Below are 57021 nucleotides of genomic sequence, written 5' to 3' on the forward strand. Positions count from 1 at the left end.
CCTCTGGATCTCGCACTACGTCCTCGGCTACCACTCCGCGCTCGCGGACAACATCTCGTCGAACGTGATCGGCCTCGTGCTCGGTACGGCCTTCCGGTTCTGGCTGTACAAGGTGTGGGTGTACCACCCGGACCGCACCCTGGACACGCAGGACCGCAGCGTCCCCGCGGTCGCAGCCGACACAACGCCCTGACCGCGAGCCGTCGTCGGCGCGTTCCACGACCCTCCCGGCCGTTGCCGGGTCGGGTGGGGCCCGCCTGCCAGGATCGGGCCATGCCAGGTTCTCGCCGTCGGGGCGGTCTCGCCCCGCTGCCCGTCGTCGTGTCACTCGGGGTCGGCGTGGCCCTCGCCCTCACGGGGTGCAGCGGCGGCGGCGACCCGACACCGACACGGACCGCGCACGGCGCGAGCGCGACGCCCCACCCGACCGGCGACGCCACCACCGCGACGGGTGCGACGGCGGGTGCTGCCCCGATCAGCAGCGGCGCGCCATCGGGACCGGCGTCAGCCGACCCGGGAGCGACCGCGGGTGCCGGCGGGTCCGGCTCCGGCGGGTCGTCGTCCTCGGGCGGGGCCGGCACCGGGACGACAGCGCCGGTCGACGTCGCCGGGATCGCCGCGCAGGGCGTCACGGCCGCCGGTGGTGGCACCGTCATCGCGTTCTCGAAGTCCGGTGCCGACGGGTGGACCGTGCTCGTCGTGGGGACCGGCGGGGCCGAGACGCAGTCGGTCGTCTCGGGGACGACGGAACGGGTGATCAGCGGCCCCTTCCCGAAGCAGGTGGACGCCGCGACGCAGGCCGCGGACGCCGCCGCGGCGACGGCGGCACGCGTCGACGTCGCCCACGCCGCCACGACGGCGACCGCCGCGGTCGACGGCGGCAGGGTGACGTCCCTCCGCCTCGGCGCCGCCGGATCGTCGCACCGGTGGACCGTGCTCGTCAGTGCCGGCGGCACCACCCACACGGTCGTCGTCGACGCGACGACCGGCAGCGTCGTCTCGACGGCCTGACGGACGGGCGGGCGCGGACCGGGCGGCCGGTGGAGCGTCGGACTCCGGTCAGCGCCCCATGCCGCGGTACGTGAACCCCGCCTGCCGCCAGGCCTGCGGATCGAGGCAGTTGCGGCCGTCGACGATCGCCTTGGCCGCCACGAGGGCACCGACCGCGGCCGGCTCGAGGTCCCGGAACTCCTGCCACTCGGTCAGCACGAGGACGACGTCGGCACCGCCGAGGGCCTCGGCGGCGCTCTCGGCGTAGGTGAGTTCGGGATGGACGCGCTGCGAGGTGTGGACGGCCTCGGGGTCGTAGGCCACGACCACGGCCCCCGCCGCCCGCAGTCGTGCCGCGATGTCGAGCGCCGGGGAGTCGCGCACGTCGTCCGAGTCGGGCTTGAACGCCAGACCGAGCACCGCGACGCGGCGGCCCTGGACGTCACCGCCGAGGAGCTCCGTCGCGACGTCCACGAGGCGGTCGCGACGCCGCAGGTTGACGGCGTCGACGTCCTCGAGGAAGTCGAGCGTGTGCGGCAGGCCGAGTTCGATCGACCGGGCACGGAAGGCACGGATGTCCTTCGGCAGGCACCCGCCCCCGAACCCGAGGCCCGCGTTGAGGAACCGCCGGCCGATGCGGGCGTCGAGCCCGATGGCGTCGGCGAGGGCGGTGACGTCGGCGCCGGTGACCTCGGCGATCTCGGCCATCGCGTTGATGAACGAGATCTTCGTCGCGAGGAACGCGTTCGCGCTCACCTTCACGAGTTCGGCCGTCGCGCGATCGACCACGAGTCGGGGCGTCCCCGCGGCGAGGGCCGCGGCGTAGACGTCGTCGAGCACCTCGACCGCGCGCTCACCCTCGACCCCGTCCGGCACGCCGTACACGATCCGGTCCGGGCTGATCGTGTCCTGCACGGCGAAGCCCTCGCGCAGGAACTCGGGGTTCCAGACGAGCGTCGCGTCGGGTTCGGCCGCGGCGAGGTCGTCCGCCAGGCGCGCCGCCGTGCCGACCGGCACGGTCGACTTGCCGACGACGAGCTGTCCGGCACCGACGTGCGGCAGCAGTGCGGCCACCGCCGCGTCGACGTACCGGAGGTCGGCCGCGCCGTCGGCACCCTGTGGGGTCCCCACGGCGAGGAAGTGCACCTCGGACCCCGCGACGTCCGCGATCTCCGTCGTGAACCGGATGCGGCCGGTCGCGAGGGCCTCGCTGAGGATCTCGGGGAGTCCCGGCTCGAAGAACGGTGCCTCACCGCGGGACAGCGCCGCGATCTTGACGGGATCGACGTCGACGCCGACGACCTCGTGTCCGAGCTTGGCCATGGAGACGGCGTGGACGGCACCGAGGTACCCACAGCCGATCACTGAGATGCGCACCCGACGAACTTACCGGAGCGCGCCGACCCGAGCGGCCGGACGCACCGGGGCCTCACCCGGCGCCCCACCCCCGGTGTCCCCGTGGGCCCGGACCCCGGATCACCGGTGCGTCACGGCCGAGCGCCTCCGGGTCCGACGTCGTCGGACCCGGGGCCGCGGAGGATCTCCTCCCACGTCGGACCGGTGGCGTGCGCGGCGGGCGGCGGTGCGGCACGGCCGGCGAGCTCCTGCACGGCGGCCGCCACGAGCGCGACACCCGGCACGTCCCAGAACAGCACCGGACGGTCCGACGCCCCCTGCACGACCACGTCCCCGGATCCGCAGAGCCGCTGGCCGATCGAGCGGTGCACGGACACGACGAGCGATGGCGTCAGCACCACCTCGGTGCGGTGCCGCATGAGGACCCCCTCGTGCGCGACGAGTCGGTGCGTGGTGACGACGAACCGCGTCGACAACCAGCGGAGGAACGGCACGAGCGCCCCGAGCACGAGCACCACGAGCGCCGCCACCGACACGACGAGGTCGACCCACGCCCACTGCGCGTGGAACACGCCGTGACCGGAGCCGTAGCCCGCGGCCGCGACGAGGAGCGCGACGACGGGCCGGACCAACTGGCGCCCGGAGGGCCGGATCCGGGCGACGACGCGCTCGCTGGGTCCGTCCTCGTCGGGCATGGCGTCATGCATACCGCAGGTGCGTCACATCGCCCACGGCGATCGCCGTGACGGCACCGGATGCACGGCCTGCTCCCGGCGTGGACGCAGTGCCGGGCCCCTCGACGACCAGACGCCCCTCGTCGTCGAGGTCCGTCGCGGTCCCCTCGAGCACGGATCCGTCCGGGAGCTCGACGCGCACCTCGCGTCCGATGGTTCCGCACGCCGCACGGACCCGGGCGCGCACGGCGGGCAGGTCCGCGGACAGACCGGACACGGCCTCCCGGAACCGCGTCCAGAAGCCGGCCAGCACGACGTCGGCGAGGTCGTCGGCGCCCCCACGCGCACCGGCGAGCGCGAGCGACGTCGCGACGGGTGTGGGCAGGTCGTCCTCGGTCAGGGTGAGGTTCACGCCCGCGCCCACGACGACGGACCCGTCCGCGGCGACCTGGGCGAGGATCCCGCACAGCTTCCGGTCGTCGACGAGCACGTCGTTCGGCCACTTCACGGCGACCGCGGTCGCCGTGACGAGCGGCGCGACCGCGTCCCGCATCGCCACGCCGGCCACGAGCGGCAGCCAGCCCCGCGCCACCGGGTCGAGGTCCGCACGGACGAGCACGCTGACCGCGAGCGTGCGACCGGGCGGCGCCGTCCACACGCGGTCGAGCCGCCCGCGCCCGGCCGTCTGGTCGAGTGTGGCCAGCGCGGCGAGGTGATCGGTCGCCGGGGCGGTGGCGAGGAGATCTGCGTTCGTCGACCCCGTCGACGCGACGACCGTGAGCGGCACCCCGGCGGCACGGGATCGTTCGAACGACATGCGAGCCAATGTACGGGTCGCGCCCCCGCCGGGAGCACGTCCACCGGTTGCATGACACCGTGCACTCCGACCCCCAGGAACCGTGGGGACCCTCCAACGGACGGCGCTCGACCGGCCGGTAGGGTGATCGGGTGAGCACCCCCGAGTCCCCCAACGGCGTGGACGCGCCGGACCTGTCGACCACCGCCGGGCGCCTCGCCGACCTCCGGGTGCGGTACCACGAGGCCGTGACCGCCGCAGGCGAGGCCGCGATCGCGAAGCAGCACGCCAAGGGCAAGATGACCGCCCGCGAGCGCATCGCGGCGCTCCTCGACGAGGGCTCGTTCGTCGAGCTCGACGAGTTCGTGCGGCACCGCACCTCCGCCTTCGGCATGGACGCCAAGCGCCCCTACGGCGACGCGGTCGTCACGGGTACGGGCACGATCCACGGCCGGCAGGTCGCCGTGTACGCGCAGGACTTCACGGTCTTCGGCGGATCACTCGGCGAGGTCGCGGGCGAGAAGATCGTCAAGGTCATGGACCTGGCGCTCAAGACGGGTGTCCCGATCATCGGGATCCTCGACTCCGGTGGCGCGCGCATCCAAGAGGGCGTCGTCGCACTCGGCAAGTACGGCGAGATCTTCCGCCGGAACACCGCCGCGTCCGGCGTCATCCCCCAGATCTCCATCGTCATGGGTCCGGCCGCGGGGGGCGCGGTGTACTCCCCCGCCCTCACGGACTTCGTGATCATGGTCGACAAGACGAGCCACATGTTCGTCACCGGACCGGACGTCATCAAGACCGTCACCGGCGAGGACGTCGGGTTCGAGGAACTCGGCGGCGCGCAGACCCACAACGCGGTGTCCGGGGTGTCGCACTACCTCGCCGAGGACGAACAGGACGCACTCGACTACGCCCGCTCGCTGGTCGGGTTCCTGCCGGACAACAACCTGTCCGACGCCCCGGCCTACGACACCGCGGTCGAGCTCGAGACCACCGACGCGGACCGGGAGCTCGACGTCGTGATCCCGGACTCGACGAACCAGCCGTACGACGTCATGACGATCATCGACCACGTCGTCGACGACGGCGACTTCCTCGAGGTCCAGCCGCTCTTCGCACCGAACATCGTCATCGGGTTCGGTCGCGTCGAGGGACGCACGGTCGGCGTGATCGCGAACCAGCCGCAGGCGATGGCGGGGACCCTGAACATCGACGCCGGCGAGAAGGCGGCCCGCTTCGTCCGGTTCTGCGACGCGTTCTCCATCCCGATCCTCACGCTCGTGGACGTCCCGGGGTACCTGCCGGGCACCGACCAGGAGTGGACGGGCGTGATCCGGCGCGGCGCGAAGCTCCTGTACGCCTACGCCGAGGCCACGGTGCCGCTCGTCACGGTCATCACGCGCAAGGCGTACGGCGGGGCCTACATCGTCATGGGCTCCAAGCAGCTCGGCGCCGACATCAACCTGGCGTGGCCGACGGCCGAGATCGCCGTGATGGGCGGCCAGGGCGCCGTCAACATCCTCTACCGGAGCGACATCAAGCGCGCCGAGGAGGCCGGCGAGGACGTCGCCGCGGTCCGGGCGCAGCTCGCCAACGAGTACACGTACAACGTGGCGAGCCCCTACCTGGCCGCCGAGCGCGGCGAGCTCGACGGGATCATCCAGCCGCACGCGACGCGGGTCGCCGTGGTCAAGGCCCTGCGCGCCCTCCGCGGCAAGCGTGCGGCCCTCCCGCCCAAGAAGCACGGGAACATCCCGCTGTGAGCGCCGACGCGAACGCGTCGGACCGGCCGGGAGGCCCGGGGAGCGCCGACGGGATCGACCTCTCGGTGGTCGCGGGGTCGCCGACACCCGAGGACATCGCGGCCGTCACGGCCGTGCTCCGCGCTGCCGCCGACGCCGCAGCGGCGCGCGGCCGCACCGTGGTGTCGGTCGACCCCCGCGCCGGGTGGGAGGCCGCCAGCCGCTCTCCGCGGACGATGCCGTCGGGTGCCGCCAGCACCTGGTCCCGCTCGCTCCGCTGATCCCGGGCACCGCCGCGGCCGCGTCCCGACATTCCGGGGTACGACATCCAGGAATGTCCCCCGAAATGACGACTGTCCCGGGACCGCGGCCGTGTCATCATCGAAGTGTTCGATGTGCCTCTTCGAGGAACATCGCCGAGCGACGACCGATTCGGGTTCGGCGTCGCTCCCGTCGAGTCAGAGCGACATTCGGGTTGTCGCTCTGACTCGTTCCCTTCGACGAGCGGGCTGGTGGACCACCGGCCCGCTTCGTCGTTCCACGAGGCGCGTGAGCGTCGCGGGACGCCGTCCCTCAGCCGGCCGGGCGCGGGTCGAGGTGCCGTGGGATCTCGAGCCACAGCACGACGGAGTCGTCCTCGTCGCCGTCCTCGTCGTCGAGACCGGCTCCGAGCGCCGCGGACTCGCTCGCGTCGCCGTCCAGGCGGAGTCCGACGACCGTGACGGCGGTGTCCGATCCCCCGGGAACGGTGCGGATCACCACGGTGTCGGCACCCGCGGCAGCCCGGAGGCCCCGCGCCAGCTCCGCGTGGACGCGCGCGCGGTCCTCGTCCTCGAGTTCGTCGAGACCACCCTCGTCGAGGAGCTGGACGGTGGCACCGGCGCGCCGGAGCGCCATGACCTCGTGCCGGACCTCGTCCGAGAGCAGGCTCCGCCCCCGGATCTCGTCGCGGATGGCACCCTCGAGGTTGACGGACTCGAGTCGCTCCTCGGCGGACAGGTCCCCGCAGGTGGCGATGATCCGCTGGAGCATCGGCAGCGCCATGCGGGTCGTCTGCTCGAGCCGGAACTGCCGCTCGTGCACGTGGGCGTCCTGTGCCGCCTGCCAGTCGACGGTCTCCTGCTCGGCCCGGACGAAGTCGCGGAGCACGCGGGTCGCACCGTTCATCGCCGCGACGAACGCCGACGCGATGGCCACCCACGACAGGCTCCCGATCACCCCGAGCGACGCCAGCCCGCCCGGTCCCGCCCACAGCACCGAGTGGAGCGCGAGGAACCCGACGCCGATCCACGCGAACGCCGTGCGCTGGCGGACGACGAGGATGACCATGAGCGTCCCGACGGCCGCGACGTACCAGGTCGCGTACCCGGTGCCGACCGAGGCCGGGGGGACCTCCGGCGCGATGACGAGCGGCATCACGACCGACGTGGCGAGCGCGAAGCAGGCCGACCACACCGGGAGCGTGCCGTCCGTCGTGACGAGGGCGGCAGCGGTGGCGGCGACGTAGAGGACCATGCACGCGATGACCGGCTGGACGTCCCGGACCTCGGACAAGGACGTCACGGCGAGCACCAGGTGGTACAGCGAGAAGATCGCGGCGAGCGCGGTGGCGACGCCGGCGGGGAGGGAGGCCCTCATCGTCCACCCCGCGACGGAGCCGCCTCGACCGGGACGGACGCGGGCGCGGCCGCGGGCGCCCAGGTGAGCACGACGCGGGTGCCACGGCCGGGCGCGCTGACGAGCCGCGCCTCCCCGCCGGCGACCCCGACGCGCTCGATGATGGACCGACGCACGCCGAGCCGCTCGGCCGGCACGGCCCCCGGATCGAACCCGGCGCCGTCGTCGCCGATCTCGATGCGCACGCCGGCGGCGCCGATCCCGATGAGCGTGACCCACCGACGGACGGCGTCGTCGCCCGCGTGTTGCACGCTGTTCACCGCGGCCTGCAGGGTCGCGGCGGCGAGGGCCTCGGCGACCGACGCCGGCAGGTCGCGGTCGTCGACGTCCTGGGAGCGGACGTCCACGGGGGCGGCGAGCGCCCCGACGGTCTCCACCACGCGGGACCGGACCGCGGAGAACGGCACCGGCGGCACCACGGCGGGGCCGCCCCGCGCGGCCGCCGCGTCGAGGTGGGCGATCGCGTTCCGCGCCATCGTCGCCGCGAGGGTCTTCGCCTCGGGGGTGTCGGCGCGCGCCGCCGAGAGCAGGGTGGTGAGCACGCTGTCGTGCACGATGGCGTCGACCTGCACCCGCTCGAGCTCGATGGCGTGTTCGCGCATGGCACGGGCGTAGCGCTGCACCGCGGTCGCCTGCGCGGCGTCGACGGCGGCGGCGGCACGGCGGATCACGACGATGAGCACGAGGGCCGCGCCCCCGAGGATCATGACGTACACGCCGTCGAGCACGGCGCGGGGCAGCGAGACGGCGCCACCCGATGGGGTCATCCGGACGACGACGTAGGCGACGGGCACGAGGACGTTGTAGACGGCTGCGATCTGCCACGTGCGGAACGCGATGGCGGCTGCGATCGTCGCGACGTTGCACAACCACCAGAGCCAGGGCACCTGCGCCTGCGGGAGGCTCCCCGGCACCGTCAACGGCCAGGTGACGAGCGCGACGAGGAACACGACCGCGACGACGATCTGCGCGGTCCGCGCGAGCCGGCGGACGACGGCCGTCGCCCCGACGAACACGATCGAGGCGCAGACGACGAGCGCCACGACGAGTCCCCACACGGGGTCGAGCGACGGGAGCTGCTGGAGCACCGGCGGGACGGTGACCGCGCCGAACCCGAGGGCCGCCGCGGCGAGCATGACCGCGATGGCCCGCTCGAGGGTGGTCGCGGTGATGGCCGGCCGGATGCTCCGGCTCGGGTCCGCCGCGACCGGCGGTGCGGCGTCAGCGACCATCGCCGTCCGCGTCGAGTCCCGGCAGGATGCCGTCCTCGACCGCACGGCGCAGCAGATCGACCTTGGTGGGGGCCGGGCGTCCGACCTCGACGTACTTCACGCGGATGCGGTCCAGGTACTCGCGCGCGGTGGAGTAGCCGATGCCGAGCTGCTGGGCGGCGAGCTTGAGCGGCAGCCCGGACGCGTACAGGTGCAGGATCTCGCGTTCGCGACGCCCGAGCTGGGCCTTGGCGAAGTCGCGGTCGGCGTCGATGGCGCTCGCCCACTCGAGGTTGTTGAGGACGTCCCCGCGCGCGACGGTCGCGACCGCGGCCATGACGGTTTTCGTCGCGGAGGACTTCGGGATGACCCCGGCGGCACCGGCGGCGAGGGCCTCTCGGACGCTCGCGACGCGGTCGGCGATGCTGTGCACGAGGACGGCGGCCCCCGTGCCCTGGACGTGCTTGACGTTCTCGGTCACGGTCGAGCCGTCGCCGAGGGACAGGTCGAGCACGACGACGTCGACCTCGCGCCCGGCGAGGGCCTCGACGTACTCCGGGACGCTCGCGGCGGTGAGCACGACCTCGTAGCCCTCGGCCTGGCACGCAGCCTGGATGCCGAGCCGGACGGACTCGTGGTCGTCGACGATCGCGACCCGGACCGGCCTGGTCGTCGTGCTCGTGTGGTCCACGCTGGTGGACGTCGTTCCTGATGCCACGGTCGCCTCGCTTCCGGCGTGCGGCCCCTGTTCCGCTCGCCGTCACCATCGTACTCAGGCCGCCACCAGCATCGGGCTCGGTTCCGGTCCGCGGTTCGGGGGACGGCGAGGACGGGGTCAGACCTCGGGGACGAGCCGCGCCACGGCCTCGACGTGGTGCGTGTGCGGGAACAGGTCGTGCCCGCGGACGTCGTCCAGCCGGTACCCGAGCTCGGCGAACGTGCCGACGTCGCGCGCCAGCGCGACGGGGTCGCACGCGACGTACACGACCTGGGCGGGCGCGAGCGCGGCGACGGACTCGACCACGTCCCTCCCGGCCCCGGCCCGCGGCGGGTCGAGCACGACGGTGCCGGCGGCGAACCGGTCCCGCTCGGTCCGCCCGACGGTGTCCAGCGTGCGCCGCAGCCACCGGTCGACGCGCCCCGTCTCGGCACGCGCTCCGACCCATTCGGCGAGGTTCTCCTGGGCGTGCTCGGTCGCGGCCGCGGCGCTCTCGACGCTCGTGACGCGGTATCCACCTCCGACGAGGTCACCGAGCGCCGCCGCGAGCAGCCCGACGCCGCCGTACAGGTCGAGGTGGTGGCCCTGGGGGTCGAGCCGGTCCGGATCCACGGCGCGCCGGACGGCGTCGGTCAGGACCCGGGGTGCGGCACGGTGCACCTGCCAGAACCCCGTGTCGTCGACGGCGAACACCCGCTCGCCGACCCGTTCGTGCACGACGGTGGGTGCCTGCGCGTCGATGACGAGCCGACCCTCGCCCGACCCCTCCGACGGGGCCAGGACGTCGACCACGGCCGCGCCCGGCATGGTCCTCGCGCCGAGCGGTGCGGCCGCCGCGACGGCGGCCGCCGCGAGCGGCAGGTCGTGCACCGCGACGACGTGGTGCGAGCGCGCGGCGAAGGGGCCGGGCGTGCCGTCCTCGTCGACGTGCAGCCGGACGCGGGTCCGCCAGCCGAGACCGTCCGCGGCGTCGTCCCCGGGCGCGGCGACGACCTCGACGTCGGGCAGGTCGAGGTGCGCGAACCGCGCGAACGCCTCGACGAGGACCTGCTGCTTCAGTGCCCGCTGGTGCTCGAGTGCGATGTGTCCGAACTCGGCACCACCGGCCCGCTCGGCGGGATCGCGCTCGATCGCGGCGGCCTCCCAGACGTGCGGACGACGGTGCGGTGACGGCGCGAGCACCTCGACGGTGTCCGCGCGCCAGAACGACTTCTTCCGGTCCTCACCCACCCGGGCGACGACCCGCTCGCCCGGGATCGCGTCGGTCACGAACACGACGCGTCCCTCGTGCCGCGCCACCGTGATCCCGCCGTGCGCGATCCCGGTGACGTCGAGTTCGAGCAGCGTTCCGACCTGGTCACCCATGGAACGATGGTCGCATGCGCACCCGCCTGTACCTCGCGAGCACCTCCCCGGCACGGCGGGCCCTCCTGGCCCAGTCGGGGATCGAGCCCGTCCTCGTGGCGCCCGGCGTCGACGAGGAGTCCACCGCCGCCGCCGAGGCACAGCGCCTCGGTTGGGCGCTCACGGGCCCCGAGCTCGTGTCGCTGCTCGCCGTCGCGAAGGCCCGCGCCGTCGCGGACCGGTCGATCGCCGGCTCCCCCGTGGACGGTGTCGTCCTCGGAGGCGACTCCGCGTTCGAGGTCGACGGCCACCTGTACGGCAAACCCCACGACCCGGTCGTCGCGCGCGAGCGGTGGCGCGGGATGCTCGCGGCCGGCGGCGGCACCCTGTGGTCCGGCCACTGCGTCGTCGACCGCCGACGGGACCGGCCGGGAGGCTCCGGTACGGCCGCGTCGACGACCGCCGACGACCACGCGACCGGTGCGCATGCGGGACCGGCGGGCCGGGCCGGTGCCGTTCCTCCCGGCATGCGGATCGAGGGTGACACCGTCGTGGCGGTGGACGGTGCGCGGCTCACCTTCGCCGACGACGTCGACCCCGACGAGGTGGCGGCGTACGTGGCGACCGGCGAGCCGCTCGAGGTCGCGGGCGCGTTTACGATCGACGGCGCCGCCGCCGCGTACATCACCCGGATCGACGGTGCCCCGAGCGCGGTCGTCGGACTGTCGCTGCCCATGCTGCGGTCGATGCTCCGCCACGGCTTCGGCATCGCCTGGCACGATCTGTGGGCCACCGCCTGACCCGGAGGGCGTTGTAGCAACCGCACGGCCGGACCACGCCTTCTTTGTGCATGCCGGTCAATGGGGGCACCCGGGGCGCGAATACGCTGAGTTCTCATGCCCCGTATCAGCAAGGTCCTCATCGCGAACCGTGGCGAGATCGCGGTCCGGATCATCCGAGCGGCACGTGACGCGGGCAAGGCCTCGGTCGCCGTCTACGCCGACCAGGACCGTGACGCCCTGCACGCCCGCCTCGCCGACGAGGCCTACGCGCTGAACGGGACGACGAGCGCCGACACCTACCTCGTCATCGACAAGATCGTCTCCGTCGCCCGACGCTCCGGTGCCGACGCCGTGCACCCCGGGTACGGGTTCCTCGCCGAGAACGCGGACTTCGCCCGCGCGGTGATCGACGCCGGACTCGTGTGGATCGGCCCGTCGCCCGAGGCCATCGAGCGGCTCGGCGACAAGGTGTCCGCCCGGCACGTGGCGGAGGCGGTCGGCGCGCCGCTCGCACCCGGCACCATCGAGCCGGTCCAGGACGTCTCCGAGGTCGTGGCCTTCGCGGACGAGGTCGGCCTGCCCGTCGCCATCAAGGCGGCGTTCGGCGGCGGCGGTCGTGGCCTCAAGGTCGCCCGGACCCGCGAGGAGATCCCCGAGCTGTTCGACTCCGCCACCCGCGAGGCCGTGGCGGCGTTCGGACGCGGCGAGTGCTTCGTCGAGAAGTACCTCGACGAACCGCGCCACGTCGAGACCCAGTGCCTGGCCGACGCCGAGGGCAACGTCGTCGTCGTGTCGACGCGTGACTGCTCGCTGCAGCGCCGCCACCAGAAGCTCGTCGAGGAGGCCCCGGCACCGTACCTGACGCCGGAGCAGACCGAGCAGCTGTACACCTCTTCGAAGGCCATCCTGCGCGAGGTCGGCTACCTCGGCGCGGGCACCTGCGAGTTCCTGGTCGGTCGGGACGGCACCGTCTCGTTCCTCGAGGTGAACACGCGCCTGCAGGTCGAGCACACGGTGTCCGAGGAGGTCACCGGCATCGACCTGGTCCGCGAGCAGTTCCGCATCGCCGAGGGCGGCACGCTCGACTACCCGGACCCGGAGGCCCGTGGGCACTCGTTCGAGTTCCGCATCAACGGCGAGGACCCCGGCCGCAACTTCTTCCCCGCGCCCGGCCCGGTCCACGTGTTCCACTCCCCGTCCGGTCCCGGCGTCCGCGTCGACTCCGGCGTCGTCTCCGGCGACGTCGTCACCGGTGCCTTCGACTCGCTGCTCGCCAAGCTCGTCGTCACCGGAGCGTCGCGCGCCGAGGCGTTGGAGCGTTCGCGTCGTGCGCTGGCCGAGTTCGAGGTCACGGGCCTCCCGACCGTCCTGCCGTTCCACCGCGCCGTCGTGGAGGACCCGGCGTTCGCCACCGCCGACGACGCACCGTTCAGCGTGTACACCCGCTGGATCGAGACCGACTTCGTCAACGAGATCCCCGCGTGGTCGGGCGAGCCCGAGGCGCTCCCCGAGCCGCCGGCGCGCGAACGGGTCGTCGTCGAGGTCGCGGGCAAGCGGATCGAGGTCACGATGCCGAGCGTCGTCGGCGTCGCGGCGTCCCCCCGGCACCGGACCGCTCCCCCGAAGCGCCGCACCTCCACGGTCCGGGGCGGCGGCGCCGGTGGTCCGTCCGGCGCGAGCGTCACCTCGCCGATGCAGGCGACCGTCGTCAAGCTCGCCGTCGAGGAGGGCCAGGAGGTCGTCAAGGGCGATCTGCTCGTCGTGCTCGAGGCCATGAAGATGGAGCAGCCCGTGCAGGCGCACCGCGACGGCGTCGTGCGCGCCGTGAACGCGCCCGTCGGGCAGACCGTGTCCTCGGGACACGTGCTGCTCGAGCTCGCGTAGCGCGGCCCTGGTCCTCCACACGCCGGGAGGCGCGGCGCGGCTCCACACGCAGGGGCCGTCGACGAGCGCGCGGGCGAGGCGCATCTAGAGTTGTCGGCATGGCCACCACGACCAGCGAGAACCCCCTGAACGACCCCGCGGTCGACCCGTTCGAGGTCGCCCGTGACGCCGCCGCCGTGATCGCGGACCGCTCGGGCATCGAGCACCACGACATCGCCCTGACCCTCGGGAGCGGTTGGGCGAAGGCCGCGGACCTCCTCGGCGAGACCGTGTCCGAGGTCCCCGCCACCGAGGTCCCCGGGTTCAGCGCCTCCGCGGTCGTCGGACACACCGGAACGCTGCGATCCGTGCGGATGCCTGACGGGCGGCACGCGCTCGTCATCGGCGCTCGGACGCACTACTACGAAGGCCACGGCGTCCGCCGGGTCGTGCACAGCGTCCGCACCGCTGCCGCGACCGGCGCGTCGATCATGGTGCTCACGAACGGCGCGGGCGGCATCAAGGAGCACTGGACGCCCGGCACGCCCGTCCTCATCAGTGACCACATCAACCTCACCGCGGACAGCCCGCTCGAGGGCGCGACCTTCGTCGACCTGACCGACCTGTACTCCGCACGGCTCCGCGCCGTGGCGAAGGAGATCGACCCGACGCTCGACGAGGGCGTGTACACGCAGTTCCGCGGGCCGCAGTACGAGACCTGGGCCGAGGTGCGGATGGCCCGGACGATCGGCGGTGACATCGTCGGCATGTCCACCGCGCTCGAGGCCATCGCCGCGCGGCAGGCCGGCATGGAGGTCCTCGGCTTCTCGCTCATCACGAACCTGGCTGCCGGGATCCAGAAGGAACCCCTCTCGCACGCCGAGGTCCTGCAAGCCGGCAAGGACGCCGAGCCCGTGATCGCCGACCTGCTCGCCCGGGTCGTGGCGGCACTGTGAGCGGCACGGTGTCCGGCGCGCACGACCCGGACGACGAGTCGACACGCGCAGCCCTGCTCGATGCCGCGACGCGCTGGCTCGACCAGGACCCCGACGACGAGACCCGCGCCGAACTCGACGCGCTGCTCCGTGCTGCGCGCGACGACGACGACTGGGCGCCGCTCGCGGACCGTTTCGGGTCACGCCTCGCGTTCGGCACGGCCGGCCTCCGGGGCGAGCTCGGCGCCGGACCGACCCGGATGAACCGCGTGCTCGTCACCCAGGCCGCGGCGGGACTCGGACGCTTCCTCATCGACTCCGGGCGCGTCCGCAGTGTCGTCATCGGCTACGACGGCCGCGTCAACTCGGACGTGTTCGCCCGCGACTCCGCCGAGGTCCTGGCGGGGCTCGGCATCGAGGTCACGCTGCTGTCCGAGGCCCTGCCGACGCCCGTGCTCGCGTTCGCCGTGCGGCACCTCGACGTCGGCGCCGGGGTGATGGTGACCGCGAGCCACAACCCGCCGCGGGACAACGGCTACAAGGTGTACCTCGGCCAGGGCGACCACGGCTCCCAGATCGTCCCCCCCGTCGACGCCGAGATCGCCCAGGCCATCGACGCCGTCGCCGCGGGCGACATCCGTGACCTCGCCCGCAGCGATGCCTACGCGATCCAGGGCACCGAGGTCGTCGACGCGTACGTCGCCGCCACCGCCGGTCTCGTCGACGCACCCGCCCTGCCGCCGCAGGAGCAGCCGCGCGTCGTCTACACGGCCATGCACGGCGTCGGCTGGGCCACCGCCCGCCAGGTGTTCGCGGCTGCCGGGTTCGCCGAGCCCGACGTCGTCCCCGAGCAGATCGAGCCCGACGGGGCGTTCCCCACCGTGGCCTTCCCGAACCCGGAGGAGCCGGGGGCCATGGACCTGGCGCTCGCGCGCGGTGTCGAGCTCGACGCCGATCTCGTCGTCGCCAACGACCCGGACGCCGACCGCCTGGCGCTCGCGATCCCCGTTCCCGCCGACGACGGCTCCCGGTCCTTCCGGCGGCTCTCGGGCAACGAGGTCGGATGGCTGCTCGGCTGGCGTGCGGCGGAGCAGGCTGCTCAGGGTCGAGCTGGGCGGGCGACGGGTGACGCCGCGGACGAGGGCACCAGGCCGGCCCTCGCCGCCAGCATCGTGAGTTCCCCCGCACTCCGGCACGTGGCGGAGCGGTACGGCCTGGACTACCGCGACACCCTGACCGGCTTCAAGTGGGTCTCCAGGGTCCCGGGCCTCGTCTTCGGGTACGAGGAAGCCCTCGGGTACCTCGTCGACCCGCAGGTCATCCGCGACAAGGACGGCATCTCGGCGGCGGTCGTGCTCCTGGGTCTGGCCACCGAACTCGCCGCTCGTGGCCGCACCATCGCCGACCGGTTGCAGGAGTTCGCCGACACGTTCGGTGCCGCTGGCTCCGGGCAGGTCTCCGTCCGTGTCGACGACCTCGACCGCATCGGACAGGTGATGTCCGCGCTCCGGGAGACGCCGCCGGCCGATCTCGACGGCATACGTGTCCTCGAGGTCACGGACTTCCGCGACGGCGTGGACGGTTTCCCGCCGTCCGACATCCTGCGCTGGGACCTCGACGGCGGCGCACGGGTGATCGTGCGGCCGAGCGGTACGGAGCCGAAGGTGAAGGTCTACATCGACACGGTGTCCTCCGAGGGCCCGGACGCCGCGGCGGTCCTCGTGCAGCGGATCGCGGACGCGGTGCGCCCCCTCGTCTGCTAGTCCCCCGGATTCTCCACAACCGACGGTCCGAGGGACGGTGCTGCACCGTGCTTCCTGCACCATGGCCGCATGCACGAGCTGTCCGTCATCGCGACCCCGTCCGACCCCGAGCTCGGCCGACAACTGCGACGAGCGACGGAGCGAGGTGCGCTGACACGCCTCGCTCCCGGTCGCTTCGTCCGGACCGACCACTGGGATGCCGCGAGCGCCGACGTGCGACACCGTGCTCGGATCCGCGCCGTCTTGCCGACCACGGCGCCGGGGACGGTGGTGTCTCACTCGTCAGCGGTCGCCGTGCACGGTCTCCCCTGGCTCGGTGCGTTCCCGTCGATCGTCACGGTCACCGATCCGAAGCGCGTCAACGGTCAACGGCGGAGCACGATCCGGAAGCTCGGCGGAGCGACGCGGTTCATCACGGTGACCCGCTGGCGTCGGTCCCTCGTCACGACCCCGGCTGCCACGGGCGTCGACATCGCACTCGCCGAGGATCGACGGCACGCCATCGTCGTCCTCGATGCGCTGCTGCGGTCGGGAGTCCGGCGGCCAGAACTCACGCGAGAACTCCGCATGCGTCCGGCGTCACGCGCCCGTCGCCGTGCTGCAGACCTGATCGCCCTCGCGAGCGGGGACAGCGGGTCCCCGGGCGAGAGCGTCACGCGCCTGCTCATGCACGATCTCGGTGCGCCGATGCCGGTCCTGCAAGCACCCTTCCACGACGCCGACGGTCTCATCGGACGTGTCGACTTCTGGTTCCCGACCAGTGGCGTCATCGTCGAGTTCGACGGCGCGGTGAAGTACCGGTCGCGAGCGATGCGGCACGGTCGCTCCATCGAGCGTGTCGTGATGGACGAGAAGCGGCGCGAGGACCGGCTCCGGAGCGTTCCGGGCGTCCGGACGGTGCTCCGTCTCGTGTGGGCCGACATCCAACCCGGCGGCACAGCACCGGAGCAACTCGCTCGGGTCGGTCTCCTCGCGCACGTGGCATGAGCTGGCTGAAGTCGAACCGGGCCGCAGCGGGTTGAGCCGCGCGATGGCCCGGCTCGTTGTCCACTCGGCGGTTCACAGTGGCGCAACGAGCGGGAGCGACCCGGCCGCGGTCAGCCGAGCGCTCGCTCGACCGCGGTCGAGATCTCCTGCTGGTCGAAGTGGTTCCGGATGACGATGACCTCGGCGTAGGTCCGTCCGATGGCCTCCACGAACTCCTCGCTCGTCAGGATGACCTGGGCGTCAGCCGCGACGTCCCGCACCGAGGCGACGTCGGCCGCGACGACGTCGGCGTCGAGCCCGAGGTCGGCGAGCGCCCGCTCCGCGTTGACCTTGAGGATCCCACTCGAACCGATACCCGCACCGCAGATCGTCACGATCTTCATGCCGTCACCCCCATGATCTGCCGGACCTCGTCCGGGCTCTGCGCCGCCGCCAACCGATCGGTCACGGAGGCGTCGTTGAACAGGTTGGCCAGGGCGCCGATGGAGTCGAGATGCCCTCCGACGGACGCCACGGCGAGCCCGAGCACGACCCGAACGGGGTCGTTGTGCGGATGCCCGAAGACCACCGGTGCGGCCAGGGTCACCACGGCGAGACCGTCGCGGTGCACCTCGGGACCCGGTCGGGCGTGCGCCAACGCCAGCCCGGGCGAGATCACGATGTACGGGCCGTGCTCCTCGACCATGGCGACCATCGACCGGCCGTAGGAGGGGTCCGTCGCTCCCGATGCCGCGAGCGCTCCGCCCGCGAGACCGATGGCCGCGCGCCAGTCCGCCGCCGTCTCGTGGATCACGACGGCGCTGTCAGGGAGCGGCGGGAGCGTGGCGGTCATGCCTCGGCGTGACCCGTGGTGATCGTCGCGATGATCTCCTCGCGGTCCTCGAGGGGCAGGAACGCTCCGAGCGCGGCGTTGATCTGGAACGCCGCGAGGTCGTCGAGGTCGTACCCGAACGTCGCGGCGAGGAGCGCGAGCTCCTTCGACAACGACGTGTCGCTCATGAGCCGGTTGTCGGTGTTGACCGTGACCCGAAACCCGAGCTGGTAGAGCGTGTCGAACGGGTGGTCCGCCAGGTCGTCGCCCCAGGCCGCGATCGCCCCGGTCTGCAGGTTCGACGACGGCGACACCTCGAGCGGGATCTCACGGTCCCGCACCCACGACGCGATCTCGCCCAGGGCCGCGAGGGCCGAGCCGTCGGTGTCGGCGTCGGTGATCTCGACGTCCTCGAACACGCGGACGCCGTGCCCGAGCCGCAGCGCACGACCGTCGAGCAGCGCCGATCGGATGGAGTCGAGCCCCGCCGCCTCGCCGGCGTGCACGGTGACGGGCATGAACTGCGCCGCCAGGTAGTCGAACGCCGCACGGTGCCGCGATGCGGGGAAGCCGTCCTCGGCGCCCGCGATGTCGAAGCCGACGACCCCGTGGTCACGGTGCCGCACAGCGAGTTCCGCGATCTCGAGCCCGCGGTCGGCGTGGCGCATCGCGGTCACGAGCTGGCCGACGCGGATCCGCCCGCCAGCGGCGTCCACGGCTTCCTCGATGCCCTGCTGCACCGCCTCGACGGTCTGGTCGAGCGTCAGACCGCCCTGGAGGTGCTGCTCGGGCGCCCAGCGCACCTCGCCGTACACGACACCGTCGGCCACGAGGTCCTCGACGAAGTCCCGCGCGACACGCGTCAGTCCCTCGCGGCTCTGCATGACGGCGGTCGTGACGTCGAACGTCTTGAGGTACTCGACGAGCGACCCGGAGTTCGACTGGTCCGCGAACCAGCGCCCGAGGTCGTCCGGGTCGGTCGTCGGCAGGGACACCCCGGCCGCGTCGGCGAGCTCGACGATGGTCGTCGGGCGGAGGCCGCCGTCGAGGTGATCGTGCAGGGACACCTTGGGCAGGTCGTTGATCACCGCCCCGCCGTCCGGGAGCCGGTAGTTCTGGTCGGGGGCGCTCATGCCCCCAAGGCTACCGGCCGATGCGCTCCCGCACGATCGAACCGCGCTCCGGCGCGGTGTCCCCGATCCCCCAGGCGCCCTCGAGCGCATCGAGGGCCCGGTCGAAGCGCGCGGGCTCGTCGGTGTGCAGCGTGAACAGGGGCTGCCCTGTGGTCACGGCGTCGCCCGGCTTTGCGTGCAGCTCGATCCCGGCGCCCGCCTGCACCGGGTCCTGCGCGCGCGCACGACCGGCACCGAGCCTCCAGGCCGCGATGCCGAACGGCAGCGCTCGCTGCTCGGTGAGCACGCCCGAGCGCGGCGCGGTGACGACGTGGGTCTCGCGAGCCGTCGGGAGTGGCGCGGACGGTTCGCCGCCCTGCGCGGCGATCATCCGACGCCAGGTGTCCATCGCTCGTCCGTCCGCGAGCGCGGCGGCCGGGTCGGCGTCGGGCAGGCCGGCGAGCTGCAGCATCTCGGTCGCGAGCGCGAGCGTCAGCTCGACGAGATCGGCCGGACCGCCGCCGGCGAGGACCTCGACGGACTCACGGACCTCGAGCGCGTTGCCGATGGTCCGGCCGAGGGGGACGTCCATGTCCGTGAGCAGTGCCGTGGTGGCGACGCCGGCGTCCTGCCCGAGTTCGACCATCGTGCGGGCGAGGGCCCGGGACTGCTCGATGTCCTGCAGGAACGCGCCGGACCCGAACTTGACGTCGAGGACGAGCGCGCCCGTCCCCTCGGCGATCTTCTTGCTCATGATGCTCGACGCGATGAGCGGGATGCACTCGACCGTGCCGGTGACGTCGCGGAGCGCGTACAGCTTCTTGTCCGCCGGCGCGAGACCGGACCCGGCCGCGCACACGACCGCGCCGACGTCGGCGAGCACCTCACGCATCCGGGCGTTCGACAGCGAGGCCTGCCAGCCGGGGATCGACTCGAGCTTGTCGAGGGTGCCACCGGTGTGCCCGAGTCCACGGCCGGACAGCTGCGGCACGGCGACGCCGAACGACGCGACGAGCGGGGCGAGCGGCAGAGTGGTCTTGTCGCCGACGCCACCGGTCGAGTGCTTGTCCACCGTGACCTTGCCGAGTCCGTCGAACGACATGCGTTCGCCGGACGCGATCATCGCCAGGGTGAGGTCGCGCACCTCGCGCCGGTCCATGCCGTTGAGGAAGATCGCCATCGCGAGCGCCGCCATCTGCTCGTCGGCGACGTACCCGCGGGTGTAGGCGTCGACGAGCCAGTCGATCTCGGCGGTCGACAGCGTGCCGCGGCCCCGCTTCGTGCGGATGAGGTCGACGGTGTCGAACGGCTCCACGGCGGTCACTGGTGCTCCGCCCGGTAGGTCGCGAGGGTCCGCGGCCCGAACGCGTCCGGCAGGACCTCGTCCATCGTGCGGACGCCCGACACGGTCTCGAGCAGCATGCCGTCCGCGGAGTGCTCGAAGAGCAGCTGCCGGCAGCGCCCGCAGGGCATGAGCACGGAGCCGCTGCCGTCGACGCAGGTGAACGCGACGAGCCGGCCACCGCCCGTCATGTGGAGCTGGGACACGAGCGAGCACTCGGCGCAGAGCGTCACACCGTACGAGGCGTTCTCGACGTTGCAGCCGGCGACGACGCGGCCGTCCTCGGTGATCGCGGCGGCCCCGACGGGGAACGACGAGTAGGGCACGTACGCGTGGCCCATCGCCTCGGTCGCGGCCGCCCGCAGGGCGTCCCAGTCCACGTCGGCCGGGAGGGACGGGGCCGCCTCCGCCGCGTGAGCGGACTGGGTGGCGGGGTCGGTTGCGGACATGGGGTGTGCCTCCCGGTGGAGCAGGTCGCGGCCGATCGCTCCCCCTGGGGGGCGGCCGCGGTGGATCAGGACTTGATGTACGGCTTGCCGGACGCGGCTGGACCGCGGGACTGCCCGACGAGTCCGGCGACGGCGAAGATCGTCACGACGTACGGCAGCATGAGCAGGAACTGCGTCGGCACCGGCGAGTGGATCGCCGCGAGCAGGTTCTGCAGATTCGATGCGAACCCGAAGAGCAGCGCGGCGAGCGTCGCCTTGATCGGGTCCCATCGACCGAAGATGACGGCAGCGAGGGCGATGTACCCGGCACCGGCCGTCATGTCCTTCGCGAACGGGCCCGCGTTCCCGAGGGTGAAGTACGCACCGCCGAGACCGGCGATCGCGCCCGCGAGCGAGATGTTCCAGAACCGGGTGCTGGTGACGTTGATGCCCACGGTGTCGGCCGCCTGCGGGTGCTCGCCGACGGCCCGGAGCCGGAGGCCCCAGCGGGTGGTGAACAGGCCGATCGTGACCGCGGCGACCGCGATGTACATGAGGTACACGATCACCGACTGGTGGAAGAACACCGGGCCGATGATCGGGATCGCGGAGAGTCCGGGGATCTCGATCGCCGGGAACCGCACGCCGACGTTGAGCGCCGTGTCGGTCGCGAGGACCTTGGAGTAGAGGAACCCGGTGAGGCCCGAGACGAACGCGTTGATGACGACGCCGACGATCACCTGGTCGACGAGGTACTTGATGCTGAACGCCGCGAGGATGAACGACACGAGCACCCCGGCGATCACCGCGGCGACGAGTCCGACCCACGCCGAACCGGTGATGCTCGCGACGACGGCGGACGCGAACGCACCGGCGAGGAACTGCCCCTCGATCGCGATGTTCACGACACCGACGCGCTCGGAGATGACACCGCCGAGCGAGCCGAAGATGAGCGGGGCGGACAGGCCGAGCGCGCCGACGAGCAGACCCGGGACGGGGATCGTCGAACCGGGCGAGGCCCACGTGAGGAACGCGATGACGAAGGCGATCGCGAACAGCACGGTCACCCAGGTCTGCACCTTCCGCGACCGTGCGGCCCGCCACGTGGCGTAGGCGGTCCCGATGGCGAGGAGGACGATGACGACGATGCCGGTCCCGGTCGCGGGGAGCGGCACGGCGGGCAGCTGCACGAGGTCGTGCGCCGACGCGAGCTCGAACGTGGACGTGCCGGGCTTGTGGAACACGCCGAACAGCACGAGTGCGAACAGCGTGAACACGCCGTACCCGATCGGTGCCTTCCAGCTCCGGACGGCCGTCACCGGACGGTCCGCGGCGGACGCGGCCGGCGCGGTGGCGTTGGGGGCGAGGACGCTCACGCGGCGACCGCCTTCCGCTTGGTGCGGCGAGCACCCGGCTGCGGGAGACGGAAGATCGCGCGGACGAGCGGCGGGGCCGCGATGAACAGGACGATGAGCGCCTGGATGACGCTGACGATGTCGATGGGGATGTTCTGGCTGGCCTGCACGTAGCTGCCGCCGGCCTTGAGCGCACCGAACAGCAGACCGGCCCAGAAGACGCCCCACGGCTTCGACCGACCGAGCAGCGCGACCGTGATGGCGTCGAACCCGATGCCCGCGTCGATGCCCTGGTCGTACCCGCTGGTGACCGCGGCCTGCACCTGGTAGGCCCCGGCGATGCCGACGAGGGCCCCGGAGATCACCATGGCCCAGATCGTGATGCTGCCGACGTCCATGCCGGCGACGCGCGCCGCACGGGGGTTCTCGCCCACGGTGCGGAAGCGGAACCCCAGCGTCGACCGGCTCATGAGCCACCACGTGAACACGACGGCCGCGATGGCGATGAGGATCCCGATGTCGACACCGGTCCCCTGGCCACCGATGAGCGTCGGGAGGACCGCGGACGGCAGCGTCGGCGACGACTGCGGGTTCGCGCTCCCGGGCGCCTGGAGCAGCCCCTTCGTGCCGAGGCCGTACTCGAGCAGGTACAGCGCCACGTAGTTGAGCATGATCGTGACGATCACTTCGTGCGCGCCCGTGCGGGACTTCAGCACGCCCACGATCCCGCCCCAGATCGCACCGCCGACCATGCCCGCGACGACCGTCAGCGGGATGTGCACGATCGCCGGCATGTGGAACGAGTACCCGAACCAGGCGGCGGAGGCGGCGCCGACGAGGATCTGCCCCTGGCCGCCGATGTTGAACAGTCCGGAGCGGAACGACACCGCGACCCCGAGGCCCGCGACGATGAGCGGCGTGGCGAAGTCGATCGTCGTCCAGAGCGACGCGATGCCCGACGAGAAGGTCGACTGGCCCGGGTCGTACACCGCGCCGTCGAACATGCTGAGGAACGCGCCGCCCACGCTGTGCCCGATCGCCACGAAGGTGTCGGAGGGACGGGCGAAGAAGTAGCCCATCGCCGTCGTGACCGTCTTGTCCGTGATCGCGATGAGGATGCCGCTGGCGACGAGCGCCAGGACCACGGCCAACACCGTGACGAGGACCGAGCCGCCCAGGATCCCGCGCAGCGCCGCCGACCAGCGGTCCACGCCGCCGCCGTCGTCGGCGGTCTCGGTGGTCAGCGACGTGCCCGCCTCGAGGTCCTGCAGTCGGTCGTCGGTCTGGAGGTCCGGTTCGGCCGCCGTCGTCGGCGTCCGGGTGTCGTCGGTCATGCGGCGAGTTCCGTCCCGGCGGGGAGTTCCCCCGCCATCATGAGGCCGAGCACGTCACGCGGGGTGTCCGCCGGGACGATGCCGATGATGGTGCCGCGGTACATCACGGCGATGCGGTCGGCGAGCGCGACGACCTCGTCGAGCTCGGTCGAGACGACGATGACGGGGACGCCCTGGTCGCGCGCGGCGACGATGCGCTTGTGCACGAACTCGATCGACCCGACGTCGATGCCGCGGGTGGGCTGCGCGGCGACGAACAACCGGAGGTCGCGGCTCAGCTCGCGTGCGATGACGACCTTCTGCTGGTTCCCGCCCGACAGGCGTCCGACGGCGGTGGTCCGGCTCGGCGTCCGGACGTCGAACTCGGCGATCTTGTCGTCGGCGAAACGGTCGCGCTCGGCGGACCGGATCGTGCCCGCGCTGGCGAACTGGGACGAGGACGTGCGGTCGAGGATGAGGTTGTCGGCGATCGAGAACTCGGCGACGAGGCCGTCCTCTTGTCGGTCCTCGGGGACGAAGCCCACCCCGGCGTCGAGCACCTTCTTGACGCTCGCGTCGGTGATGTCCCGGCCGTCCAGGGTGATGGTGCCCGCGTGCACGGTCTCGAGCCCGAGGATGGCCTCGGTCAGCTCGGTCTGGCCGTTGCCCTGGACGCCCGCGATCGCCAGGATCTCGCCACGTCGGACCGAGAACGACAGGTCGTCGACGAGGACGTGGCCCGCTGCGTCGGTCACCGTGAGGTCGCGGACCACGAGGGCGTCCGCCCCGGGTGTGGCCGGGGCCTTGTCGACGACGAGCTCGACGCTGCGGCCCACCATGAGCGCGGCGAGCTCGGCGTTCGACGCGGTGGGCGAGGCCTCGCCGACGACGCGTCCGAGCCGCACGACCGTGATGCGGTCGGCGACCTCGCGGACCTCGCGGAGCTTGTGGGTGATGAACACGATCGCCGTGCCGGCCTCGCGCAGCTGCCGCATGATCGACATGAGCTCGTCGGTCTCCTGCGGGGTGAGGACCGCGGTCGGCTCGTCGAACACGAGCACCGAGGCGTCCCGCGACAGGGCCTTGATGATCTCGACCCGCTGCTGGACGCCGACCGGCAGGTCCTCGACCTTGGCGTCGGGGTCGACGTCGAACCCGAAGCGCTCGGAGATCTCGCGGACGCGCTTGCGGGCGCCCGCGAGGTCGAGACGGCCACCGAAGGTCGTGGGCTCGTGTCCGAGCATGACGTTCTCGGCGACGGTGAACACCGGCACGAGCATGAAGTGCTGGTGGACCATCCCGATGCCGGCGCGCATCGCGTCGCCCGGGCCGTCGAAGTGCTGCACCGTGTCGTCGAGGAGGATCTCGCCCTCGTCCGCCTGGTACAGGCCGTAGAGGACGTTCATGAGCGTGGACTTGCCCGCGCCGTTCTCACCGAGCAAGCAGTGGATCTCGCCCGGCTCGACGGTGAGCGAGATGTGGTCGTTCGCGACGAGGGCGCCGAAGCGCTTGGTGATGCCGCGGAGCTCGAGCTTCATGGGCCGGATTCTATTTCTCTCGGGAGTCGCGCTGGGGTGGGCGCGGGTCCGCTGGTGGAGGGCGGCGCCGCCGCGGTGGTCCGATGGCGGGCGCACGAACGCGGGCGGACGGCCGGAGCCGCCCGCCCGCGACGGGGTGTTACTTGACGTTCGACTGGGTCGCGACCTTGATCTTGCCGCTGATGATCCCGGCCTTGATCGTCTTCAGCTCGCCGGCGAGCGAGGAGTCGACCTTGGACGAGTAGTCGTGGAACGGGGCGAGCCCGACGCCGTCGTTCTTCAGCGTGCCGACGTACGGGGCGTTCGAGTACTTGCCCTTGCCCGCGGTCTCGACGACCGAGGTCGTGGCCTGTCGGATGCCCTTGAGGACGCTCGTCAGGGCGATGCTCTTGTAGCGCGGGTCCGCGGTGTAGAGGTCGCTGTCGGCGCCGATGAGGACGCTGCCGTTCTTGGCGTCGTTGATCGCCTCGGCCGCGGACTGGTAGATCGGGCCACCGACGGGGAAGATCACGTCGGCGTTCTGGTCGAGGAGCGACTGCGCCACCGACTTGGCCTGCGTGCCGGCCGAGAAGCCACCCGTGAACGAACCCTGCTGCGTCTTCTCGTTCCAGCCGACGACCTTGACGTCCTTGCCGTGCTGCTGGTTGTAGTACTGGACGCCGTCGTAGAAGCCGTCCATGTAGATGGTCACGGTCGGGAGCTTCTGGCCGCCGAAGGTGCCGACCACGCCGGTCTTCGAGTAGCTGGCCGCCGCGTACCCGCCGAGGAACGCCGCCTGCGAGGTGTCGAACGTGATCGGCTTGATGTTCTTCGACTGCAGGGTGTCGTCGATGATCGCGAAGTTCGTCTTGGCGTTCGACGCGGCGTTCGACTTCGTCGCGGCCTCGAGGTTGAAGCCGACCGTCACGATCAGGCTGCACTTCTGGCTGAGGAGGGTGCGGATGTTCGGGTTGTAGTCGTTCGAGTCGGTCGACTGCACCGTCTTCGGGGTGACGCCGAGCGACTTTGCCGCGTCCTGCAGGCCGTCGTAGCCGAGCTGGTTGAACGAGTGGTCGTCGAAGCCGCCGTTGTCCGAGACCATGCACGGCAGGAAGTCCGACTTCGAGCCCGACGCACTGGACGACGACGGGGCGGCCGAACAGCCGGCGAGCATCGTCACGGTGCCCAGCAGGGCCAGGCCGCCGAGCGCGAGCTTACGGGTGCTGAATGTCACGGGGTGTCCTCCACAGGGGTGCAGCCCGGCTCTGCGCACCGGGCGATCGGAAGGACAGTACACGACGGTCCGGCCGGTGCAGGACCGCTCCGGCCGGGGGCTGGGCACCGTTGCCCGATCGCGACGAACCTGTAACGCGCTCGTAACGCTGGTACCCCGGACGCGGGCACCGGGGTACCAGCGCGGACTCCGACGCGGCGTGGCTACAGCACGTCGTCGCGGCCGCTGATCTTGAGCGCGTCGACGACGCCCTTGACCCGCTGCGCGTTGGCGCTCGTCGTGACGAGCAGCGCGTCCGGGGTGTCCACGACCACGATGTCGTCGACGCCGATGAGCGAGATGAGCCGGTCGCTGTGGCTGACCACGATGCCGCTCGACGAGTCCGCGAGGATGCGGGCGTTGTCCCCGAGGACGGCGAGGTTGTGCGGTCGGCCGCCGGACTGCAGCTTGGCGAGCGAGGCGAAGTCGCCGACGTCGTCCCAGTCGAAGTCCCCGGGCACGACCGCCATGCGCCCGGCCGCCGCGGCGGGCTCGGCGACGGTGTAGTCGATCGCGATCTTCTTGAGTCGCGGCCACACCTGGTCGACGACGGCCCCGCGCGAGGACGTGTCCCACGCGGCGGCGAGCTCCTCGATCCCGGCGAGGAGTTCCGGTTCGCTCCGCCCGATCTCCTCGAGCAGTCGGTCCGCCCGGGCGATGAACATCCCCGCGTTCCACATGTAGGAGCCGTCTGCGACGTACGCGGTCGCCGTCTCGAGGTCGGGCTTCTCGACGAACGACTGGACGGCGTGGACGTCCTTCGCCGAGTCGACGTGGATCCGCTCCCCCGCGTGGATGTAGCCGAAGCCGATCGCCGGCTCGGTCGGGGTGATGCCGATCGTCGTGATGTACCCGGCCTCGGCCGCGACCACGGCCTCCCGCACGGACCGGCGGAACCCGCGGACGTCACCGATCACGTGGTCGGCCGCGAACGAGCCGATGACGACGTCGGGCTCGCGGCGGCGCAGGATCGCGGCGGCGAGGCCGATCGCGGCGGTCGAGTCCTTCGGTTCGCTCTCGAGCACGACGTTGTGGTCGGCGAGACCGGGGAGCTGGCGTTCGACGGCAGCGCGGTGCGCCCGGCCGGTGACGACCATGATGCGTTGGTCGCCGCTCAGCGGGGCGAGGCGGTCCCAGGTCGACCGGAGCAGGGACGCGCCCGTGCCGGTCAGGTCGTGGAGGAACTTCGGCGCGTCCGCCCGGGACAACGGCCAGAGTCGGGAGCCGATGCCACCGGCGGGGATGATGGCGTAGAAGCGCTCGAGGTCGTCGGTCATCCGGTCACCATATCGGCGGGGGCGGCACGAGCGGCAGGGGCACCGGCCGCCGGTCCGGGAGGCGCGGCTCCCGTCCCCGGATCGCCACGGCCCGTTCACGTGGTCACCCCCGGACGGCATGGCACGAGGAGGTCGGTGCCCGGCCGTAGGATGGTCCGTGTTCCACACGAACACGAACGGCAACGGCCGCCGATCGGCGGCCGAGCATCCCACGGGAGGGCGCGCTCATGGCCGAGCAGACCGCTGTGCACGACGAACCCGGTGGCGCGACGGCAGTCGCGGCGCCGGTCGGTCCCACGTCGGCACCGACACCGCGACCACCGCGGGCCCCGTCGGGCACGCTCTACCGCGGCGGCGCCGGCATGTGGTCGTGGGTGCTGCACCGCATCACGGGCGTCGCGATCTACTTCTTCCTGCTCGTGCACATCCTGGACACGGCCCTCGTCCGACTCTCGCCCGCCGCGTACGACGCCGTCATCGGCACGTACAAGACGCCGATCATGAACCTCGGCGAGACCGGCCTCGTGATGGCGATCGTCTTCCACGCGATCAACGGCCTGCGCATCGTCGCGGTCGACTTCTGGAGCAAGGGACCGCAGTACCAGCGGCTCATGTTCTGGATCGTGGTCGGGATCTGGGTGGTGCTGATCGCGGGCTTCCTGCCGACCCAGATCATGAACCTCGTGGCCGACCTGCACTGAGCGGAGGAGATCCGATGACCACCGAGACCGTCGAGGCCCCGCGTTCCGCCACGGCCGCCCGCCGCACCACCAACTGGGAGAAGTGGGGCTGGATCTACATGCGCGCGTCGGGGATCGTCCTCGTCGTGCTCATCTTCGGGCACCTGTTCATCAACATGGTCGCCGGGGGTGGCGTCAAGCAGATCGACTTCGCCTTCGTCGCCGGCAAGTGGGCGAGTCCGCTCTGGCAGGTGTGGGACACGCTCATGCTGTGGCTCGCGCTCATCCACGGCTCGAACGGCATGCGCACGATCATCAACGACTACGTCGGCCGACCGGCCGTGCGGCGCACGCTGCTCGGCGCCGTGCTCGTCGCGTGCGTCGTGCTGATCGCGCTCGGCACGCTCGTCTGCTGGACGTTCGACCCGTGCCCCGCGGGTGCCGCGGCCGCCGACCTGCCGTCGTTCTGCCCCGCGCACTGAGCTCCGCCCTCCTGACCACATTCGAGAGAAGTCCGTGACCGACACCACCGCTGCACCCACGAGCTCCGTCGTCGACGGGGTCCACCACCACCAGTTCGACATCGTCATCATCGGCGCGGGAGGCGCCGGCATGCGAGCGGCGATCGAGGCCGGCCCGCAGGCGAACACGGCCGTGATCTCGAAGCTGTACCCGACGCGATCCCACACGGGCGCGGCGCAGGGCGGCATGGCGGCGGCGCTCGCCAACGTGGAAGAGGACTCCTGGGAGTGGCACACGTTCGACACGATCAAGGGCGGTGACTACCTGGTCGACCAGGACGCCGCCGAGATCCTGGCGAAGGAGGCCATCGACGCGGTCATCGACCTCGAGAACATGGGGCTGCCCTTCAACCGGACGCCCGAGGGCAAGATCGACCAGCGTCGGTTCGGCGGCCACACGCGCGACCACGGCAAGGCGCCGGTGCGCCGCGCCTGCTACGCGGCGGACCGCACGGGCCACATGATCCTGCAGACGCTGTTCCAGAACTGCGTCAAGCTGGGCGTCAACTTCTTCAACGAGTTCTACGCCCTCGACCTCGTCATGGCCGAGGTCACGGGCGACGACGGCGTCACCCGCGAGCAGCCCGTCGGCGTCGTCGCGTTCGAGCTCGCGACGGGCGAGCTCCACGTGTTCCACGCCAAGGCGTTGATCTTCGCGACCGGCGGGTTCGGCAAGATCTACAAGACGACCTCGAACGCCCACACCCTCACCGGCGACGGTGTCGGCATCGTGTGGCGTTCCGGCCTGCCGCTCGAGGACATGGAGTTCTTCCAGTTCCACCCGACGGGCCTGGCGGGCCTCGGCATCCTGCTCACGGAGGGCGCCCGCGGTGAGGGCGCGATCCTCCGCAACGCCTCCGGCGAGCGCTTCATGGAGCGCTACGCACCGACCATCAAGGACCTCGCGCCCCGCGACATCGTCGCCCGGTGCATGGTGCAAGAGGTCGCGGAGGGCCGCGGGGCCGGCCCGAACAAGGACTACGTCCTGCTCGACTGCACGCACCTGGGGGCCGAGGTCCTCGAGACCAAGCTCCCGGACATCACCGAGTTCGCGCGCACGTACCTCGGTGTCGACCCGGTGACGGAGCCCGTGCCGGTGATGCCGACCGCGCACTACGCCATGGGGGGCATCCCGACGAACACGAACGCCGAGGTCCTGCGGGACAACGACACCGTGGTGCCGGGCCTCTACGCCGCCGGCGAGTGTGCCTGCGTGTCCGTGCACGGGTCGAACCGGCTCGGCACGAACTCGTTGCTCGACATCAACGTGTTCGGCAAGCGGAGCGGCAACAACGCGGCGGCCTACGTGCAGACCGCGGAGTTCGTCCCGCTCCCCGAGGACCCGGCGGGCAACGTGCGCCGCATGCTCGAGCAGCTGCGGGCCTCCACGGGCACGGAGCGCGTGGCGAGCCTCCGCAAGGAGCTGCAGGACGAGATGGACAAGAACGCCCAGGTGTTCCGCACGGACGAGTCGCTCGCCAAGGTGACGGCGACCATCCACGAGCTCCGTGAGCGGTACCTCCAGGTCTCCGTCCAGGACAAGGGCAAGCGGTTCAACACCGACCTGCTCGAGGCCGTCGAGCTCGGGTTCCTGCTCGACCTCGCCGAGGTCGTCGTGTTCTCCGCGCGGAACCGCAAGGAGTCCCGTGGCGGCCACATGCGCGACGACTACCCGAAGCGCGACGACGAGAACTACATGCAGCACACCATGGCGTACCTGACGGGCGATCCGCACTCCTCGCTCGCCGACGACCACATCACACTCGACTGGAAGCCCGTGGTCATCACGCGGTACCAGCCGATGGAGAGGAAGTACTGAGATGACCGACACGCTGGTCAGCGACGCCCCCGCGAGCCGCGCCGAGGACCGCACCGCGCCTCCCGGCTCGTTCCCGGTGACCCTCATGGTCCGCCGGTTCGACCCGGACGTCGACGCCGAGCCGCACTGGCAGGAGTTCGGCGTGATGATGCTGCCGACGGACCGGATCCTCGACGCCCTGCATCAGGTGAAGTGGGAGCAGGACGGTTCGCTGACCTTCCGCCGGTCGTGTGCACACGGCGTCTGCGGCTCGGACGCCATGCGCATCAACGGTCGGAACCGGCTCGCCTGCAAGACGCTGATCAAGGACCTCGACGTGTCGAAGCCGATCTACGTCGAGGCGATCAAGGGCCTGCCGCTCGAGAAGGACCTCGTCGTCGACATGGAGCCGTTCTTCGCCTCCTACCGCGAGGTCCAGCCGTTCCTGCAGTCGAAGTCCGCCCCGCAGAAGGGCAAGGAGCGCGTGCAGTCCGTCGCCGAGCGTGAGCGCTTCGACGACACGACGAAGTGCATCCTGTGCGCGGCGTGCACGTCCTCGTGCCCGGTGTTCTGGACCGACGGGCAGTACTTCGGTCCGGCCGCGATCGTCAACGCGCACCGGTTCATCTTCGACTCCCGGGACGACGAGGCGAAGGTCCGTCTCGACATCCTCAACGACAAGGAGGGCGTGTGGCGCTGCCGCACGACCTTCAACTGCACCGACGCCTGCCCGCGCGGCATCCAGGTCACCAAGGCGATCGCAGAGGTCAAGCAGGCACTCGTCCGAGGCCGCGCCTAGGACCGCTCGGTAGGCTCCGACCATGACCTTCGCGGACGTCCGCCCCACGCTCGATCAGCTCGGCTACACCGACCGGTACGTGGTGCTCCCCGGGGAGCACCCGCTCGACGAGCCGGTCGAGGGAGCCCTGCGGATCGTGCCGGTCGATGCCGCGTCGGCGCACGGGCAGGACTGGGCCCTCGAGGTCGTCGACTACGGCAACCCCCGCCGATTGGCCGTGGCCCGCAGTGAGGACGACGCGGTCGAGATGCTCCGGCGGTTCCTCAACCGTCCGTTCCCGCCGGCCCGCGACGTCCGGCAGTCCGACCTCGACGCCCTCCGCGATCGTGCGGGCGCCACGTACCCGCAGCTCGCGGCGCAGGCGCACGGCGCGGGCAACGCGGGCCTGACGATCCAGATCCCAGCCGGGATCCCCGTCGACCGCGTCGGCGGTCCGGACGGTTACCTGCTGCACCCCCTGGACACCCCGCTCCCCGCTCGGTCACTGCCGCCGCACGCGATGCAGCGCCCGGACGTGCACCGCTACGTGACGGACCGGCCGTTCCTCGTGAACGTCCGGCTCGTGCAGCCCTGGTTCGACCAGCCCGGCGGTGCGTTGCGGTTCGCGATCGCCGATCCCGGGGTGACGGTGCGCGACCTCGTGGTCGACGGTTCGCTCGTCCGACTCCGGGTCGTCTGACCGCGACCGCTCCGCCGACCGCACCGAGGCGCCCTGCTCAGGGGACGAGTGCGAGCTTGCCGCCCGGGTGCCCCTCCTGCAGGAACCGCAGCGCCTCGACGGCGTCGGCGAGCGGCCATGTCCGGGCGACCGGCACGACGAGCTCCCCCGACGCCGCCATGTCCACGAGCTGCTGCCGCACCGAGTCGCGGAACGCGGCACTCTCGGGCTGCGCACCGCCCACGGCCCGGAAGCCGTCCCGCTGGGCACGACCGTGCGCGGCGATGGTCACGATGCGGTCGCGGTCGACCACGAGCTCGAGCGACACGTCGACCGCCTCGTCGGTGCCGACACAGTCGATCGCCGCCGCGACACCCTCCGGTGCGAGCGCGCGCACCCGGTCGGCCAGGCCCTCGCCGTACGCCACGGGCTCGCCGCCGAACCGCCGTACCGTCTCGGCGTTCGCCTCCGACGCGGTGCCGATCAGGCGGATGCCCCGCTGTCGCGCCTGCTGGAGCACGCTGACCCCGACCGATCCGGATGCACCGTGCACGAGCACCGTGTCGCCCTCGCCCGGGTGGACGACCCGCAGCACGTCGGCCGCCGTCGTCCCGGCGAGGAACAGGTTCGCCGCCGCGGCATCGTCGAGGGTGTCCGGCGCCGCGAACACGTCGTGCGCCGGGACGGTGATGTCCGTCGCGTAGCCGCCGTCGACCCGGAACGCGATGACGCGGTCGCCGGTGCTCCCACCGCCGGACGCGATCGTCGTCCCCGGTCCGATGGCGCTGATGACGCCCGCGACCTCGTACCCGATCCCCATCGGCAACTGGGAGCGGTCGGCGTTCGGACCGCCCTGGGTGTGCTTGTAGTCGGCGGGGTTGACGCCGGCCGCCCGGACGCTGATCGTCACCTCACCCGCGCGGGGCTCCGGCACGGTCGTCTCCACGAACTCGAACACCTCGACGCCGCCGAACTCCGGCGCGATCCACCGCTTGGCCATCCCGGTCCACTCCCGTCCGGTGTCGTCCTTCGGCACCGTCCGCGCCATCCAACGCCCGACGGCTGCACGGCGCCCCGGAGCCGGCCGGAAAGCGGGGCGGTCGGCGACCGCCACGGCGCGCTGAGCGCAGACGACACGACGGCCGCCGGCCCGGGAGGGACGGCGGCCGTCGAGCTGGCCCGGTGCGGGCCTGCCTCGGTGCGGGATGCGGCTCCGCGTCAGGCGCGGACCGCGGCCACGCGGTCGGTGAACGGTGCGAGGAACGGGTGTCCGGCCTCCAGACCGGTGATCTGCTGCGCGACGTCCGTGTCCGAGGCATCCGATCGGAGCAGGGCCTGGAGTTCGACGCTCTGTTCGTCGTCCGCGACGTCGAAGCGGAGCGCGGCGCCCATGGCGTCGAGCAGCGCGGTCGGCTCGACGCCCTCCCCGGCGAGGGCAGCCCCGGGCGACACGAAGCGCTCGTCGCGCGAGAGCTTGCGGAGCGGCTGCCGCCCCACCCGCGTCACCGTGTCGGGCAGGTGCGGGTTCTCGAAGCGAGCGATGATGGCCGTCACGTAGGCGCGGTGCACCTCGGGGTCGAGCTCGTGCCGACGGACGAGCAGGTCGCTCGTCTCGCCGAGCACGGACTCGAGGGCCGACCGGACCGCGGGGATCGCGATCGCGTCCGAGATCTTGTCCGCACCGGCGAGGTACCCGTGGTAGGCCACGGTCGCGTGCCCGGTGTTGACGGTGAAGAGCTTCCGCTCGATCGACGCGGCGAGCCCGTCGACGTAGTGCGCTCCGGGGATCGTGGGCTCCGTGCCGGCGAACGGCGTGCGGTCGATCGCCCACTCGAAGTAGGTCTCGACGGTGACGTCGAGGCCCGCGTCGGCCGGCTGTGCCGGGACGATGCGGTCGACGGCGGTGTTCGCGAACACCGCCTTGGCGAGCGCCGCGTCCCGCTCGCCCTCGGGCAGCGCGTCGACGATGAACTCGCGGAGGCGGTCGGTCGCGTTGATCGCGTTCTCGCACGCCATGACGGCGAGCGGCGCTGCCTCCGGGTCGCGCTCGACGAGGCCGCGCGCGATGACCGGGGCGATGAACCGGAGCACGGTGGGCCCGACGGCGCAGGTGACGACGTCGGCCGCGGCCACCTCGGCGACCACGCCGGCCTCGTCCTGAGCGCTGTTCACCGCGCGGAAACCGGTCACGACGTGGTCCTGCGCACCGGTGCCGACCTCGTGCACCGTGTACGAGTCGGCGGCCGCGAGCGCTTCGATGAGCGGCGCGGCGACGTCGGCGAAGACGACCTCGTACCCAGCCTCGTGGAGGAGGAGCCCGACGAAGCCGCGCCCGATGTTGCCGGCACCGAAGTGGACGGCGACGCTCACTCGTTCACCTCGCCGAGGATCGCCATGATCGCCGCGGCGTCGGGCGCCTCGGTGAGCGCCTGCACCTGGTCCTCGTCGGAGAACACGATCGCGATCTTCGACAGGATGTCGAGGTGCTCGTTGTTGACGCCGGCGATGCCGACGACGAATCGCACCTCGTTGCCGTCCCAGTCGATGGGCGACGCGTAGCGGATGAACGACAGCGCGGACGTCTTGATGGCGTCCTTCGCCTCGTTCGTGCCGTGCGGGATCGCGAGGAAGTTGCCCATGTAGGTGGACACGCTCTTCTCGCGCTCGAGCATGGCGGGGTAGTAGTCCCCCGTGACCGCACCGGCGGCCTCGAGGATGTCGGCCGCCTCCTTCATCGCCTCCGTCTTGGTCGGAGCGGTGTCCTCGGTGTGGATCCGGATCTGGCTCTCCTGCAGGACGGGCATCGGTGGTTCTCCTTGTTCGTGGCTGTGGGGCGGGGGAACGCGTCATCCGCGTTCCCCCGCCCCGTGGGTGTGGTGCCGTGTGGTGCGGTTACTGCTGCTTCAGCTGGTCGACGACCTGGTCGTACTGGGGCGCGTTCATGAAGTTACCGACCGACACGTGCTGCGCGTTCGGGTTCTTCTGCTTCGCCCGGTCGGTGAGCTCCTCCTGGGTGATGATGAGGTCCTCGTCACCCGAGAGGTTCGCGATCGCCTTGTTGACGACCGTGACGCCCTCGATACCGGCCTTCTTGATCTTGTTCCGCAGGACGCTCGCGCCCATGGCACTCGAGCCCATGCCGGCGTCGCAGGCGAACACGACGTTCTGGACGCGCGTGGCGGTGGTGGTGCCCGTCGCGGAACCGACGCCGCCGAAGGACGACTCGGTCTCCTCCTCGTTCGCCGGGGCGTTCGAGCCGAAGATGCCCGCGGTCGCGGCGTTGACGTCGCGGCCCTTGTTCGCCTGCATGCGGGCGAGGGCGTCGCTCATGTCGCCACCACCGGCGGCCAGGTCCCGCTTGCGGGTCGAGATGAGGAAGAAGGACGCGACGGCGCCGGACACGAGCGCCGACAGGACGACGGAGAGGATGACGCCGACGTAGCTGTCCCGCGAGGTGTTGAAGAGCACCGCGAGGATCGAGCCGGGCGAGGCCGGGGCGACGAGACCGGACCCGAACGTGACGTTCGTGGCGACACCGGTCGCACCACCGAGGATGACGGCGATGAACAGGATCGGCTTCTGCAGCACGTACGGGAAGTAGATCTCGTGGATGCCACCGAAGAACTGGATGAGGATCGCGCCGGGAGCCGTCGACCGCGCCACGCCGACACCGAAGAAGGTGAAGGCGAGGAGGATGCCGAGACCGGGGCCGGGGTTCGCCTCGAGGAGGAACAGGATCGACTTGCCGGACTGCTGGACCTGCTGCGCGCCGAGCTGGTCGAGCACGCCGTGGTTGATCGCGTTGTTGAGGAAGAAGACCTTCGCCGGCTCGATGATGACGCTCGCGAGCGGCAGCAGGTGCGCGTGCACCAGCCACTCGACGGCGGCACCGAGGCCGTCCGCGATGCGGAGGAAGATCCAGGACAGCCAGAAGAAGCCGACCATGAACAACCCGAAGCCGAGGATGCCGGCCGCGTAGTTGTTCACGAGCATCTCGAAGCCCGGCTTGATCTTGCCGTCCCAGATGCGGTCCACCTGCTTGATGAGGTACGCGCCGAGCGGGCCGCAGATCATCGCGCCGAGGATCATCGTCGTGCCCGACGCGCCGAGGATGACGCCCATGGTGAAGATCGAGCCGACGACCGCACCGCGGATGTCGTAGACCATCCGACCACCCTGGATCGCGATCGCGAGCGGGATGAGGTAGGTGAGGATCGGGCCGACCACGCCGACGTTCGCGACGCCGTGCGTGGTGCCGAAGCCGCCGAGGACGCCGACGGGAGTCCAGCCGGTCTGGATGAAGAAGGCGGTGATGATGCCCCACGCGATGAAGATCGCGATGTTCGGCATCACCATGCCGGAGAGGAAGGCGCCGAACTTCTGGACGGCGACCCGACCGCCGCCCCGCTTCTGTGCGGGGGCGCCGGTCGCTGCGACGGACGTCGTTGTCATGTGCGTTCTTTCTGGTGTGGGTTCGTGGGAGCGGATCGGAGGGAACGGGACGGGGAGGTCAGGCGACGTGCGCCGACGTCGCAGCGGCACGTGCGGCCGCGGCGGACGGGGCGGCGAGCGCGGCCCGGGCCATCTCGCGCGCCTGCTCGAGGGTGTGCTGGCCGAGTTCGGCGCGCACGTCCGCGAGGGCGGCGGGGGTCATGGAGAGCGTGGTGGCGCCGAGACCGACGAGGACGACGGCGAGCAGCGGGTCGGCCGCGGCCTCACCGCAGATCCCCACGGCCTTGCCCGCGTCACGCCCGGCAGCACCGAGCTGGGCGACGAGGCGCAACACCGCGGGGTGCCACGGGTCCTGGTAGGAGGCGACGGACCCGAGCAGCCGGTCCGCGGCGAGCGTGTACTGCGTCAGGTCGTTCGTGCCGATGGAGACGAAGTCCGCCTGCTGGAACACCTGCTCGGCGAGGAGCGCGAGCGACGGCACCTCGGCCATGACACCCGCGGTCCGGACACCGAGCTCGCGGGCCAGGGACACGAAGTACGCGGTCTCCTCGGCGTCCGCCACCATGGGCGCCATCACCCAGAGGTCGGCCTCGGTCTCGGCGTCGGCCTGGACGAGCGCGGTGAGCTGGTCACGGAGGACCGCCTCGTGGTGTCGCAGCGCCCGGAGGCCACGGCGACCGAGTGCGGGGTTCTCCTCGTCCTGGTCGGTCAGGAACGACAGCGGCTTGTCCGCCCCCGCGTCGAGCGCGCGGACGACGACCTTCTTGCCGGGGAACGCGGACAGCAGCTGCACGTAGGCCTGACGCTGCGCCTCCACGGTCGGTGCGGTCGGCGAGTCGAGGAACAGGAACTCGGTGCGGAACAGGCCGACGCCCTCGGCGCCGAGCGCGACGGCGCCCGCGGCATCGGCGGGGTTGCCGAGGTTCGCCAGGAGCGGCACGAGCGTGCCATCGGCGAGCGCGCCGGGGGTGACCGGTCGGTCGGCCGCGGCGAGACGCTCGGCGATCCGGGCCTCCGTCGCGGTGACGAGGTCGGGATCGGGGTCGGTGACGACCACGCCGGCGGCGGCGTCGACGACGACCGTCTGGCCGTCGACGAGGTCCGCGGCGCCCTCGACGCCGACGATCGCCGTGATGCCCTTCGCCCGGGCGAGGATCGCGGTGTGCGAGGTGGGGCCGCCGTCGCTCGTGACGAGCGCGAGCACCTTGTCGAGGTCGAGCAGGGCGGTGTCGGCCGGGGCGAGGTCGCGCGCGACCAGGACGAAGGGGGTGTCCGAGTCGGGCACGCCCGGTGCGGGCACCCCACGGAGCTTCGCGATGATGCGCTGGGACACGTCGCCGAGGTCGGCCGCCCGCTCCCCCATGTAGCCGCCCATCGCGGCGAGGATGTCCTGGAACGCGGCGAACGCGTCGTGCACGGCGCGCTCCGCGTTCGCGCCACCGCTGATCCGGGTGTGGACGTCGTCGAGCAGCGTCGGGTCCTGCGCCATGAGCGCCTGGGCCTCGAGCACGGCCTGGGCGTCGCCACCGGCGAGCGCGCCGCGCTTCGTCAAGTCGTCGGCGACCGCGGCCACGGCCTCGTGCACGGCGGCGTCCGCGGCCTCGACCGGACCGTCGAGCGGTGCCGACGACGGAGCGCCGAGGGGCTCGGGCATGCGCAGCACGGGTCCGAGCGCGACGCCGCGGCCCACCCCGGTTCCGGGCAGTTCGGACATTCGAGACTCCTTCATCTCATCGCGCAGATCAGGCGGTGCGGTGGGGCTGGACGACGGCGCACGGGCGGCGCGCTGCGACGACCATACATCGATTCCGATTGACAAACAAACAAATCCGGGGATAAAAATGCAGAAACAGATGCCCGTTTGCGTCTGACTCCCCCCGCCCCGGCCACTCGGGCCTCCGGGGACGTCGGTCCATGCCCGTTTCGCCCACTCCGAGGTCCGATGTACGCACCAGAACGTCACCAGCGCATCGTCGAGCAGGCGCGCGCGCAGGGGCGGGTCGACGTCAAGGACCTCGCCGAACTCCTCGCGGTCACGCCCGAGACGATCCGCCGCGACCTCACGAGCCTCGAACGGCGCGGCCTCGTCCGGCGCGCGCACGGCGGCGCGATCCCGGTCGAGCGGATCACGATCCACGCGGGCGTGGGCGACCGCGGCGGCATCAACACGGCCGAGAAGATGGTGATCGCCGAGGCCGCGCTCGACGAACTCCCCGAGGGCGGCTCGATCATCATCGACGCGGGCACCTCGACCATCTGCCTCGCCGAGATGCTGCCGACCGACCGCGGGCTCACCGTCGTGACGCACTCGCTGCCGGTGGCGATGGCGGTCGCCAACCGGCCCGGGATCGACCTGCACTTCCTCGGCGGGAACATCCGGAGCGACTCCCTCGCGGGCGTCGGCACGTGGACCCACCAGCTCGTCGGCATGGTGAGCGTCGACGTCGCGTTCCTCAGCATCAACGGCATCACACCCGAGCGGGGCCTGACGACCCACAACCTGGCGGAGGCCGCCGTGAAGACCGCGCTCATCAAGGCCGCGCGGCGGAGCATCCTGCTCGCCGACCACTCGAAGTTCGGCCGCGAGGAGTTCGGGCGCGTGGCACCGCTCGCCGCGATCGACACGATCATCACCGACCCCGCGGTCAACCTCGACCTCGTGCGCGAGGTCGAGGCCGCCGGCACCGAGGTCTTCTGGCCCGGACGGGACTGACCCGTCGGCCGCGACCGTCCACGGCCACACCGGCCGCGCTCGCTACCATGAGGGCGCATCCACCCGGACCACGCGTCCGATCGAGACAGGAGTTCCGATGTCCGAAGCCACCCGCACCGTCACCGTCGCCAGCGGATCGGGGCTGCACGCCCGCCCCGCTTCGCTGTTCGTGCAGAACGTCACGGCGTCCGGTCACCAGGTCACGATCGCCAAGGGTGACAAGTCGGCCAACGCGGGCAGCATCCTCGGTCTCCTCGGGCTCGGCGTCGAGAACGGCGACGAGGTCACGCTCACGGTCACGGGCGACGACGCCGACGCGACCGCCGACGCACTCGTGACCTTCCTGCAGACCGACCACGACGCGGCCTGACCGCGGCCGCGGCGGCCGCGTCGTGCCACCCGCCGGCCGGGAGGCCCGTGGTGGCGCCGCCACGGACCTCCCGGCAGGGGCGCACGTCCGGGACGGGCCCCGTCGGAGGCCGCCGCTAGGGTTGAACCCATGACCCGCCTGCGTCTCGCGACCGTCAACGTCAACGGCATCCGCGCCGCGTTCCGCAAGGGCATGGGCGACTGGCTGCAGGGGCGGGACGTCGACGTGCTCGCCCTGCAAGAGGTCCGTGCGTCCACCGACGACCTCCAGGAGCTCCTCGGTGAGGACTGGAACGTCGTGCACGACCCTGCGACGGCGAAGGGCCGCGCGGGCGTGGCGATCGCCTCGCGCGACCGGGCCCGGATCCACCGTGTCGAGCTCGGCCCGGACGACTTCGACTCGGCGGGCCGGTGGCTCGAGGCCGACTACGAGGTCGGCGACGCGGTCGTCACGGTGGTGAGCACCTACGTGCACTCCGGCGAGGCCGACACCCCCAAGCAGGACGAGAAGTGGCGCTTCCTCGACGCGATGGAGCAGCGCCTCCCGGCCCTGCAGCGGCACAACGAGCTCGCGGTCGTCGTCGGCGACCTCAACGTCGGGCACGACGAGCGCGACATCAAGAACTGGAAGGGCAACGTGAAGCGGGCCGGCTTCCTGCCCCGCGAGCGCGCCTACTTCGACCGCTTCCTCGGCGCCGCCGGCGAGCAGGTGGACTGCGTCGACGGCACCACCGGCACCGGGCTCGGATGGGTCGACGTCGGACGGGAGCAGGCCGGCGACGTCCCCGGCCCCTACACGTGGTGGTCGTGGCGCGGCCAGGCGTTCGACAACGACTCCGGTTGGCGCATCGACTACCAGATGGCGACGCCCGCGCTCGCGGCGAAGGTCACGGCGTACGCGGTGGACCGCGCGGCCGCGTACGACCAGCGATGGTCCGACCACACCCCCGTGGTCGTCGACTACGAGGTCTGACCCCCGACTCCCCGGCCCCCTCGGCCGCCCACGCAAGGACACCTGCACCATGACGAAGACCCGCTTGTTCTCCGGCATCCAGCCGTCCGCCGGATCGCTCCACCTCGGCAACTACATCGGCGCGCTCATGCAGTGGCGGGACCTGCAGACCACGTACGACGCCATCTACTGCGTCGTCGACATGCACGCGATCACCTCGCCGCAGGACCCGGCCGCCCTGCGCGAGAACACCCGTCGCACGGCCGCGCAGTACATCGCGGCCGGGATCGACCCCGAGCAGTCCACGCTGTTCGTGCAGTCGCACGTCCCCGCGCACGCCGAACTCGCCTGGGTGCTCAACACCATCACCGGCTTCGGCGAGGCGAGCCGGATGACCCAGTTCAAGGACAAGGCCGCACGGCAGGGCACCGAGTCGGCGTCCGTCGGCCTGTTCACGTACCCGATGCTCATGGCCGCCGACATCCTGCTCTACGGGTCCGCGATCGTGCCGGTCGGCGACGACCAGCGCCAGCACGTCGAGCTGACGCGGGACCTCGCGGGCCGCTTCAACTCGCGCTTCGGCGACACGTTCGTCGTGCCCGAGGCCCACATCCTGGCCGAGACCGCACGGATCTACGACCTGCAGACGCCGACGAGCAAGATGAGCAAGTCGGCGGCGACCGACGCGGGTCTCATCCAGTTGCTCGACGACCCGAAGCGCACCGCCAAGAAGATCCGATCGGCCGTCACGGACACCGAGCGCGACGTCCGGGCCGACCGCGAGCACAAGCCGGGCGTGACCAACCTGCTCACGATCCTGTCGGCGTTCACGCGGACCCCGGTCCCGGAGCTCGAGCAGGCCTTCGTGGGCAAGGGTTACGGCGATCTCAAGGGCTCCGTGGCGGACGCCGTCGTGGCCGAGCTCGAGCCCGTCCGCGCGCGGACCCTCGAGCTGCTCGACGACCCGGCCGAGCTCGACCGGCTCCTCGCCGTCGGGGCGGACCGGGCGGAGTCGATCGCCGAGGCCACCCTCGCCACCGTCTACGACCGCATCGGCTTCGTGCCGCGGCACCGCTGACCCGTCCCCGCCGGACGTGCTCCCCGTCACGCTGCGGTCCCCCGTCGCCCGCCTCGACATGCCGACGCGGGCGGACGCACCCGCGATCACCGAGGCGTGCCAGGACGCCGAGATCGCGCGATGGACGACGATCCCGATGCGGTACGGGCCCCGTGACGCCCATGCGTTCGTCGACGCCCTGGTCGGCCCGGGCTGGGCGTCCGACCGCGAGTACACGTGGGCGATCCGCCGGCCGTCGAGCACGTGGCTCGAGGGCGTCGTGGCGTTCCGGCCCGCGCACCGCGACATCGGGTTCTGGCTCGCGCCCTCGGCGCGCGGGCACGGGCTCATGGCCGAGGCCGTGCGACTCGTGACCGGGTGGGCGTTCGAGCAGGGCCACGAGGACGTGTACTGGGAGTGCTTCGTCGGCAACCGGGCGTCGGCCGCGGTGGCGCGACGGGCGGGGTTCGCCTACACCGGGACCGGACCCGGGCTCATCCCCGGCCGTGACGGCACCCCCGTGACCTGCTGGAAGGGACTGCTCCGAGCGGACGGCCGATCGGCCTCGGACCTGCCGTGGCCCGCGGCCGCGCTCGACGCCTGACGCCCGGCCGGCGGCCGGGAGCCTCGCTATGCTCGACCGGGTGAGCACCGCGCCCTCCGGACCCGTCTCCCCGGCCGAGGAGCGGGCCATGCGCCGCGCGCTCGAACTCGCGGCCGAGGGCCCGCGCGTCGGCGACCACGCGCGCGTCGGCGCCGTCGTCCTGGCGCCGGACGGCTCCGTGCTCGCCGAGGGACACCACCGTGGTGCGGGCACGCCCCACGCCGAGGTCGACGCACTGTCAGCGCTCCCGCCGGGCGCGGCCCGTGGTGCGACGATGGTGGTCACGCTCGAGCCGTGCGACCACGTCGGCCGCACCGGACCGTGCTCGGTCGCTCTGCTCGACGCCGGGGTGACCCGCGTCGTGTACGCGATCGACGACCCGGGCGAGCACGCGCACGGCGGTGCCGCGCGCCTCCGCGCCGCGGGCGTCGACGTCGTGTCCGGGCTCCTCGCGGACGAGGCCGAGTCGTTCCTCGAGCGCTGGCTGCTCTCGGTCCGACTCGGCCGGCCCTGGGTGACGGTGAAGTGGGCCATGAGCCTCGACGGCCGGGCCGCGGCGGCGGACGGCTCGAGCAAGTGGATCACGGGGGCGGCCGCGCGGCAGCACGTCCACGAGCAGCGCGCGGACCACGATGCGCTGCTCGTCGGTACCGGTACCGTGCTCGCCGACGATCCGAGCCTCACCGCGCGGGGAGACGCGGGCGAGCTCATGCCGGTGCAGCCCCTGCCCGTCGTGGTCGGTGACCGCGCGGTGCCGGACGACGCCGCGCTCCGCCGCCATCCCCGCGGCTACCGCGCGGTTCCGGGCCACGACCTCGAGGCAGCGCTGCGCTCCCTCCGCCCCCTCGGGGTGCACACCGTCTTCGCGGAGGGCGGTCCGACGGTCGCGAGCGCCCTCATCCGGCACGGCCTCGCCGACGAACTGCTGGTGTACACGGCGCCGGTCCTGCTCGGCGGTCCACGGACGGCCCTCGACGACCTCGGCGTGGGAAGCATGGACGACCGCCTGCGGTTGACCATCGCATCGTCCACGGAACTCGGCCCGGACCTGCTGTTCCGGGCCCGCATCGACCGGAGCACCACATGAGCGACGCGCTGACCTCCCCCACACCGGGCAGTCCCGTGCGGTTCGAGGTCGCCACCACCGTCCCGACCGTCCACGGCCGGTTCGAGATGCGCGCGTACCGGGACCTCGTGACCGGGGCGGACCACGTCGCCGTCATCGCGCGCGACCGCACCGGGAACGCCCCGGCCGACGGAGCGCTCGTTCGAGTGCACTCGGAGTGCCTGACCGGCGAGGCCTTCGGGTCGCTCAAGTGCGAGTGCGGCCCGCAGCTCGACGCCGCGCTCGACACCATCGCCGCCGAGGGCGGGGTCGTCGTCTACCTGCGGGGGCAGGAGGGCCGGGGCATCGGGCTCATCGACAAGCTCCGCGCCTACCGGCTGCAGGAGGACGGGCTCGACACGCTCGACGCGAACCTCGCGCTCGGCCTGCCCGCGGACGCGCGTGAGTACGGCGGGGCCGCGGGGATCCTCACGGACCTCGGGATCACCCACATCCGGCTGCTGTCGAACAACCCCGAGAAGCGCCGGCAGCTCGAGGAGCACGGGATCGTCGTCGACGAGCTCGTGCCGCTCGTGGTCGGTGTCTCGGCCGAGAACGCCGGCTACCTCGACACGAAGCGCGACCGGATGGGACACGCCCTCCCCGCGCATCTCGAGGCGGACCTCCCCGGCTGATCGGTCGGGCGGCGGAGCCCATCCGGCGCCGCGGCGTTGGTATCCCAGGCTCTGGGCGGATTCGCAGGTTCGACGACGAGCACGTAGACTGTGTGGACCGTCACGAGCGGTACCTCGACGAACGCATCCGACCGGTGTCCGCGCCCACCTGCGCGAACCGGTCGTCGACCCGACGTTCGTGTCCGCACCGCACCCGTCCCGGGTGCTCCCCTCGGAGTCCGACGCGCAACCATGTCCGCACCCGCTCCGGCGACGTCCGTCGCCGCACCCACCACCAACCCGCGCTCCCGCGTGGTGATCGCCAGCCTCGTCGGCACGTCGATCGAGTTCTACGACTTCTACGTCTACGCGACCGCCGCGGTCCTCGTGTTCCCCAGCCTGTTCTTCCCGAACGAGAGCGCGGTCGCCTCGCAGCTGTCGTCGTTCGTGACGTTCGCGCTGGCGTTCTTCGCACGCCCGGTCGGATCGATCATCTTCGGCCACTTCGGTGACCGCATCGGCCGGAAGACCACGCTGGTCGCCTCCCTCCTCGTGATGGGGAGCGCGACGTTCCTCATCGGCGTCCTGCCGACGTTCGCGCAGATCGGTGTCTGGGCGCCGGTCCTCCTCGCCGTCATGCGGTTCTGCCAGGGCGTCGGCCTCGGGGGCGAGTGGAGCGGGGCGGCGCTCCTGGCGACCGAGAACGCGCCGTCCGGCCGCCGGGGCGTCTTCGGGTCGCTCCCCCAGCTCGGCGCGCCGATCGGGTTCCTCATCGCCAACGGCGTCTTCATCGTGCTCAACGCGCTCATGCCGGCCGCGGCGGGACAGGCGGCGTCGCCCGCGTTCCAGTCCTTCGGCTGGCGGATCCCGTTCCTCCTCAGCGCCGTGCTCGTGGTCATCGGACTCTACGTCCGGTTCAAGCTCATCGAGTCGCCGGTGTTCACGGGGGTCGTGGAATCGGGCGCGGTCGCCAAGGTGCCGCTCGGCCGTGTGTTCCGCACGTCCTGGCGTGCGGTCGTCGTCGGGACGTTCGGGATGGTCGCGACGTACGTGCTGTTCTACTTCATGACGACGTTCACGCTGACGTACGGCACGGCGCCGTCCACCGTGACCGCCGGTGCGAAGATCGGGCTCGGGTACCCGCGGGGCGAGTTCCTCGGCCTCCTCATGATCGGCGTCGTCTTCTTCGGGATCTTCACGCCGATCGCCGGCATGCTCGCGGACCGCTTCGGGCGCCGCCCGACGCTCATCCTGACGACGATCGGTATCGTGCTGTTCGGCCTGACGTTCCAGTTCTGGTTCGCGTCCGCGCACGGGCCGCTCGGCACGGTGACGTTCCTCGTCGTCGGACTCTCGCTCATGGGCCTGACGTTCGGTCCGATGGGTGCGCTCCTGCCCGAGCTGTTCCCCGCGAACGTCCGGTACACGGGCTCGGCCGTCGCCTACAACGTCGCGAGCATCCTCGGTGCCTCCCTCGCCCCGACCGTCGCGATCGCCCTGTGGAGCGCCAAGGGGAACATCTTCCTCGTCGGGCTCTACCTGACGGGAGCGGCGGTGGTCACACTCGTCGCGCTGTTCTTCGTCCGCGAGACCCGCGGAAGCGACTTCGACCGCACGGACGGCACCGTCGGCGCCGGCACGACAGAGGGGACCACCAGCGCGGGGAGCCTCGCTCCCTGACGCGGGCCACCGCCAGCACGACGGGCGCTCGCCGACCGACCGGGAGGACCGGCACCGGTCGACGGGCGTCCGTCGCCGTGGCGCGGACGGGCGCCTCCGTCAACGCGGGTTGACATGCCGCGAGTGTCAATGTAGGTTGACACCCATGGACAGCGGCACGATCACCGCGCTCGCGGCCGACGCCGGCGACGACGACCCGTTCACGGCCCTCGGTGCCGTGCGGGACCTCCGTCGCGAGGTCGACCGGGTCGAGGCGATCGCCGCCCGTCGCGCACGCAACGCCGGAGCCTCGTGGCAGGAGATCGCCACGCTCCTCGGCGTGAGCCGTCAGGCCGTGCACAAGAAGTACGGCCGCTGCTGACGCGACCTCCGTCACGGGCATGCGCCCGGCACCATCCGAGAAGGAACCGATGAGCAATCCCCTGGCCCGACGCGGCCGCAAGCAGCCGGACGGACCCCGCGCGACCTTCCGTTCACTGCTCCCGTACCTGTTCGAGAACCGCCCGGTGATGGTGTTCATCGTCGTGCTCAGCGTGCTCGGCTCGGCCGCGTCGCTCGCACAGCCCCTGCTCGTGAACCAGGTGATCCAGGCCGTCGAGGCGGGGCACACCCTGACCCTGCTCGTCGTCGCGCTCGCGGCGATGGTCGTCGTCGCGGGGCTCATCAACGGTTTCCAGCACTTCATGCTCCAGCGGGCGGGCGAGGGCGTCGTGCTGTCGAGCCGGCGGCGCCTCGTCGCGCGGATCCTGTCCCTCCCGATCTCCGAGTTCGACGTCCGCCGCACGGGTGACCTCGTGTCCCGCGTCGGCAGCGACACGACGCTCCTCCGCGCGGTCCTGACCCAGGGACTCGTCGAAGCGATCGGGGGCGCCCTGACCTTCATCGGCGCCGTCGTGGGCATGGCGATCATCGACCCGCTCCTGCTCGGTCTCACCGCCATCGTGATCGCCGTCTCGATCGTCGTCGTCGGCGTGCTGTCGCGCCGGATCCGCGCCGCGAGCAAGGCCGCGCAGGAGAAGGTGGGCGACCTGACGGCCGCAGTGGAGCGCGGCATCAGCGCCGTCCGTACGATCCGAGCCGCGGGTGCCACCGAACGCGAGGTCACGGAGATCGACGGCCACGCCTCGGAGGCCTACCGCCGCGGGCTGGACATCGCTCGGATGTCGGCGTTCGTCGTCCCGGTCGCGAGCATCGCCATGCAGCTCTCGTTCATCGTCGTGATCGGCGTCGGCGGAGGACAGGTCGCCGCGGGCAGCATCCAGGTCGCCACCCTCGTGACGTTCATCCTGCTGCTGTTCATGATGATCATGCCGCTCGGTCAGGCGTTCGGTGCGGCGGTCGCGGTCAATCAAGCCCTCGGGGCCCTCGGCCGCATCCAGGAGATCCTCGACCTGCCCACCGAGGACCAGGACGACCACGCCGCCCTCCCGGCCCCCGCGGTCGCCACGGACGACGCCATCACCTTCGAGCACGTGTCCTTCCACTACCGCGAGGCCACCGTCCGCGCGGTGACGGAGGCGGACGGCACGGTCCCGGGAACCGCTGCCGCTGTGCCGGTCCCCGCGGTCGACGGGGCGGACGCGCGCGGCCTGCCGGGCGCGCGCACCGCCTCCCGGCCGGACGGCGACACGACCGGCACGGCCAGCGACACGGCCGTCCTGCACGACGTGTCCTTCGGCGTGCGGCGCGGCACGCGCGTCGCGCTCGTCGGCCCCTCCGGTGCCGGCAAGAGCACGACGCTCGCGCTCATCGAGCGGTTCTACGACCCGACCGACGGCGTCGTCCGACTCGGCGGGATCGACGTCCGCGGGCTCGACCGTGCCGAGCTCCGCAGCCAGATCGGGTACGTCGAACAGGACGCCCCCGTGCTCGCGGGGACGATCCGGGCGAACCTGCTGCTCGGCAAGCCCGAAGCGACCGAAGCCGAGTGCGTGCGCGTCCTCGAGGCCGTCAACCTGTCCGACGTGCTCGAGCGCGACGAACGCGGCCTCGACGCCCAGGTCGGCGAGGACGGCGTCATGCTGTCCGGCGGCGAACGCCAGCGGCTCGCGATCGCCCGCGCGCTCCTCGCCGCCCCGCCGATCCTGCTGCTCGACGAGTCGACGTCGAGCCTCGACGGCATCAACGAGCAGCGGATGCGGGCCGCGATCGACGCGGTGGCCGAGGACCGCACGCTCCTCGTGATCGCGCACCGACTGTCCACCGTCGTCGACTCGGACCACATCGTCGTGCTCGAGCAGGGACGCGTCGTCGGGCAGGGCACCCACTCGGAACTCGTGCAGACGACGCCGCTCTACCGGGACCTGGCGAAGCACCAGCTCCTGGTCTGAGGGCCTGCCCGGACGGTCAGGGCGCGGCGAACGGATCCGGCGTCAGGACGTACACGGTCTCGAGGTACTCCTCGAGACCGTCGTGGGCACCCTCACGCCCGAGCCCCGACGCCTTGACACCACCGAACGGTGCCGCCGCGTTCGAGACGACACCCGTGTTCAGCCCGACCATGCCCGACTCGAGCCGCTCCGCCATGCGCTGGCCGCGCGCGAGGTCCTTCGTGAACACGTACGAGACGAGACCGTACTCGGTGTCGTTCGCCAGCCGGACGGCCTCGTCCTCGGTGTCGAACCGGGTGATCGCCACGACCGGCCCGAAGATCTCGGTCGACAGGATCGCGGACCCGGGCTGGACCGTGTCGAGCACCGTCGGGGCGTAGTAGGTCCCCGGACGGTCCACGCGCTCCCCGCCGAGCACGAGGGTCGCCCCGCGATCGACGGCGTCCGCGACGAGTCGCGCCGCCTTGTCGACCGAGCGCTCGTCGATGAGCGGCCCCATGGTCGTGCCGTCCTCGGTCCCGCGGCCGATGCGGAACCCGCGGACGCGATCGGTGAGCGCCGCGACGAAGGCATCGGCGATCCCGGCCTGCACGAAGAAGCGGTTCGCCGCCGTGCAGGCCTCACCGACGTTGCGGAACTTCGCTGCCATCGCCGCGGACACGGCGGTCTCGAGGTCCGCGTCGTCGAACACCACGAGTGGCGCGTTGCCGCCGAGCTCCATGCTCGTCCGGAGCACGTTGTCCGCGGCCAGCTTGAGCAGTGCCGAGCCGACGGGCGTGGACCCGGTGAACGTGAGCTTCCGGAGTCGCGGATCGGCGATGAGCGGCCCCGACTGCGCCGCGGCGTCCGAGGTCGGCACGACGCCGAGCACCCCGGCAGGCAGCCCGGCCTCGGCGAACAGCCGCGCGAGGTACAGGGTCGTCAGGGGTGTGAGGTCAGCGGGCTTCACGACGATCGTGCAGCCCGCCGCGAGCGCCGGCCCGATCTTCCGCGTCGCCATCGCCAGGGGGAAGTTCCACGGCGTGATCGCGTAGACCGGGCCGACCGGGCGCTTCAGGACGATGGCGCGACCCGTGCCCTCGGGGTTCGTGCCGTAGGAGCCGCCGATGCGCACGGCCTCCTCGCTGAACCACCGGAGGAACTCGGCGCCGTACACGACCTCGCCGCGCGCCTCGGCCAGGGGTTTGCCCATCTCGAGCGACATCAGCCGCGCGAGGTCCTCGGCGTGCTCGTGCACCAGGTCGAACGTGCGACGGAGCACGTCGGAGCGCCCCCGGGGCGAGGTCGCAGCCCAGGCGTCCTGCGCGACCACCGCGGCGTCGAGGGCCGCCATCGCGTCCTCGGGGGTGGCATCGGCCACGGCGGCGATGACGGCGCCCGTCGACGGGTCGCGGACGTCGAAGGTCCGGCCGGACGACGAGGGACGCCATCCGCCCGCGATGAACAGGCCCGTCGGCACGTCCGTCACCCGGACGATGCCGTCGTCGACGGTGGTCGTGTGCGCGGTGGTGGTCTCGCTCGGGTGCGCGGTCGTGGTGGTCCCGTCGCTCATGCTCGTCTCCTCGGGGTCGCGCGTCAGATCTGGGCGCCGTCGGTGCGTTCGAGGCCCTCCCCGACGTCGCTCCGACCGACGTGCCCACCGGCCGCGCGGATCTCGTCGAGCGCGGCCGCGCTCGGTCCGGACGCGACCCCGGCGACGAGGTCCTCGAACACGAAGACGTCGAGGCCGGCTCGGGCACCGTCGAGGGCGGTCGCTCGGACGCAGTGATCCGTGGCGATGCCGACGACGTCGAGCGCGTGCACCTTCCGGTCGTACAGCAGGTCGACGAGCCCCCGACCCTGGTCGTCGACGCCCTCGAACGCGGAGTACGCCGGCTCCCCCATGCCCTTCCGCACGTGGATGTCGACCGGTGCGGTGTCGAGGTCCGGGTGGTACTCGGCCCCGAAGGTGTCCGCCACGCAGTGCACCGGCCACGTCGTGACGTAGTCCGGATCCCCCCACGCGAAGTGACCGCCGTTGTCGTCGTCGCCGTGGTGCCAGTCGCGCGAGGCGACGATGACGTCGTAGTCGCCCGCGTGTCGCCCGAGGAAGGTCGTGATGCGCGCGGCGGTCGCAGCACCCCCGTCCACACCGAGGGCGCCGCCCTCGGTGAAGTCGTTCTGGACGTCCACGATCACGAGCGCTCTGGTCATGCGTCCATCCTGTCCCCTGCCGCCGTCTGCGGCCGCACACGGTCAGGTGTTCGCGAGCTTGCCGCCGCATCGGTAGACCGCAGCGGTGATCGCGTCGAGCGCTGGCAACGCGGCGGCCCGCGACGACCCGAGCGCGTAGAACGCGAAGGTCAGCCGCGTGCCGTCCGCGGCGTCCATGTACCCGCCGAGTGTGTTCGCGGTGTCGATCCAGCCCGTCTTGGCGTGCACCTTGCCGGCGGCGACCGCGTTCGCCCCCGTGAAGCGACCGGCGAGTGTCCCGGTCTGACCGGCGATCGGCAGCGACTGCGCCAGCACGCCGAGGCCCTTCTGCCCGGCCGCGACCTGCACCATGAGCTTCGCGACGAGCGCCGGTGCGACCGCGTTCGAGGCGCTCTCGCCCGAGCCGTCCCGGATCGTGATCGCCGAGGCGTCGATGCCGTAGGTCGACAGGGCCGCGCGGTACACGCCGGTCAGCGATGCCGCTGAGCCGTTCGACCCCGACACCTTCGACGAGATCCGGGCGAGCATCTCGGCGAGCGTGTTGTCGGAGTTCGGGATCATCTGCCCGATCAGGGTCGACACCGGCTGCGACTGTACCTCGGCGATGGTCGTCGTGCCCGTGGTGGCGCGCTTCGTGATCGTCGCCGACGCCGCACCGACCACGCCCGCGTTCGCCAGGGCGGTGCGGAACATCGCGCCAGCGCGGCCGACGGGATCGGTCGACCGGGGGGAGGTCGCGAGACCGGGACTGGCGCGGTCACCGTCCACCATGAGCGCGGTGATCTCCGGCTGGTAACCGATGGTCCGCTCGGCGACCGGCCACGTCGGGTCCCACGCGTCCGCGTCGTTCCAGTACGTGTCGTCGGTGACGATCGTCGTCACGGGCGTGCTGCCGAGCGTCGTCTTGACCTGTTGCGCCAACTGCACGAGCGTCGGGGCCCCCGGGTAGACGGTGGCCCCGCCCGCCGAGAGGGTCGGGTCACCGTGGCCGACGATCGCGACGGTGCCGCCGCCCTCGGAGACCACCGTGGTCGGGATGCGGTAGCCCGCACCGAGGTCGGCGAGCGCCGTCGCGGTCGTGAGCGTCTTCATGACGCTCCCCGTCCGTGCGGGCGTGCCGCCGCTCCGGTCGAACAGGGTCTCGCCCGTCGCGGCGTCGACGACGACGCCCTCGAACTGACCGAGACCAGCGGCGGAGGCCGCCCCTGCGACCGAGCACGTCCCGATCGCCGTCGGACCGGCGGGGTCGGTCGGCACCGGTCGGGCGGCCACCGTCGGCGTCGGCGTCGGTGTCGCCGACCGCGTCGCCGGAGGCGCGGACCGGGAGGCGCCACTCGCCGCCGTCACGCCGGTCACGGGCCTCCCGGCGCCGGGTGTCGTCGCCGCCGCGATCGCGGCGGCGCCACCGGACCCGAGCACGAGGACCGCGACGAAGGCGCCGACCGCCCACGGCATCGGGCGTCGCGCGACCGCACCGCGGAGGCGCGTCGAGGCCGCGCGCCCACCGTGGGGGGCGTCGGCGGCGGGGACGTGGTCGGCGTGGTTCGGCGCGTCGAGGTCGTCGGACATCGCCGACGATTCTACGGGTGGGTCGGCTCCGCGCCAGTGTCGGTGGTGTCGTCCGTCTCGCCCGGGTAGCGCACGCCGACCTGCCGACGCGCCTCGTCCATGACCTCCATGATCGCGACGGTCTGCTCGATCGGCATCGGTCCGCCCTCGTGGTCACCCGACGCGATCATCTCCTCGAACGCCCGCGCCTCGTGGTGGTAGCCGACGCGGTCCTCACGCCCGTCGAACTCCTCGAGCACGTGGCCGTCCCGATCGCGCAGCCGGTAGGTCGTCGGGCCGATCCACGACGGGTCGAGGTCGATCCGCCCTTCGTCCCCGATGATCGACGCCGCGTTCGGGCTGCGCAGGTCGAGCGCGAAGTGCAGCACCGACTGCGCGCCGTCCGGGTGCCCGAGCACGAGCCCCATCTGCGTGTCCACGCCCTGATCGCTCAAGGACCCCACCGCCGCGACCGTCTCCGGCACGCCGAGCGCGTCGACCGCGAACGCCAGCGGGTAGACGCCGAGATCGAGCAGCGCACCGCCGGCCAGCGCCGGGTCGTTCAGCCGGTGCCGCGGGTCCGTCGGCAGGGCCTGGTGGTGCGTCGCCTCGACGAGACGAGGCCGTCCGATGCGTCCCTCGTGCACGAGCTGGCGGATCCGGCTCGCCTGCGGCAGGAACCGCGTCCACATCGCCTCGACGACGAGGACCCCGGCGGCTCGTGCCGCGTCCACGACCCGTCGCGCCTCCGCCGCGTTCACCGTGAACGCCTTCTCCACCAGCACGTGCTTGCCCGCCTCGATCGCCCGCAGGGCGTCCTCGGCGTGTGCCGAGTGCGGGGTCGCGACGTACACCGCGTCGACGGTGTCGTCGGCGACCAGGGCGTCGTAGTCGCCGTGGGCGTGCTCGATGCCGTACTCGTCCGCGAACGCCTGCGCTCTGTCCCGCGTCCGCGACCCCACCGCGGTGAAGCGCACCCCGAGCGCGGCGCTGTCCTCCACGAAGGAGCGAGCGATGCCGCCCGTCCCGATCACGCCCCAGCGAACCGTCATGGTCCCTGTCTACCGGGACCGCGACGGACGTGTGCGAAGCGCGCCGCGGACCACCGCTCACGACGAAGAGGCCCACACCCCGACGTGGGGATGTGGGCCTCGATCGAGCCGCCTGTCGGAATCGAACCGACGACCTATTCATTACGAGTGAATCGCTCTGCCGACTGAGCTAAGGCGGCGGACGCTCCGGATCCGGAGCGGCACGGGTGTCAACTGTAGCGGATCAGGCGGGTGTGCGCGAAACGAGCACGGCGAGGTCCGCGAACGCGGTCTCGATGCTGTCCACCAGGGTCGCGTCCTCGTCCGCCGACCACTGCGACCACGCCTGCCGCACCGCCGCGAGTGCGACCAACGCCACGAGCGTCGAGCGCCGAGCGAGCACGACCGGGTCGCCATCGGGGTGGTCACGCAGGAGCCGTCGTTCCACGACCGCCGAGAGCTGCGCCTGGAACTCCTTCATCGACGCCATGCGCTGACTGAAGAGCTGGGGGTGCTCCCTGAACAGGCGCTGCCGCTCCGGCAGCAGCTCGCGGTCGGCGATGAGTTCCTGCGTCGAGTGGACCAGGAGCGAACCGACGTCCGACAGCAACGAGCCTGTCGGTCCGCCAGCCGCGAACTCGGCCAGGATCGCGTCGTCGGGCAACGAGGGATCGTCACCCGAGAGCGCTTGCTCCTTGTTCGGGAAGTAGTTGAAGAACGTGCGTGGCGAGACGTCCGCGCGCCGCGAGATCTCGTCGACGGTCACCGCGGCGAGGCCCTGCTCGAGCGCGATCCGGATCGCCGCCTGCTGGATCGCCAGACGGGTCGCCCGACGCTTGCGTTCGCGCAGGCCCGGCTCGGTGTCGCTCATCGTCTGATCATCCCAGAGGCGGTGCGGTCGGCGACGGTCGTCCGCCGAGGGCGTCCGTGCATCAGCGGACGGCCCGCGCGATCGTCACCATGAGCGCCTCCAGCGCCAGGAGCGCCGCCACGTTCGCGGCGATGCGGTCTCGGGCGAGGGCGACCGCGTCGAGCACCTCGAGCGCGGACGCGGGAGGCACCGATGCGAGCGCACGATCGAGTTCCGCCTGCATCGACGCGTTCACGGGCTCGACGGGCGCGCCGAGACCGAGCAACAACAGGTCGCGGTACAGGGACATGACGTCGACGAGGATGCGGTCGAGGCCGTCGCGGAGGCTCCGGGTGGCGCGCCGCTTCTGGTCCTCCTCGAGCCCACGCAGCTGCCCGCGGAGCGCCGGCGGCACCGTCCCGCCCGGCTCCACGCCGAGCGACCGGAGCGCCGCGTCACGCTCCTCGGCGTCCTTCTCCTGGGTGATGGCCTTGGCGTCCTCGTCCGCCACGGCGAGCAGGTCGGCCGCGGCGACCACCGCGTCCCCGACACTCCGGACGGCGAGCACGGTCTCGAGGGTGCGGCGACGGCGGTCCCGCGCCTCGGCGCTCGTGGCCAGACGCTGCGCCATCCCGATGTGGCTCTGGGCCTGCCGGGCCGCGTCGACCGCGAGGGTGCGGTCGACGCCGGTGCGGGCGACGATGAGGTCGGCCACCGACGCGACGTCCGGGACCCGGAGGCGCACGGACCGCACCCGCGAGCGGATGGTCGGGATGAGGTCGGCCTCACTCGGGGCGCAGAGGATCCAGACCGTCCGCTCCGGGGGCTCCTCAAGCGCCTTGAGCAGGAGGTTCGAGGTGCGCTCGGTCATCCGGTCGGCGTCCTCGACGATCACGACGCGGTGCCGACCCACCGACGGCGCGTAGTGCGACCCCGTCACGAGCGAGCGGATCTCGTCGATGGTGATGATCACCCGTTGCGTCGACAGGACCGCGACGTCCGGGTGGGTCCGGGCGGTGACCTGCGTCAGGGCGCGGTCGTCGTCGGGGCCGTCACCCACGAGCGCCGCGGCGAACGCGAGCGCCACGTTCGACCGCCCGGAGCCGGGAGGCCCGGTGATGAGCCACGAGTGCGTCATGCTCCCGCTGCCTTCGGGGGCCTCGGCCGCCGCTCGGAGCGCGGCGACCGCGTCCGCCTGGCCGGTCAGCCCGTCCCACACGCTCACCGGGACACACTCTCATCGGCCACCGACAGCGCGGAGCGATCGCGGGAGGTCACGCCGCCGCTCCGAGCACCTGCCCGACCCGAGCGCGCACCGCCCCCGCCAGTTCCTCCAGGGGGCGTGTGGCGTCGAGCACGAGGAACCGGTCCGGCTCGGCTCGGGCCATGGCGAGGAAGGCGTCGCGCACCGCGGTGTGGAACGCGGTCGCCTCCGACTCGAGTCGGTCCAGGGTCCCCCGTGCGGCGGCCACCCGACGGCGGCCGACGACGGGGTCGAGGTCGAGCAGCACCGTCAGGTCCGGGGTCAGGCCGTCCGCGGCCCAGTCCGAGACCGCTCGGACCCGGTCGGCGCCCAGCGATCGCGCGACGCCCTGGTAGGCCACCGACGAGTCGATGTAGCGGTCCTGCACCACGACGTCGCCCCGGGCGAGCGCCGGCCGGACGACGGTCTCGACATGGTGTGCCCGGTCGGCGGCGTAGAGCAGCGCCTCGGCCCGCGGGGCGACGTGCCCACGCTCGTGCAGGACCATCTCGCGGATGCGCTCGCCCAGCGCGGTGCCGCCCGGCTCGCGGGTGCGCACGACCGTCCGGCCCCCCTCGGTCAGCCAGTCCTCGAGGAGGGCCGCCTGCGTGCTCTTGCCCGCGCCGTCGCCGCCCTCGAGGGTGATGAACCGTCCGCGGCCGGTCCGGCCCGACGCGCTCACTTCTTCTTGGTGGCGGGCTTCCGGGTGGCCTTGGCGCGGGGCTTCGCCGGGCCCTTCGCACGCTTGTCCGCGAGCAGCTGGACGGCCCGGTCGAAGTCGACCGCCTCGACGTCCTCGCCGCGGGGAATGGTCGCGTTCGTCTCGCCGTCGGTGACGTACGGCCCGAAGCGTCCGTCCTTGACCTTGATCGGCTTGCCGCTCACCGGGTCCGCCTCGAACTCCTTGAGCGCGCTCGACGCTCGACGCGCGCCGTACTTCGGCTGTGCGAAGAGCTCGAGGGCCCCGGGCAGGTCGATGTCGAAGATGGCGTCCTCGCTCGGGAGCGTCCGCGTGTCGGCGGCCTTCTTGAGGTACGGGCCGTAGCGGCCGTTCTGCGCCGTGATCTCCTCGCCCGACTCCGGATCCGTCCCGACCACGCGCGGGAGGTCGAGCAGCTTGAGGGCGGTCTCGAGGTCGATGGTCTGCGGGTCCATCGACTTGAACAGCGAGGCCGTGCGCTCCTTCGGGGGCGCTGCCTTCTTCGTGGTGCGCTTCGGCGCCGTCGCGGTCGTCGTCGTGCCCTCGGCAGCGTCTGCCGCCGTGGACGCCCGGACCTCGCCGGTGGCCTGGTCGACCTCGGCCTCGGGTTCCGGCGTCCGCTCGGTCACGTAGGGCCCGAACCGGCCGTCCTTCGCCAGGACCTCCTTACCGGTCGCGGGGTTGATGCCGACCACGCGGTCCCCCACGACGGGCGCCTCGATCAGCTCGCGCGCCTTCTCGGCCGTCAGCTCGTCGGGTGCGAGCTCCTCGGGCACGTTCACACGACGGGGCTGCTCGGGGTCGTCACTCGGTGCCTCGATGTAGGGGCCGTACTTGCCGATGCGCAGCGTCAGGTCGGGCGCGAGCTGGACGGAGTTGATCTCGCGCGCGTCGATCTCGCCCAGGTTGTCGATGACCCCGCGGAGGCCGCGTTGGGCGTCGGTGCCGAAGTAGAAGCCGTTGAGCCAATCGACCCGGTCGGCCTCGCCATCGGCGATGCGGTCGAGATCGCCCTCCATCTCGGCGGTGAAGTCGTACTCGACGAGGTCGTGGAAGTACTCCTCGAGCAGCCGGACGACGCTGAAGGCGATCCAGCTGGGAACGAGCGCACTGCCGCGCGGCGTGACGTACCCGCGGTCGACGATCGTCGACAGGATCGCGGCGTACGTGGACGGACGGCCGATGCCGAGCTCCTCGAGCGCCTTGACGAGGCTCGCCTCGGTGTACCGCGGCGGCGCCGACGTGTCGTGGCCCTTGGCCTCGATGCCCTCGACGCCGAGGTGGTCGCGCTCCGCCACCTGCGGGAGCGACGTGTCGGCCGCGTCGCTCGCGTCGTGCCGGTCCTCGTCACGACCCTCCTCGTAGGCGTTGAGGAACCCGCGGAAGGTGATGACCGTGCCCGACGCGGTGAACTCGGCGTCCGTCCCGCCCTGCGTGACCGCCAGCCCCTCGACGGCCTCGGGTGCGGCGATCCCGATCACCACGGAGGCCGTGGAGCCCTTGGCGTCGGCCATCTGCGATGCGACCGTCCGCTTCCAGATGAGGTCGTAGAGCTTCCAGTCGTTGCCGCGGAGCACGCCCTCCATCTGGCTGGGCGTCCGGAACGTGTCGCCCGCCGGCCGGATGGCCTCGTGGGCCTCTTGGGCGTTCTTGCTCTTGCCCGCGTACGTGCGTGGCTTGTCCGGGACGGTGTCCGAACCGTAGAGCTCGGCCGCCTGCTTGCGCGCGGCGGTGACGGCCTGCTGCGAGAGCGACGCGGAGTCGGTCCGCATGTAGGTGATATGCCCGTTCTCGTACAGCGACTGCGCGACGCTCATGGTCTGCCGCGCGCTGAACCGCAGCTTGCGGGCTGCCT

53 protein-coding genes, 1 tRNA gene and 1 pseudogene (2 of these 55 running past the window's edge) are annotated in these 57021 nt (G+C 72.1%); 24 read left to right on the plus strand and 31 right to left on the minus strand.

Annotated elements, in window-relative coordinates; genetic code table 11:
* Nucleotides 1-193, plus strand: the final stretch of a protein-coding gene (locus tag DEI82_RS09460) for a GtrA family protein (RefSeq protein ID WP_111009529.1). 287 nt of this gene lie to the left of the window's left edge; the window shows 193 of its 480 coding nt (coding positions 288-480); its start codon lies beyond the left edge, outside the window; it ends in the stop codon at nt 191-193.
* An 80-nt stretch (nt 194-273) separates the two neighbouring features.
* On the plus strand, nt 274-1011 hold the full coding sequence (locus DEI82_RS16000) for a hypothetical protein (RefSeq protein ID WP_146242880.1): 738 nt from the start codon (nt 274-276) through the stop codon (nt 1009-1011).
* 48 nt (nt 1012-1059) lie between these two features.
* On the opposite strand, the gene DEI82_RS09470 is transcribed toward DEI82_RS16000, so the two are convergent.
* From DEI82_RS09470 to DEI82_RS09480, 3 genes are all read right to left on the minus strand, one after another.
* A complete protein-coding gene (locus DEI82_RS09470) occupies nt 1060-2367 on the minus strand; it encodes a UDP-glucose/GDP-mannose dehydrogenase family protein (protein WP_111036607.1) in 1308 nt (435 codons plus the stop codon).
* Between the two features lie 110 nt (nt 2368-2477).
* Nucleotides 2478-3041 carry a PH domain-containing protein gene (locus tag DEI82_RS09475; protein ID WP_181435167.1) on the minus strand — a complete coding sequence of 188 codons (564 nt, stop codon included), beginning with the start codon at nt 3039-3041 and terminating at the stop codon, nt 2478-2480.
* 4 nt (nt 3042-3045) lie between these two features.
* A complete protein-coding gene (locus DEI82_RS09480; protein ID WP_111036609.1) occupies nt 3046-3837 on the minus strand; it encodes a biotin--[acetyl-CoA-carboxylase] ligase in 792 nt (263 codons plus the stop codon).
* A 131-nt stretch (nt 3838-3968) separates the two neighbouring features.
* On the opposite strand from DEI82_RS09480, the gene DEI82_RS09485 reads away from it, so the two are divergent.
* Nucleotides 3969-5582, plus strand: a complete 1614-nt coding sequence (locus DEI82_RS09485; protein WP_181435168.1) for an acyl-CoA carboxylase subunit beta — start codon at nt 3969-3971, stop codon at nt 5580-5582.
* On the plus strand, nt 5579-5842 hold the full coding sequence (locus tag DEI82_RS09490; RefSeq protein ID WP_111036610.1) for an acyl-CoA carboxylase epsilon subunit: 264 nt from the start codon (nt 5579-5581) through the stop codon (nt 5840-5842). Before DEI82_RS09485 ends, DEI82_RS09490 begins: the two co-directional genes overlap by 4 nt.
* A gap of 292 nt (nt 5843-6134) precedes the next feature.
* On the opposite strand, the gene DEI82_RS09495 is transcribed toward DEI82_RS09490, so the two are convergent.
* The 4 genes from DEI82_RS09495 to DEI82_RS09510 form a co-directional block, all read right to left on the minus strand.
* A complete protein-coding gene (locus DEI82_RS09495; protein WP_111036611.1) occupies nt 6135-7199 on the minus strand; it encodes a hypothetical protein in 1065 nt (354 codons plus the stop codon).
* Nucleotides 7196-8470 (minus strand): ATP-binding protein, encoded by a 1275-nt coding sequence (locus tag DEI82_RS09500; protein WP_111013475.1) that lies wholly within the window; start codon nt 8468-8470, stop codon nt 7196-7198. Before DEI82_RS09500 ends, DEI82_RS09495 begins: the two co-directional genes overlap by 4 nt.
* Nucleotides 8460-9140 (minus strand): response regulator transcription factor, encoded by a 681-nt coding sequence (locus DEI82_RS09505; RefSeq protein WP_258368518.1) that lies wholly within the window; start codon nt 9138-9140, stop codon nt 8460-8462. The genes DEI82_RS09500 and DEI82_RS09505 overlap by 11 nt, the downstream gene beginning before the upstream one ends.
* 144 nt (nt 9141-9284) lie before the next feature.
* Nucleotides 9285-10532, minus strand: a complete 1248-nt coding sequence (locus DEI82_RS09510; RefSeq protein ID WP_111036612.1) for a class I SAM-dependent RNA methyltransferase — start codon at nt 10530-10532, stop codon at nt 9285-9287.
* Nucleotides 10533-10546: 14 nt separating this feature from the next.
* On the opposite strand from DEI82_RS09510, the gene DEI82_RS09515 reads away from it, so the two are divergent.
* From DEI82_RS09515 to DEI82_RS09535, 5 genes are all read left to right on the plus strand, one after another.
* Entirely contained in the window at nt 10547-11311 is a 765-nt protein-coding gene (locus DEI82_RS09515) for a nucleoside triphosphate pyrophosphatase (protein ID WP_111036613.1), read from the plus strand.
* Between the two features lie 96 nt (nt 11312-11407).
* Nucleotides 11408-13177: a biotin carboxylase N-terminal domain-containing protein gene (locus tag DEI82_RS09520; RefSeq protein ID WP_111013479.1), complete on the plus strand. Its 1770-nt coding sequence runs from the start codon at nt 11408-11410 to the stop codon at nt 13175-13177.
* Nucleotides 13178-13275: 98 nt separating this feature from the next.
* Entirely contained in the window at nt 13276-14112 is an 837-nt protein-coding gene (locus DEI82_RS09525; protein WP_111013480.1) for a purine-nucleoside phosphorylase, read from the plus strand.
* Nucleotides 14109-15854: a phospho-sugar mutase gene (locus DEI82_RS09530; RefSeq protein WP_375334620.1), complete on the plus strand. Its 1746-nt coding sequence runs from the start codon at nt 14109-14111 to the stop codon at nt 15852-15854. The genes DEI82_RS09525 and DEI82_RS09530 overlap by 4 nt, the downstream gene beginning before the upstream one ends.
* Before the next feature lie 69 nt (nt 15855-15923).
* Nucleotides 15924-16841 (plus strand): hypothetical protein, encoded by a 918-nt coding sequence (locus DEI82_RS09535; RefSeq protein WP_111036614.1) that lies wholly within the window; start codon nt 15924-15926, stop codon nt 16839-16841.
* Between the two features lie 110 nt (nt 16842-16951).
* On the opposite strand, the gene DEI82_RS09540 is transcribed toward DEI82_RS09535, so the two are convergent.
* The 10 genes from DEI82_RS09540 to DEI82_RS09585 all read right to left on the minus strand — a co-directional run bounded on the left by DEI82_RS09540 (nt 16952) and on the right by DEI82_RS09585 (nt 27269).
* Nucleotides 16952-17224 (minus strand): PTS sugar transporter subunit IIB, encoded by a 273-nt coding sequence (locus tag DEI82_RS09540; protein WP_111036615.1) that lies wholly within the window; start codon nt 17222-17224, stop codon nt 16952-16954.
* Nucleotides 17221-17673, minus strand: a complete 453-nt coding sequence (locus tag DEI82_RS09545; RefSeq protein ID WP_111009515.1) for a PTS sugar transporter subunit IIA — start codon at nt 17671-17673, stop codon at nt 17221-17223. Before DEI82_RS09545 ends, DEI82_RS09540 begins: the two co-directional genes overlap by 4 nt.
* Nucleotides 17670-18785 (minus strand): adenosine deaminase, encoded by a 1116-nt coding sequence (locus tag DEI82_RS09550; RefSeq protein WP_111036616.1) that lies wholly within the window; start codon nt 18783-18785, stop codon nt 17670-17672. Before DEI82_RS09550 ends, DEI82_RS09545 begins: the two co-directional genes overlap by 4 nt.
* 10 nt (nt 18786-18795) lie before the next feature.
* On the minus strand, nt 18796-20088 hold the full coding sequence (locus DEI82_RS09555) for a thymidine phosphorylase (RefSeq protein WP_111036617.1): 1293 nt from the start codon (nt 20086-20088) through the stop codon (nt 18796-18798).
* Nucleotides 20085-20624, minus strand: a complete 540-nt coding sequence (locus DEI82_RS09560) for a cytidine deaminase (RefSeq protein WP_375334621.1) — start codon at nt 20622-20624, stop codon at nt 20085-20087. Before DEI82_RS09560 ends, DEI82_RS09555 begins: the two co-directional genes overlap by 4 nt.
* Nucleotides 20621-21910 (minus strand): ABC transporter permease, encoded by a 1290-nt coding sequence (locus tag DEI82_RS09565; RefSeq protein ID WP_111036619.1) that lies wholly within the window; start codon nt 21908-21910, stop codon nt 20621-20623. Before DEI82_RS09565 ends, DEI82_RS09560 begins: the two co-directional genes overlap by 4 nt.
* Nucleotides 21907-23223, minus strand: a complete 1317-nt coding sequence (locus tag DEI82_RS09570; RefSeq protein ID WP_111036620.1) for an ABC transporter permease — start codon at nt 23221-23223, stop codon at nt 21907-21909. Before DEI82_RS09570 ends, DEI82_RS09565 begins: the two co-directional genes overlap by 4 nt.
* Nucleotides 23220-24740, minus strand: a complete 1521-nt coding sequence (locus DEI82_RS09575) for an ABC transporter ATP-binding protein (RefSeq protein ID WP_111036621.1) — start codon at nt 24738-24740, stop codon at nt 23220-23222. The genes DEI82_RS09570 and DEI82_RS09575 overlap by 4 nt, the downstream gene beginning before the upstream one ends.
* Before the next feature lie 139 nt (nt 24741-24879).
* Entirely contained in the window at nt 24880-25953 is a 1074-nt protein-coding gene (locus DEI82_RS09580; RefSeq protein WP_111009508.1) for a BMP family protein, read from the minus strand.
* Between the two features lie 203 nt (nt 25954-26156).
* Nucleotides 26157-27269 carry a mannose-1-phosphate guanylyltransferase gene (locus tag DEI82_RS09585; protein WP_111009507.1) on the minus strand — a complete coding sequence of 371 codons (1113 nt, stop codon included), beginning with the start codon at nt 27267-27269 and terminating at the stop codon, nt 26157-26159.
* A 227-nt stretch (nt 27270-27496) separates the two neighbouring features.
* Between DEI82_RS09585 and sdhC the strand changes: the two genes are divergently transcribed.
* From sdhC to DEI82_RS09610, 5 genes are read left to right on the plus strand one after another with little or no spacing between them, the layout of a single operon-like run.
* Complete coding sequence (sdhC, locus tag DEI82_RS09590) at nt 27497-27970, plus strand: succinate dehydrogenase, cytochrome b556 subunit (RefSeq protein WP_111009506.1); 474 nt, start codon at nt 27497-27499, stop codon at nt 27968-27970.
* 14 nt (nt 27971-27984) lie between these two features.
* Entirely contained in the window at nt 27985-28431 is a 447-nt protein-coding gene (sdhD, locus tag DEI82_RS09595) for a succinate dehydrogenase, hydrophobic membrane anchor protein (RefSeq protein ID WP_111036622.1), read from the plus strand.
* A gap of 34 nt (nt 28432-28465) precedes the next feature.
* Entirely contained in the window at nt 28466-30289 is a 1824-nt protein-coding gene (gene sdhA, locus DEI82_RS09600; protein WP_111009504.1) for a succinate dehydrogenase flavoprotein subunit, read from the plus strand.
* 1 nt (nt 30290) lies between these two features.
* Nucleotides 30291-31067 carry a succinate dehydrogenase iron-sulfur subunit gene (locus DEI82_RS09605; RefSeq protein WP_111036623.1) on the plus strand — a complete coding sequence of 259 codons (777 nt, stop codon included), beginning with the start codon at nt 30291-30293 and terminating at the stop codon, nt 31065-31067.
* Between the two features lie 22 nt (nt 31068-31089).
* A complete protein-coding gene (locus DEI82_RS09610; protein ID WP_111036624.1) occupies nt 31090-31746 on the plus strand; it encodes a TNT domain-containing protein in 657 nt (218 codons plus the stop codon).
* Nucleotides 31747-31783: 37 nt separating this feature from the next.
* Here DEI82_RS09610 and DEI82_RS09615 read toward each other — a convergent pair whose 3' ends face one another.
* The 5 genes from DEI82_RS09615 to ptsP all read right to left on the minus strand — a co-directional run bounded on the left by DEI82_RS09615 (nt 31784) and on the right by ptsP (nt 37891).
* On the minus strand, nt 31784-32725 hold the full coding sequence (locus DEI82_RS09615; protein WP_111036646.1) for an NADP-dependent oxidoreductase: 942 nt from the start codon (nt 32723-32725) through the stop codon (nt 31784-31786).
* 218 nt (nt 32726-32943) lie between these two features.
* A complete protein-coding gene (locus tag DEI82_RS09620) occupies nt 32944-34095 on the minus strand; it encodes a mannitol-1-phosphate 5-dehydrogenase (RefSeq protein ID WP_111036625.1) in 1152 nt (383 codons plus the stop codon).
* Nucleotides 34092-34529 (minus strand): PTS sugar transporter subunit IIA, encoded by a 438-nt coding sequence (locus DEI82_RS09625; RefSeq protein ID WP_111036626.1) that lies wholly within the window; start codon nt 34527-34529, stop codon nt 34092-34094. The genes DEI82_RS09620 and DEI82_RS09625 overlap by 4 nt, the downstream gene beginning before the upstream one ends.
* Nucleotides 34530-34617: 88 nt before the next feature.
* Nucleotides 34618-36177, minus strand: coding sequence for a PTS mannitol transporter subunit IICB (locus tag DEI82_RS09630; RefSeq protein ID WP_181435169.1), 1560 nt, complete (start codon nt 36175-36177; stop codon nt 34618-34620).
* Nucleotides 36178-36235: 58 nt separating this feature from the next.
* Nucleotides 36236-37891: a phosphoenolpyruvate--protein phosphotransferase gene (gene ptsP / locus DEI82_RS09635; protein WP_111009499.1), complete on the minus strand. Its 1656-nt coding sequence runs from the start codon at nt 37889-37891 to the stop codon at nt 36236-36238.
* 228 nt (nt 37892-38119) lie between these two features.
* Between ptsP and DEI82_RS09640 the strand changes: the two genes are divergently transcribed.
* From DEI82_RS09640 to DEI82_RS09685, 10 genes and pseudogenes are all read left to right on the plus strand, one after another.
* Entirely contained in the window at nt 38120-38890 is a 771-nt protein-coding gene (locus tag DEI82_RS09640) for a DeoR/GlpR family DNA-binding transcription regulator (protein WP_111013490.1), read from the plus strand.
* Between the two features lie 97 nt (nt 38891-38987).
* Complete coding sequence (locus DEI82_RS09645; protein WP_111009497.1) at nt 38988-39260, plus strand: HPr family phosphocarrier protein; 273 nt, start codon at nt 38988-38990, stop codon at nt 39258-39260.
* Between the two features lie 129 nt (nt 39261-39389).
* Complete coding sequence (locus DEI82_RS09650; protein ID WP_111009496.1) at nt 39390-40232, plus strand: exodeoxyribonuclease III; 843 nt, start codon at nt 39390-39392, stop codon at nt 40230-40232.
* 49 nt (nt 40233-40281) lie between these two features.
* The gene (trpS, locus tag DEI82_RS09655; RefSeq protein ID WP_111013491.1) at nt 40282-41289 is read left to right on the plus strand and encodes a tryptophan--tRNA ligase; all 1008 of its coding nucleotides are present in this window, start codon (nt 40282-40284) and stop codon (nt 41287-41289) included.
* Between the two features lie 16 nt (nt 41290-41305).
* The gene (locus DEI82_RS09660; RefSeq protein ID WP_111013492.1) at nt 41306-41872 is read left to right on the plus strand and encodes a GNAT family N-acetyltransferase; all 567 of its coding nucleotides are present in this window, start codon (nt 41306-41308) and stop codon (nt 41870-41872) included.
* Between the two features lie 88 nt (nt 41873-41960).
* Nucleotides 41961-42959, plus strand: a complete 999-nt coding sequence (ribD, locus tag DEI82_RS09665; protein ID WP_111036647.1) for a bifunctional diaminohydroxyphosphoribosylaminopyrimidine deaminase/5-amino-6-(5-phosphoribosylamino)uracil reductase RibD — start codon at nt 41961-41963, stop codon at nt 42957-42959.
* A 29-nt stretch (nt 42960-42988) separates the two neighbouring features.
* Nucleotides 42989-43612, plus strand: a pseudogene (gene ribA, locus DEI82_RS09670) (GTP cyclohydrolase II); the annotation flags it as partial.
* Nucleotides 43613-43843: 231 nt separating this feature from the next.
* A complete protein-coding gene (locus DEI82_RS09675; protein WP_111009492.1) occupies nt 43844-45271 on the plus strand; it encodes an MFS transporter in 1428 nt (475 codons plus the stop codon).
* Between the two features lie 145 nt (nt 45272-45416).
* On the plus strand, nt 45417-45632 hold the full coding sequence (locus DEI82_RS09680) for a helix-turn-helix domain-containing protein (protein ID WP_111009491.1): 216 nt from the start codon (nt 45417-45419) through the stop codon (nt 45630-45632).
* Between the two features lie 49 nt (nt 45633-45681).
* Nucleotides 45682-47601 carry an ABC transporter ATP-binding protein gene (locus DEI82_RS09685; RefSeq protein ID WP_111036627.1) on the plus strand — a complete coding sequence of 640 codons (1920 nt, stop codon included), beginning with the start codon at nt 45682-45684 and terminating at the stop codon, nt 47599-47601.
* A 16-nt stretch (nt 47602-47617) separates the two neighbouring features.
* On the opposite strand, the gene DEI82_RS09690 is transcribed toward DEI82_RS09685, so the two are convergent.
* The 9 genes from DEI82_RS09690 to topA form a co-directional block, all read right to left on the minus strand.
* Entirely contained in the window at nt 47618-49153 is a 1536-nt protein-coding gene (locus tag DEI82_RS09690; RefSeq protein ID WP_111036628.1) for an NAD-dependent succinate-semialdehyde dehydrogenase, read from the minus strand.
* A gap of 23 nt (nt 49154-49176) precedes the next feature.
* Nucleotides 49177-49794: an isochorismatase family protein gene (locus DEI82_RS09695; RefSeq protein WP_111013497.1), complete on the minus strand. Its 618-nt coding sequence runs from the start codon at nt 49792-49794 to the stop codon at nt 49177-49179.
* A 42-nt stretch (nt 49795-49836) separates the two neighbouring features.
* A complete protein-coding gene (gene dacB / locus DEI82_RS09700; protein WP_258372025.1) occupies nt 49837-51363 on the minus strand; it encodes a D-alanyl-D-alanine carboxypeptidase/D-alanyl-D-alanine-endopeptidase in 1527 nt (508 codons plus the stop codon).
* 11 nt (nt 51364-51374) lie between these two features.
* The gene (locus tag DEI82_RS09705; RefSeq protein ID WP_111036629.1) at nt 51375-52394 is read right to left on the minus strand and encodes a Gfo/Idh/MocA family protein; all 1020 of its coding nucleotides are present in this window, start codon (nt 52392-52394) and stop codon (nt 51375-51377) included.
* Nucleotides 52395-52500: 106 nt separating this feature from the next.
* Nucleotides 52501-52573, minus strand: a tRNA-Thr gene (locus DEI82_RS09710).
* Nucleotides 52574-52617: 44 nt separating this feature from the next.
* Nucleotides 52618-53244 carry a TetR family transcriptional regulator gene (locus DEI82_RS09715; protein WP_111036630.1) on the minus strand — a complete coding sequence of 209 codons (627 nt, stop codon included), beginning with the start codon at nt 53242-53244 and terminating at the stop codon, nt 52618-52620.
* Between the two features lie 61 nt (nt 53245-53305).
* Nucleotides 53306-54448: a DNA polymerase III subunit delta' gene (locus DEI82_RS09720; RefSeq protein ID WP_111013500.1), complete on the minus strand. Its 1143-nt coding sequence runs from the start codon at nt 54446-54448 to the stop codon at nt 53306-53308.
* Nucleotides 54449-54497: 49 nt separating this feature from the next.
* On the minus strand, nt 54498-55148 hold the full coding sequence (gene tmk / locus DEI82_RS09725; protein ID WP_111036631.1) for a dTMP kinase: 651 nt from the start codon (nt 55146-55148) through the stop codon (nt 54498-54500).
* Nucleotides 55145-57021: the 3' portion of a type I DNA topoisomerase gene (topA, locus tag DEI82_RS09730; RefSeq protein ID WP_111013502.1), read on the minus strand. It continues 877 nt past the right edge of the window; 1877 of the gene's 2754 nt are visible here — the last part of the coding sequence; the start codon falls outside the window, past its right edge; its stop codon occupies nt 55145-55147. Before topA ends, tmk begins: the two co-directional genes overlap by 4 nt.

The sequence above is a fragment of the Curtobacterium sp. MCBD17_019 genome, from assembly GCF_003234555.1.
Classification (GTDB): domain Bacteria; phylum Actinomycetota; class Actinomycetes; order Actinomycetales; family Microbacteriaceae; genus Curtobacterium.

Excerpts from the sequence above, each read along its gene's own strand:
- DEI82_RS16000 (WP_146242880.1), top strand. The coding sequence starts at position 274 with ATGCCAGGTTCTCGCCGTCGGGGCGGTCTCGCCCCGCTGCCCGTCGTC.
- DEI82_RS09475 (WP_181435167.1), bottom strand. The coding sequence starts at position 3,041 with ATGCCCGACGAGGACGGACCCAGCGAGCGCGTCGTCGCCCGGATCCGG.
- DEI82_RS09480 (WP_111036609.1), bottom strand. The coding sequence starts at position 3,837 with ATGTCGTTCGAACGATCCCGTGCCGCCGGGGTGCCGCTCACGGTCGTC.
- DEI82_RS09495 (WP_111036611.1), bottom strand. The coding sequence starts at position 7,199 with ATGAGGGCCTCCCTCCCCGCCGGCGTCGCCACCGCGCTCGCCGCGATC.
- DEI82_RS09500 (WP_111013475.1), bottom strand. The coding sequence starts at position 8,470 with ATGGTCGCTGACGCCGCACCGCCGGTCGCGGCGGACCCGAGCCGGAGC.
- DEI82_RS09510 (WP_111036612.1), bottom strand. The coding sequence starts at position 10,532 with ATGGGTGACCAGGTCGGAACGCTGCTCGAACTCGACGTCACCGGGATC.
- DEI82_RS09515 (WP_111036613.1), top strand. The coding sequence starts at position 10,547 with ATGCGCACCCGCCTGTACCTCGCGAGCACCTCCCCGGCACGGCGGGCC.
- DEI82_RS09520 (WP_111013479.1), top strand. The coding sequence starts at position 11,408 with ATGCCCCGTATCAGCAAGGTCCTCATCGCGAACCGTGGCGAGATCGCG.
- DEI82_RS09525 (WP_111013480.1), top strand. The coding sequence starts at position 13,276 with ATGGCCACCACGACCAGCGAGAACCCCCTGAACGACCCCGCGGTCGAC.
- DEI82_RS09535 (WP_111036614.1), top strand. The coding sequence starts at position 15,924 with ATGCACGAGCTGTCCGTCATCGCGACCCCGTCCGACCCCGAGCTCGGC.
- DEI82_RS09540 (WP_111036615.1), bottom strand. The coding sequence starts at position 17,224 with ATGAAGATCGTGACGATCTGCGGTGCGGGTATCGGTTCGAGTGGGATC.
- DEI82_RS09545 (WP_111009515.1), bottom strand. The coding sequence starts at position 17,673 with ATGACCGCCACGCTCCCGCCGCTCCCTGACAGCGCCGTCGTGATCCAC.
- DEI82_RS09550 (WP_111036616.1), bottom strand. The coding sequence starts at position 18,785 with ATGAGCGCCCCCGACCAGAACTACCGGCTCCCGGACGGCGGGGCGGTG.
- DEI82_RS09570 (WP_111036620.1), bottom strand. The coding sequence starts at position 23,223 with ATGACCGACGACACCCGGACGCCGACGACGGCGGCCGAACCGGACCTC.
- DEI82_RS09575 (WP_111036621.1), bottom strand. The coding sequence starts at position 24,740 with ATGAAGCTCGAGCTCCGCGGCATCACCAAGCGCTTCGGCGCCCTCGTC.
- DEI82_RS09585 (WP_111009507.1), bottom strand. The coding sequence starts at position 27,269 with ATGACCGACGACCTCGAGCGCTTCTACGCCATCATCCCCGCCGGTGGC.
- sdhC (WP_111009506.1), top strand. The coding sequence starts at position 27,497 with ATGGCCGAGCAGACCGCTGTGCACGACGAACCCGGTGGCGCGACGGCA.
- sdhD (WP_111036622.1), top strand. The coding sequence starts at position 27,985 with ATGACCACCGAGACCGTCGAGGCCCCGCGTTCCGCCACGGCCGCCCGC.
- DEI82_RS09605 (WP_111036623.1), top strand. The coding sequence starts at position 30,291 with ATGACCGACACGCTGGTCAGCGACGCCCCCGCGAGCCGCGCCGAGGAC.
- DEI82_RS09610 (WP_111036624.1), top strand. The coding sequence starts at position 31,090 with ATGACCTTCGCGGACGTCCGCCCCACGCTCGATCAGCTCGGCTACACC.
- DEI82_RS09615 (WP_111036646.1), bottom strand. The coding sequence starts at position 32,725 with ATGGCCAAGCGGTGGATCGCGCCGGAGTTCGGCGGCGTCGAGGTGTTC.
- DEI82_RS09625 (WP_111036626.1), bottom strand. The coding sequence starts at position 34,529 with ATGCCCGTCCTGCAGGAGAGCCAGATCCGGATCCACACCGAGGACACC.
- DEI82_RS09630 (WP_181435169.1), bottom strand. The coding sequence starts at position 36,177 with ATGACAACGACGTCCGTCGCAGCGACCGGCGCCCCCGCACAGAAGCGG.
- ptsP (WP_111009499.1), bottom strand. The coding sequence starts at position 37,891 with ATGTCCGAACTGCCCGGAACCGGGGTGGGCCGCGGCGTCGCGCTCGGA.
- DEI82_RS09640 (WP_111013490.1), top strand. The coding sequence starts at position 38,120 with ATGTACGCACCAGAACGTCACCAGCGCATCGTCGAGCAGGCGCGCGCG.
- DEI82_RS09645 (WP_111009497.1), top strand. The coding sequence starts at position 38,988 with ATGTCCGAAGCCACCCGCACCGTCACCGTCGCCAGCGGATCGGGGCTG.
- DEI82_RS09650 (WP_111009496.1), top strand. The coding sequence starts at position 39,390 with ATGACCCGCCTGCGTCTCGCGACCGTCAACGTCAACGGCATCCGCGCC.
- trpS (WP_111013491.1), top strand. The coding sequence starts at position 40,282 with ATGACGAAGACCCGCTTGTTCTCCGGCATCCAGCCGTCCGCCGGATCG.
- ribD (WP_111036647.1), top strand. The coding sequence starts at position 41,961 with ATGCGCCGCGCGCTCGAACTCGCGGCCGAGGGCCCGCGCGTCGGCGAC.
- DEI82_RS09675 (WP_111009492.1), top strand. The coding sequence starts at position 43,844 with ATGTCCGCACCCGCTCCGGCGACGTCCGTCGCCGCACCCACCACCAAC.
- DEI82_RS09680 (WP_111009491.1), top strand. The coding sequence starts at position 45,417 with ATGGACAGCGGCACGATCACCGCGCTCGCGGCCGACGCCGGCGACGAC.
- DEI82_RS09685 (WP_111036627.1), top strand. The coding sequence starts at position 45,682 with ATGAGCAATCCCCTGGCCCGACGCGGCCGCAAGCAGCCGGACGGACCC.
- DEI82_RS09690 (WP_111036628.1), bottom strand. The coding sequence starts at position 49,153 with ATGAGCGACGGGACCACCACGACCGCGCACCCGAGCGAGACCACCACC.
- DEI82_RS09695 (WP_111013497.1), bottom strand. The coding sequence starts at position 49,794 with ATGACCAGAGCGCTCGTGATCGTGGACGTCCAGAACGACTTCACCGAG.
- dacB (WP_258372025.1), bottom strand. The coding sequence starts at position 51,363 with ATGTCCGACGACCTCGACGCGCCGAACCACGCCGACCACGTCCCCGCC.
- DEI82_RS09705 (WP_111036629.1), bottom strand. The coding sequence starts at position 52,394 with ATGACGGTTCGCTGGGGCGTGATCGGGACGGGCGGCATCGCTCGCTCC.
- DEI82_RS09715 (WP_111036630.1), bottom strand. The coding sequence starts at position 53,244 with ATGAGCGACACCGAGCCGGGCCTGCGCGAACGCAAGCGTCGGGCGACC.